45 protein-coding genes and 2 tRNA genes (1 of these 47 running past the window's edge) are annotated in these 57,671 nt (G+C 72.8%); 27 read left to right on the plus strand and 20 right to left on the minus strand.

Annotated elements, in window-relative coordinates; translation table 11 throughout:
* Positions 1-169: 169 nt before the first annotated feature.
* The 5 genes from clpX to ACZ6S8_RS14230 all read right to left on the minus strand — a co-directional run bounded on the left by clpX (position 170) and on the right by ACZ6S8_RS14230 (position 4,891).
* Positions 170-1,456: an ATP-dependent Clp protease ATP-binding subunit ClpX gene (gene clpX / locus ACZ6S8_RS14210; RefSeq protein WP_351597473.1), complete on the minus strand. Its 1,287-nt coding sequence runs from the start codon at positions 1,454-1,456 to the stop codon at positions 170-172.
* Between the two features lie 153 nt (positions 1,457-1,609).
* Positions 1,610-2,281 carry an ATP-dependent Clp protease proteolytic subunit gene (locus ACZ6S8_RS14215; RefSeq protein ID WP_269287547.1) on the minus strand — a complete coding sequence of 224 codons (672 nt, stop codon included), beginning with the start codon at positions 2,279-2,281 and terminating at the stop codon, positions 1,610-1,612.
* Positions 2,282-2,337: 56 nt separating this feature from the next.
* Positions 2,338-2,955: an ATP-dependent Clp protease proteolytic subunit gene (locus ACZ6S8_RS14220; protein WP_053674923.1), complete on the minus strand. Its 618-nt coding sequence runs from the start codon at positions 2,953-2,955 to the stop codon at positions 2,338-2,340.
* A gap of 275 nt (positions 2,956-3,230) precedes the next feature.
* A complete protein-coding gene (gene tig / locus ACZ6S8_RS14225; RefSeq protein ID WP_469455479.1) occupies positions 3,231-4,628 on the minus strand; it encodes a trigger factor in 1,398 nt (465 codons plus the stop codon).
* Positions 4,629-4,814: 186 nt separating this feature from the next.
* Positions 4,815-4,891, minus strand: a tRNA-Pro gene (locus ACZ6S8_RS14230).
* Positions 4,892-5,057: 166 nt separating this feature from the next.
* On the opposite strand from ACZ6S8_RS14230, the gene ACZ6S8_RS14235 reads away from it, so the two are divergent.
* The 3 genes from ACZ6S8_RS14235 to ACZ6S8_RS14245 all read left to right on the plus strand — a co-directional run bounded on the left by ACZ6S8_RS14235 (position 5,058) and on the right by ACZ6S8_RS14245 (position 6,028).
* Positions 5,058-5,128, plus strand: a tRNA-Gly gene (locus ACZ6S8_RS14235).
* 154 nt (positions 5,129-5,282) lie between these two features.
* Entirely contained in the window at positions 5,283-5,531 is a 249-nt protein-coding gene (locus tag ACZ6S8_RS14240; RefSeq protein WP_469455481.1) for a hypothetical protein, read from the plus strand.
* 44 nt (positions 5,532-5,575) lie between these two features.
* Positions 5,576-6,028 (plus strand): hypothetical protein, encoded by a 453-nt coding sequence (locus ACZ6S8_RS14245; RefSeq protein WP_469455483.1) that lies wholly within the window; start codon positions 5,576-5,578, stop codon positions 6,026-6,028.
* A 38-nt stretch (positions 6,029-6,066) separates the two neighbouring features.
* On the opposite strand, the gene ACZ6S8_RS14250 is transcribed toward ACZ6S8_RS14245, so the two are convergent.
* The 4 genes from ACZ6S8_RS14250 to ACZ6S8_RS14265 form a co-directional block, all read right to left on the minus strand.
* On the minus strand, positions 6,067-6,261 hold the full coding sequence (locus ACZ6S8_RS14250; protein WP_150519620.1) for a hypothetical protein: 195 nt from the start codon (positions 6,259-6,261) through the stop codon (positions 6,067-6,069).
* A 164-nt stretch (positions 6,262-6,425) separates the two neighbouring features.
* Positions 6,426-6,881 carry an HD domain-containing protein gene (locus ACZ6S8_RS14255; protein ID WP_469455485.1) on the minus strand — a complete coding sequence of 152 codons (456 nt, stop codon included), beginning with the start codon at positions 6,879-6,881 and terminating at the stop codon, positions 6,426-6,428.
* Entirely contained in the window at positions 6,878-8,275 is a 1,398-nt protein-coding gene (locus ACZ6S8_RS14260) for a pyridoxal phosphate-dependent decarboxylase family protein (RefSeq protein WP_469455487.1), read from the minus strand. The genes ACZ6S8_RS14255 and ACZ6S8_RS14260 overlap by 4 nt, the downstream gene beginning before the upstream one ends.
* Positions 8,276-8,605: 330 nt before the next feature.
* The gene (locus tag ACZ6S8_RS14265) at positions 8,606-9,748 is read right to left on the minus strand and encodes a SpoIIE family protein phosphatase (RefSeq protein ID WP_469455489.1); all 1,143 of its coding nucleotides are present in this window, start codon (positions 9,746-9,748) and stop codon (positions 8,606-8,608) included.
* Between the two features lie 129 nt (positions 9,749-9,877).
* Here ACZ6S8_RS14265 and ACZ6S8_RS14270 point away from each other — a divergent pair, with 129 nt between their 5' ends.
* Positions 9,878-11,113 (plus strand): GNAT family N-acetyltransferase, encoded by a 1,236-nt coding sequence (locus tag ACZ6S8_RS14270; RefSeq protein ID WP_469455491.1) that lies wholly within the window; start codon positions 9,878-9,880, stop codon positions 11,111-11,113.
* A 28-nt stretch (positions 11,114-11,141) separates the two neighbouring features.
* Here the strand turns inward: ACZ6S8_RS14270 and ACZ6S8_RS14275 are convergent, their stop codons facing one another.
* Together ACZ6S8_RS14275 and ACZ6S8_RS14280 are read right to left on the minus strand one after the other, a co-directional pair.
* The gene (locus ACZ6S8_RS14275) at positions 11,142-11,948 is read right to left on the minus strand and encodes an Fpg/Nei family DNA glycosylase (protein WP_469455493.1); all 807 of its coding nucleotides are present in this window, start codon (positions 11,946-11,948) and stop codon (positions 11,142-11,144) included.
* A gap of 130 nt (positions 11,949-12,078) precedes the next feature.
* The gene (locus ACZ6S8_RS14280; protein WP_267718602.1) at positions 12,079-12,564 is read right to left on the minus strand and encodes a ribose-5-phosphate isomerase; all 486 of its coding nucleotides are present in this window, start codon (positions 12,562-12,564) and stop codon (positions 12,079-12,081) included.
* A gap of 219 nt (positions 12,565-12,783) precedes the next feature.
* Between ACZ6S8_RS14280 and ACZ6S8_RS14285 the strand changes: the two genes are divergently transcribed.
* Positions 12,784-14,223, plus strand: a complete 1,440-nt coding sequence (locus ACZ6S8_RS14285; RefSeq protein WP_469455496.1) for an amino acid permease — start codon at positions 12,784-12,786, stop codon at positions 14,221-14,223.
* Between the two features lie 94 nt (positions 14,224-14,317).
* On the opposite strand, the gene ACZ6S8_RS14290 is transcribed toward ACZ6S8_RS14285, so the two are convergent.
* Positions 14,318-14,911, minus strand: coding sequence for a biotin transporter BioY (locus ACZ6S8_RS14290; protein ID WP_469455498.1), 594 nt, complete (start codon positions 14,909-14,911; stop codon positions 14,318-14,320).
* Positions 14,912-15,141: 230 nt separating this feature from the next.
* Here ACZ6S8_RS14290 and ACZ6S8_RS14295 point away from each other — a divergent pair, with 230 nt between their 5' ends.
* The 3 genes from ACZ6S8_RS14295 (at position 15,142) to ACZ6S8_RS14305 (ending at position 18,943) form a co-directional block, all read left to right on the plus strand.
* The gene (locus ACZ6S8_RS14295; RefSeq protein WP_469455500.1) at positions 15,142-16,524 is read left to right on the plus strand and encodes an amino acid permease; all 1,383 of its coding nucleotides are present in this window, start codon (positions 15,142-15,144) and stop codon (positions 16,522-16,524) included.
* Positions 16,525-16,668: 144 nt separating this feature from the next.
* Complete coding sequence (locus ACZ6S8_RS14300) at positions 16,669-18,081, plus strand: amino acid permease (RefSeq protein ID WP_469455502.1); 1,413 nt, start codon at positions 16,669-16,671, stop codon at positions 18,079-18,081.
* A gap of 202 nt (positions 18,082-18,283) precedes the next feature.
* Complete coding sequence (locus tag ACZ6S8_RS14305) at positions 18,284-18,943, plus strand: superoxide dismutase (protein ID WP_469455504.1); 660 nt, start codon at positions 18,284-18,286, stop codon at positions 18,941-18,943.
* Positions 18,944-19,102: 159 nt separating this feature from the next.
* Here ACZ6S8_RS14305 and ACZ6S8_RS14310 read toward each other — a convergent pair whose 3' ends face one another.
* The gene (locus ACZ6S8_RS14310) at positions 19,103-19,750 is read right to left on the minus strand and encodes a mycothiol-dependent nitroreductase Rv2466c family protein (protein ID WP_469455506.1); all 648 of its coding nucleotides are present in this window, start codon (positions 19,748-19,750) and stop codon (positions 19,103-19,105) included.
* Positions 19,751-19,880: 130 nt separating this feature from the next.
* On the opposite strand from ACZ6S8_RS14310, the gene pepN (ACZ6S8_RS14315) reads away from it, so the two are divergent.
* From pepN (ACZ6S8_RS14315) to ACZ6S8_RS14330, 4 genes are all read left to right on the plus strand, one after another.
* Positions 19,881-22,439 (plus strand): aminopeptidase N, encoded by a 2,559-nt coding sequence (gene pepN / locus ACZ6S8_RS14315; RefSeq protein WP_469455507.1) that lies wholly within the window; start codon positions 19,881-19,883, stop codon positions 22,437-22,439.
* 188 nt (positions 22,440-22,627) lie between these two features.
* A complete protein-coding gene (locus tag ACZ6S8_RS14320) occupies positions 22,628-23,590 on the plus strand; it encodes a hypothetical protein (RefSeq protein WP_469455509.1) in 963 nt (320 codons plus the stop codon).
* Positions 23,591-23,702: 112 nt separating this feature from the next.
* On the plus strand, positions 23,703-24,230 hold the full coding sequence (locus tag ACZ6S8_RS14325; protein WP_469455511.1) for an ABATE domain-containing protein: 528 nt from the start codon (positions 23,703-23,705) through the stop codon (positions 24,228-24,230).
* Between the two features lie 345 nt (positions 24,231-24,575).
* The gene (locus ACZ6S8_RS14330; protein ID WP_469455513.1) at positions 24,576-27,899 is read left to right on the plus strand and encodes a S8 family serine peptidase; all 3,324 of its coding nucleotides are present in this window, start codon (positions 24,576-24,578) and stop codon (positions 27,897-27,899) included.
* Positions 27,900-28,007: 108 nt separating this feature from the next.
* Here ACZ6S8_RS14330 and ACZ6S8_RS14335 read toward each other — a convergent pair whose 3' ends face one another.
* Positions 28,008-29,492, minus strand: coding sequence for a M28 family peptidase (locus ACZ6S8_RS14335; RefSeq protein WP_469455515.1), 1,485 nt, complete (start codon positions 29,490-29,492; stop codon positions 28,008-28,010).
* Positions 29,493-29,761: 269 nt separating this feature from the next.
* Between ACZ6S8_RS14335 and ACZ6S8_RS14340 the strand changes: the two genes are divergently transcribed.
* Together ACZ6S8_RS14340 and pepN (ACZ6S8_RS14345) are read left to right on the plus strand one after the other, a co-directional pair.
* On the plus strand, positions 29,762-30,790 hold the full coding sequence (locus ACZ6S8_RS14340) for an aspartate-semialdehyde dehydrogenase (RefSeq protein WP_469455517.1): 1,029 nt from the start codon (positions 29,762-29,764) through the stop codon (positions 30,788-30,790).
* A 185-nt stretch (positions 30,791-30,975) separates the two neighbouring features.
* The gene (gene pepN / locus ACZ6S8_RS14345; RefSeq protein ID WP_469455519.1) at positions 30,976-33,552 is read left to right on the plus strand and encodes an aminopeptidase N; all 2,577 of its coding nucleotides are present in this window, start codon (positions 30,976-30,978) and stop codon (positions 33,550-33,552) included.
* Positions 33,553-33,653: 101 nt separating this feature from the next.
* Here the strand turns inward: pepN (ACZ6S8_RS14345) and ACZ6S8_RS14350 are convergent, their stop codons facing one another.
* The 3 genes from ACZ6S8_RS14350 to ACZ6S8_RS14360 are packed head-to-tail and all read right to left on the minus strand — an operon-like array spanning position 33,654 to position 36,525.
* Positions 33,654-34,556, minus strand: a complete 903-nt coding sequence (locus ACZ6S8_RS14350) for a LysR family transcriptional regulator (RefSeq protein ID WP_469455521.1) — start codon at positions 34,554-34,556, stop codon at positions 33,654-33,656.
* Between the two features lie 10 nt (positions 34,557-34,566).
* Entirely contained in the window at positions 34,567-35,520 is a 954-nt protein-coding gene (locus ACZ6S8_RS14355; protein ID WP_469455523.1) for a DMT family transporter, read from the minus strand.
* 42 nt (positions 35,521-35,562) lie between these two features.
* Positions 35,563-36,525, minus strand: coding sequence for an EamA family transporter (locus tag ACZ6S8_RS14360; RefSeq protein WP_469455525.1), 963 nt, complete (start codon positions 36,523-36,525; stop codon positions 35,563-35,565).
* Between the two features lie 81 nt (positions 36,526-36,606).
* On the opposite strand from ACZ6S8_RS14360, the gene ACZ6S8_RS14365 reads away from it, so the two are divergent.
* Positions 36,607-37,104 (plus strand): MarR family winged helix-turn-helix transcriptional regulator, encoded by a 498-nt coding sequence (locus ACZ6S8_RS14365; RefSeq protein ID WP_469455527.1) that lies wholly within the window; start codon positions 36,607-36,609, stop codon positions 37,102-37,104.
* A 109-nt stretch (positions 37,105-37,213) separates the two neighbouring features.
* Here the strand turns inward: ACZ6S8_RS14365 and ACZ6S8_RS14370 are convergent, their stop codons facing one another.
* Together ACZ6S8_RS14370 and ACZ6S8_RS14375 are read right to left on the minus strand one after the other, a co-directional pair.
* Positions 37,214-37,453, minus strand: coding sequence for a hypothetical protein (locus ACZ6S8_RS14370; protein WP_469455529.1), 240 nt, complete (start codon positions 37,451-37,453; stop codon positions 37,214-37,216).
* Between the two features lie 20 nt (positions 37,454-37,473).
* Complete coding sequence (locus ACZ6S8_RS14375; RefSeq protein ID WP_469455531.1) at positions 37,474-39,576, minus strand: 4-alpha-glucanotransferase; 2,103 nt, start codon at positions 39,574-39,576, stop codon at positions 37,474-37,476.
* Positions 39,577-39,802: 226 nt separating this feature from the next.
* On the opposite strand from ACZ6S8_RS14375, the gene ACZ6S8_RS14380 reads away from it, so the two are divergent.
* Positions 39,803-42,841 (plus strand): beta-N-acetylglucosaminidase domain-containing protein, encoded by a 3,039-nt coding sequence (locus ACZ6S8_RS14380; RefSeq protein WP_469455533.1) that lies wholly within the window; start codon positions 39,803-39,805, stop codon positions 42,839-42,841.
* A 30-nt stretch (positions 42,842-42,871) separates the two neighbouring features.
* Here ACZ6S8_RS14380 and ACZ6S8_RS14385 read toward each other — a convergent pair whose 3' ends face one another.
* Positions 42,872-43,420, minus strand: coding sequence for an HNH endonuclease (locus tag ACZ6S8_RS14385; RefSeq protein ID WP_469455535.1), 549 nt, complete (start codon positions 43,418-43,420; stop codon positions 42,872-42,874).
* 285 nt (positions 43,421-43,705) lie between these two features.
* On the opposite strand from ACZ6S8_RS14385, the gene ACZ6S8_RS14390 reads away from it, so the two are divergent.
* From ACZ6S8_RS14390 to ACZ6S8_RS14440, 11 genes are all read left to right on the plus strand, one after another.
* A complete protein-coding gene (locus ACZ6S8_RS14390) occupies positions 43,706-44,794 on the plus strand; it encodes a mechanosensitive ion channel family protein (protein WP_469455537.1) in 1,089 nt (362 codons plus the stop codon).
* A 149-nt stretch (positions 44,795-44,943) separates the two neighbouring features.
* Positions 44,944-46,161 carry an ROK family transcriptional regulator gene (locus tag ACZ6S8_RS14395; protein WP_469455539.1) on the plus strand — a complete coding sequence of 406 codons (1,218 nt, stop codon included), beginning with the start codon at positions 44,944-44,946 and terminating at the stop codon, positions 46,159-46,161.
* Positions 46,162-46,312: 151 nt separating this feature from the next.
* On the plus strand, positions 46,313-47,647 hold the full coding sequence (locus tag ACZ6S8_RS14400; RefSeq protein ID WP_469455540.1) for an ABC transporter substrate-binding protein: 1,335 nt from the start codon (positions 46,313-46,315) through the stop codon (positions 47,645-47,647).
* Between the two features lie 157 nt (positions 47,648-47,804).
* On the plus strand, positions 47,805-48,686 hold the full coding sequence (locus ACZ6S8_RS14405; RefSeq protein WP_469455989.1) for a carbohydrate ABC transporter permease: 882 nt from the start codon (positions 47,805-47,807) through the stop codon (positions 48,684-48,686).
* Positions 48,683-49,522 (plus strand): carbohydrate ABC transporter permease, encoded by an 840-nt coding sequence (locus ACZ6S8_RS14410; RefSeq protein ID WP_469455542.1) that lies wholly within the window; start codon positions 48,683-48,685, stop codon positions 49,520-49,522. The genes ACZ6S8_RS14405 and ACZ6S8_RS14410 overlap by 4 nt, the downstream gene beginning before the upstream one ends.
* 5 nt (positions 49,523-49,527) lie before the next feature.
* Complete coding sequence (locus ACZ6S8_RS14415) at positions 49,528-50,793, plus strand: 6-phospho-beta-glucosidase (RefSeq protein ID WP_469455543.1); 1,266 nt, start codon at positions 49,528-49,530, stop codon at positions 50,791-50,793.
* Positions 50,784-51,779, plus strand: coding sequence for an N-acetylglucosamine kinase (locus ACZ6S8_RS14420; protein ID WP_469455545.1), 996 nt, complete (start codon positions 50,784-50,786; stop codon positions 51,777-51,779). The genes ACZ6S8_RS14415 and ACZ6S8_RS14420 overlap by 10 nt, the downstream gene beginning before the upstream one ends.
* Before the next feature lie 204 nt (positions 51,780-51,983).
* Positions 51,984-53,363 (plus strand): hypothetical protein, encoded by a 1,380-nt coding sequence (locus ACZ6S8_RS14425; RefSeq protein WP_469455991.1) that lies wholly within the window; start codon positions 51,984-51,986, stop codon positions 53,361-53,363.
* Positions 53,364-53,506: 143 nt separating this feature from the next.
* Complete coding sequence (locus tag ACZ6S8_RS14430) at positions 53,507-54,457, plus strand: glutamate ABC transporter substrate-binding protein (RefSeq protein ID WP_469455993.1); 951 nt, start codon at positions 53,507-53,509, stop codon at positions 54,455-54,457.
* A 77-nt stretch (positions 54,458-54,534) separates the two neighbouring features.
* The gene (locus ACZ6S8_RS14435) at positions 54,535-55,809 is read left to right on the plus strand and encodes a coiled-coil domain-containing protein (RefSeq protein WP_469455547.1); all 1,275 of its coding nucleotides are present in this window, start codon (positions 54,535-54,537) and stop codon (positions 55,807-55,809) included.
* Positions 55,806-57,671, plus strand: partial view of a serine/threonine-protein kinase gene (locus ACZ6S8_RS14440; protein WP_469455548.1) — the 5' portion only. 1,050 nt of this gene lie beyond the right edge of the window; the window shows 1,866 of its 2,916 coding nt (coding positions 1-1,866); the start codon lies at positions 55,806-55,808; the stop codon falls past the right edge of the window. Before ACZ6S8_RS14435 ends, ACZ6S8_RS14440 begins: the two co-directional genes overlap by 4 nt.

The raw sequence follows: 57,671 nt of genomic DNA on the forward strand, positions 1-57,671 counted from the left end.
GGCCTGGGGGGGCAACACGCGGGAGCAGACCGCTCACCCCCCGCCAAAGATCAAAAACCCCCCCCGCGACACGTTCTCCCCGGGCGAACGGCGTGCGGGGCCCCCCCGGCGGGGGGCGCCCCTCTCGCGTACTGCGGTTGCCGCCGCTACCGGCGCTACTGCCGTGCGGCTAGGCCGACTTCTCGTGCGGGCCCTGGTCCTTCGGGACGATCCGCGGGACCAGCGTCGGGTTGACGTTGGAGCGGACGACGTCCGAGGTGATGACCACGCGGGCCACGTCCTTGCGGGACGGGACCTCGTACATCACCGACATCAGGACCTCTTCCATGATGGCGCGCAGGCCGCGCGCGCCGGTCTGGCGCAGGATCGCCTGGTCCGCGATGGCCTCCAGCGCCTCGCGCTCGAAGTCCAGCTCCACGCCGTCGAGTTCGAACAGGCGCTGGTACTGCTTCACCAGCGCGTTGCGCGGCTCGATCAGGATCTGGAGCAGGGCCTCGCGGTCCAGGTTGTGAACGGAGGTCAGGACGGGGAGACGGCCGATGAACTCGGGGATCATCCCGAACTTCACCAGGTCCTCCGGCATGACCTCGTGGAACTGGTCGCTGGCCTCGATCTCGCGCTTCGAGCGGATCGTCGCCCCGAACCCGATGCCCTTGGCTCCGGCACGCGACTCGATGATCTTCTCCAGACCGGAGAACGCGCCGCCCACGATGAAGAGCACGTTCGTGGTGTCGATCTGGATGAACTCCTGGTGCGGGTGCTTCCGGCCGCCCTGCGGCGGGACGGAGGCGGTCGTGCCCTCCAGGATCTTCAGCAGGGCCTGCTGGACGCCCTCGCCGCTCACGTCGCGGGTGATCGACGGGTTCTCGCTCTTGCGGGCGACCTTGTCGATCTCGTCGATGTAGATGATCCCGGTCTCGGCCTTCTTGACGTCGTAGTCGGCCGCCTGGATCAGCTTGAGCAGGATGTTCTCGACGTCCTCGCCGACGTATCCGGCCTCCGTCAGCGCCGTCGCGTCGGCGATGGCGAACGGGACGTTCAGCATGCGCGCGAGCGTCTGGGCCAGCAGGGTCTTGCCCGAACCGGTCGGACCCAGCAGCAGGATGTTGGACTTCGCGAGCTCGATCGCGTCGTCCCGGCCCTGCGCGCCGCCGTTCTCGCCGGCCTGGACCCGCTTGTAGTGGTTGTAGACCGCTACGGAGAGCGCCTTCTTCGCCGGCTCCTGGCCGACGACGTAGCTCTCCAGGAACTCGTAGATCTCACGGGGCTTGGGGAGTTCCTCCCACCGGACCTCCGAGGTCTCCGCGAGCTCTTCTTCGATGATCTCGTTGCAGAGGTCGATGCACTCGTCGCAGATGTACACACCGGGTCCTGCGATGAGCTTCTTCACCTGCTTCTGGCTCTTTCCGCAGAACGAGCACTTGAGCAGGTCGCCGCCGTCACCGATGCGTGCCACGAGGTGCTTCCCCTTCGCCTGGGAGACGCCTGGTTCAGCGCTCCTGGTGCCTCATATCCGACGGTACCTTGCCGGGGGCCCCGTGCGGGGCCCCCTTGACGTGGTTCACATCGCCGAATGCGGCGACGCGCCCACGCCAACTGGCGGCAAGGATCAGGCCGAGCTCTTGCGGGTGGAGATGATCTGGTCGATCAGCCCGTACTCCAGCGCGCCCTCGGCCGTGAGGATCTTGTCGCGCTCGATGTCGTCGCGGATCTTCTCGATCGGCGTCGTCGAGTGCTTGGCCAGCATGGTCTCCAGCTGGTCGCGCATGCGCAGGATCTCGTTGGCCGCGATCTCCAGGTCGGAGAGCTGCTCGCGACCGGTGCCGCCCGAGGGCTGGTGGATCAGTACGCGGGCGTTCGGCAGGGCCATGCGCTTGCCGGGGGTGCCGGCGGCGAGCAGGACCGCGGCGGCGGAGGCCGCCTGGCCCATGCAGACCGTCTGGATGTCCGGCTTCACGAACTGCATCGTGTCGTAGATCGCCGTCAGCGCGGTGAAGGAGCCGCCGGGGCTGTTGATGTAGATCGAGATGTCGCGGTCCGGGTCCATCGACTCCAGGCACAGCAGCTGCGCCATGACGTCGTTGGCGGAGGCGTCGTCGATCTGCACGCCGAGGAAGATCACGCGCTCCTCGAAGAGCTTCGCGTACGGGTCGTACTCGCGCACGCCCTGCGAGGTGCGCTCGACGAAGCGCGGGATGACGTAGCGGTTGTCCACCTGCGGGCCGGTGTGGAGGCCGCTCGCGGGAGAGAGGTTGTTCATGTACATCGAGGTGTTCACCATCCTGGTGGCGTTCTGCGGGCTGTCGGCTGCCGGGTACGGACGAGTGGTGCCGGGGATCAGGCCCCGGTGCCGCCGCCGCCCGGAACGTTGGACGCGGCCGAGATGATCTCGTCGATGAGGCCGTACTCCTTGGCCTCCTCGGAGGTGAACCAACGGTCGCGGTCACCGTCGCGGATGATCGCCTCGACAGTCTGGCCCGAGTGGAACGCGGTGATCTCGGCCATGCGCTGCTTGGTGCGCAGCAGGTACTGGGCCTGGATCTTGATGTCCGACGCGGTGCCCCCGATGCCGGCGGAGCCCTGGTGCATCAGGATGTCGGTGTTCGGCAGGGCGAACCGCTTGCCCTTGGCGCCGCCGGTGAGCAGGAACTGGCCCATGGAGGCCGCCATGCCCATACCGATGGTGACGACGTCGTTCGGGATGTACTGCATGGTGTCGTAGACCGCCATGCCGGCCGTCACGGAGCCGCCGGGGCTGTTGATGTACAGGAAGATGTCCTTCTCCGGCTCGGCGGCCAGGAGGAGGAGCTGCGCCGTGATCTTGTTCGCGATGTCGTCGTCGACCTGCTGGCCGAGGAAGATGATGCGCTCGCCGAGCAGCCGGTTGTAGACATGGTCGCCGAGGCCGCCGCCGATGGACGGCTCACCCGCGGCGTAAGGCTTCAGATTCGTCACGTATCCACCTGCTCGTCTCCGACGGCCATGTGCCGTCTCAGCGTCTCGTTCTCGGGCGCGGCCCGACCGGTGCGGACAAGTCCGCCGGCTCCGGGTACTCCCGTGCCCTCGTATTCATGGACCCTAACGCGCAGGTGGGACAACGCCATCCCGCTTCCCGAACTGTTCGCTCGGAGCGCAAGGTGCGCGGGCCTCCCGGAGGCGGTGCAGAAGGGCCCGGACGCGACGGCGTCCGGGCCCTTCGAGGCACTGCTCAGCGGGCTGCGCCCGGGGTGTTACTTGGCCTCTTCGGCCTTGTCCTCGTCGGCGTCGGCGGCGGCCGTCTCGACCTCGGCGACCGTCTCGGCGCCGTCCTCGTCCTCTTCGTCGGACAGGTCGACGACCTCGCCCTTCGTGTCGACGACCTTGGCGGCCTCGACGACGACCGCGAGGGCCTTGCCGCGCGCGACCTCGCCGACCAGCATCGGAACCTGGCCGCCTTCGACGACGGCCTGGGCGAACTGGTCGGGGGACATGCCGGAGGACTGCGCACGCCGCATGAGGTGCTCGGTGAGCTCCTCCTGGTTGACGCCCAGCTTCTCCTTGTTGACCAGCGCGTCGAGGACGAACTGGGTCTTGATGCCCTTGACGGCCTGCTCGGAGGTCTCGGCGTCGAACTCCTCGACCGTCTTGCCCTGGAACTCCAGGTACTTCTCGATGGTCAGACCCATCTGGCCGAGCTGGTGGTGCTCGAGGTTGTGCTTGCGGGTCTGGACCTCGTCCGCGAGGAGCTTCTCGGGGATCGGGACCTCGACGAGCTCCAGCAGCTTCTCCAGGACGCGCTCCTGGGCCTGCGTGGCCTGGTCGAACTGCTTCTGGTCCTCGAGGCGCTTGCGGCTGTCGGCCTTGAGGTCCTCGAGGGTGTCGAACTCGCTCGCCATCTGCGCGAACTCGTCGTCCAGCTCCGGCAGCTCGCGGGCGGAGACCTTCGTGACCTTGACGGTGACCTCGGCGTCCTTGCCCTCGGCGGAGCCGCCCTTCAGCTGGGAGGTGAAGGTGGCCTCGCCACCGGCCTCCAGACCCTTGACGGCCTCGTCGATGCCCTCGAGGAGCTCGCCCGAGCCGATGGTGTAGGACACGTCGGACGCGACGCCGTCCTCCAGCACCTCGCCGTCGACCTTGGCCTCGAGGTCGAGGGTGACGACGTCGCCGTCCTCGGCCGCGCGCTCGACATCCTTGGTGGACGCGAAGCGGCCGCGGAGCTGCTCGACGGCCTTCTCGATGTCCTCGTCGGAGACCTCGACGGCGTCGACCTCGACCTCGATGCCGGAGTAGTCCGGAATCTCGATCTCGGGGCGGACGTCGACCTCGGCGGTGAAGGCCAGCAGTTCGCCGTCCTTCAGCTCCGTGATGTCGACCTCGGGCTGGCCCAGCGGGTTCAGGTCGGCCTCGTTGACCGCCTCGGTGTAGAACTTCGGGAGGGCGTCGTTGACGGCCTCCTCCAGCACCGCACCGCGGCCGAAGCGCTGGTCGATGACGCGGGCGGGGATCTTGCCCTTGCGGAAGCCCTTCACCGTGACCTGCTGGTTGATCTTCTTGTACGCCGCGTCGAGGCTGTCCTTGAGCTCCTCGAAGGGCACCTCAACAGTGAGCCGAACCCGAGTCGGGTTCAGGGTCTCCACGGCGCTCTTCACGGTTCGGTCTCCTTGTGGCTGACTGCTGGGGGTTCTGCCTTCGCGCTGTGATTCAGCGGTTCCGGCGGACTTCGGCCCGGTACATCAGACACACGGGCACGCAGCTTGCATAGTAACCGCAAGCGGCAATCAGCCCACAACGCGATCTTGTGGCGGCCCTCTGTGGATCTGAGGAGACGCTGCCGGTGGTCGGGGTGGCCGGATTCGAACCGACGACCTTCCGCTCCCAAAGCGGACGCGCTACCAAGCTGCGCCACACCCCGTCGGTGCGACACGTAGGGTACATGCCCGGAGACCCTCCGATGCACGGTCTTGCGCACGCTCCCGCGGCGCGCGCCGCTCGGGCCGCGCAATGCGGTGTGCGTTTGCCCGGCGCGACCCGCTAGGATGCTGTCCGTGCCACGGTCTCCGGACCTGTGGGCGCGCGTTGCGGGTGTAGCTCAATGGTAGAGCACTAGTCTTCCAAACTAGCTACGCGGGTTCGATTCCCGTCACCCGCTCTGAAGCGAAAAGGGCCAGGTCAGAGGACGTCTCCTCAACCTGGCCCTTCGCCGTTCCCGGGGCTTCGATCAGCTCCGCGTGCCCCCTGCGTGCCCCCTCGCCGCGCGTGTGCCTCGAAGTACGATCAGCGCGCATCGTCCAGGGGGGAACCGCATGAGCGCAGACATGGCACTCGCCGTCAGCAGCGACAGGGAATGGATCATCCGCAACGCCAAGGGGCGGAAGTTCGTCTACGAGTCCGCGGAAGAGGCCTTCGGGGAACTGCACGAGTACGGCGAGGGCGCCGTCGTACTGACCCGCGTGGTCTACCGGGGCATGTTCCGCACCAAGCCGGTCACGGACTGGCAGGAGGTCGCACCGCCGGCTCCGGCTGCGGCTGCGGGTCCCGAAGTCGAGGGCTGACGCGGGCTGATGACTCACCGCCGGGCCGTAGGGATCGCCGAGCGATGCTGACCGAGGGGGACGCCCGCAGGCTGGTGCTCGCCGAAATCGCGCAGGCGCGGGAGTCCGTCGAGTACGAGCTGGGGATCCTTCAGGTGGAGCAGCTCGCGTTCGGATGGCTCTTCTACTGGGGAGCGGTCGGCGATGGACCGGGTGGGCAGCGACCTCGGCCCGGAGGCAACGGGCCCTTCCTGGTGGATCGTGAGAACGAGCGGCTGATCCGAACCCCCACCAGCGTGCCCGTGGCGCGTCAGGTCGCGGACTACGAGCGGCGCCTTCGGCGCGAGGGCCACGCCCTGAACGTGGCAGCGAAGAAGTCGGGGACGCGGTTCGGGACCGCGGCGCCGGGGGGCGTTCCCGGCGGTCTCCCGAGCCGGCTGCGCCACGTGACGGGCCGGCTGGAGGAGCGGTCAGCCGGCGGCGATCCGGATGTGGAAGGGCCGGGCCGAGGGGTTTGACCTCGGCCCGGCCCTTCCTTGCGCCCGGAGGCGGGCGGTCAGAGCTTGATGTTCGCGATCATCGTCGCGAGGGAGTTGAGGAAGCGGTTCACGTCGTCCGCGATCGAGCTGGACGCCAGGAAGAAGCCGAAGAGGGCCGCGACGATGGCGGGGCCCGCCTTGATGTGGTTGCCGCGGATCAGCACCACCAGGATGACCGCCAACAGAACCACCACTGACAGCGAAATGGCCACTACTGATCACACCTTCGGTCGTCCCCTGGTCGGCCCGGGGCGCACGCCCCCATGCACCATCCTCCCACCAACAGGCCCCGGCTATCCGTCCCGTGGGGAATCACCACCGTTCCGTTTCCGTCAACCGTGCGCGCGTTACGCACATTTCGGGCACGGAGCGGTCGTTACGGGGCCGTGAGGCCGAGGAGGGCGCGGACGTGGGCGTACTTCGCGGTCAGTCGCTCGCGGGTGGGGGCGTCCAGTTCGGAGAGCCGTACGGGGTCGGTGTTGTGCGCGAGGTCCGACTCCTTGACCAGGAGGGCGCCCGGGGTCGCCAGGATGCGGGCCGTGTACGTCTCCAGCGGTTCGCCGGGGCGCTTGGTGACCGCGAGGACCATCTCCTTCACCGGCTGCGGCAGGGCGGCCGCGTCCAACCAGGTCAGGCTGAGGGCCTCGTCCTCGATCGCGTCGTGGAGCCAGGCCGCCGCCTGCTGTTCCGGAGTGCCGCCGCGCAGCCGGACGCCCTCGGCCACGGCCGCGAGGTGCTCGGCGTAGGGCCGGCCCGACTTGTCGGTCTGGCCCTCGTGCGCGGCGCGGGCCAGGGCCTCGACCTCGATGAGGGTGAGGGGCTGCTGCGTCATGCGGTCTCCCTTGCTGCCGTACGGAGTGCCTCGGCGGCCCGGTGCGCGTCCGCCTGCGTGGTACGCCAGTTGGAGAACGCCGCGCGCAGGGCCGGGGTTCCCGCGTAGTGGGTGGGGGTGACGAAGACCTCCGCCGAGGCGGCCTCCCGGAGCGCCGCGAGCCGGGCGGGGGTGGGGTCCTCGGCGAGGGTGAAGCAGACCACGTTGAGGCGGACCGGGGCGAGGAGGCGGAAGGCCGGGTCGGCGGTCAGGCGCTCGCCGAGGACGCGGGCGCAGGCGATGTCGCGCTCGACGATCTCCCGGTGGCCCTCGCGGCCGTACGCGCGGAGCGTGAACCAGGCGGCGAGGGCGCGCAGCCGGTGGGAGTTCTCCGGGGTGAGGTGGACCAGGTCGGGGTGGTCGCCGAGGGGGCCGAGGTAGGCGGCGGAGTTCTGGAAGACACGGGCCTGGAGGTCCTGTCTGCGGGTGAACTGGACGGCGCTGTCGTAGGGGACGTTCAGCCACTTGTGGAGGTCGACGCAGAGGGAGTCGGAGGCGTCGAGGCCGGCGGCGAGGTGGGCGTGGGCCGGGGAGAGGGCGGCGAAGGCCCCGAAGGCCGCGTCGGTGTGCAGCCAGAAGTCGTGCCGGGCCTTGAGGGCGGCGACGGCCGGGAGGTCGTCGAAGTCCACCGTGTTGACGGTGCCCGCGTTGGCGACGACCACGGCCGGGCCGGGGGTGTCGGCGAGGGCCCGGTCGAGGGCGGCCGGGTCGACGGCCTCGCGGTCGGGCAGCGTGGGGACGCGTACGAGGGAGTTGCGGCCCAGGCCGAGGACCGAGAGGGCCTTGGCGATGGAGGAGTGCGGGGCGGCGGAGAGGACGCGGACGGCGCCGAGGGCGGCCACCCCGTCCTCGGCCGGGGAGACGCCCGCGCGCTCGCCCAGCCATTCGCGGGCGATCGCCAGGCCGGCGGTGTTCGACATGGTGGCGCCGCTGACGAACGTGCCGGTGTGGGCGGCGGAGAGGCCGAACAGGTGGCGGAGCCAGCCGACGGTCTCGCGTTCGAGGTCCTGACCCCCGCCGTCGAGGGCGGAGTTGGAGTTCTGGTCGTGGGCGGCGGTGAGCCAGTCCCCGGCGAGGGCGGCGGGGGTGGCCCCGCCGGTGACGAAGCCGAGGTAGCGGGGGCCGGCCGAGGCCGACAGGCGCGGCGCCCAGCGGTCCTGGAAGGCGGCGAGGGCGGCGGCCGCGCCGGTGCCGTGCCCGGGAAGGGGCTCGGGGCGGTGCGGGGCCGCGGGGGCGTCGGCCGCCGGTACGACGGGGCGCGCGTCCAGGGTCTCCAGCGTGGCGGTGGCGGCGCGGCGGGTGGCGTCGAGGAGGTCGGGGAGCCGGGCGAGATCGGCGGCGAGCGTACGGTCCATGGGGGCACGCTAGGGCCCCGCCGGCCGGCGGGGACGGGCCAATCCGCGGCGAGTGGCCCGCGCCGGCCGGCCGGGGCGGCCCCGGGGCGGCCGCCGCCCGGCCCGGCGTCCGCCGACCGCCCCCGGCGGCGGGGGCACCCGCCCGGTCGGCCGGGGAAGCACCCCGCCGGGAGCCCGACGGCCAGGGGACCGGCCCGACAGGCGACGCCCGCAGTAGCCGCCCGGCCGGTGGAGCCGCGTGGTCGCGGCAGTCGGCGGGTGGGCTGCGCCGTCGCCGGGCCGGTGGGGTGGTGTGGTCGCAGGAGGTGGCGGGCGGGGGCGTGGGGTGGGTCAGGTGGAGCGGCGGATGAGGAGGAGGGCTCGGTCGTCGTTGACGTCCTTGGCGACCTTCTCGATCAGGTGCCAGGCGGCGCCGTCCCAGCCGCCGGCGACGTAGCGGTCGGCCTCGCCGGTGAGGCGGTCGATGCCCTCGCTGATCTCGCGGTCGGAGGTCTCGACGAGCCCGTCGGTGAAGAGCATCAGCACGTCGCCGCGCCGCAGGTTGCCGCGGGCCGGGGTGAACTCGGCGCCGTCGTAGACGCCGAGCAGGGGGCCCTCGCCGGTCTTCTCCTGCCAGCGGCCGGTGCCCGCCGAGAGCTGGAGGGCGGGGAGGTGGCCGGCGGAGAGGAGTTCGTAGTCGCCGGTCTCCAGGTCCAGGACCAGGTGGATGGAGGTGGCGAAGCCCTCGTCCCAGTCCTGCCGGAGCAGGTAGCCGTTGGCGGCGGGCAGGAAGCCGTGCGGTGGCAGCGCGCCCAGGAGTCCGCCGAAGGCGCCGGACAGGAGCAGGGCGCGGGAGCCCGCCTCCATGCCCTTGCCGGAGACGTCGGTCAGGACGATCTCCAGGGTCCGGCCGCCGTTGGTGCGGGCCGCGACGACGAAGTCGCCGGAGAAGGACTGGCCGCCGGCCGGGCGCAGGGCCATCTCGCGGTGCCAGCCGCGCGGCAGGGCGGGCAGCTTGCTCTGGACCCGGATGCGTTCGCGCAGGTCGAAGAGCATGGTGCCGCCGCGTCTCCAGGGCACGCCGACGCGGCTGCGGAACTGGGCGATGACGAGCCCGAAGAACCCGCAGGCCGCGACGACCAGCACGGTGCCGGGGGTGACCCGCGCCGGGCCCTGGGTGTAGGGGCCGAGGACGAGGGCCTCGACGATCAGCGCGGCCGCGGAGGCGGCGTACAGGGCGAGCAGGCTGGCGGGCCGCAGCAGCAGGCCGCCCGCGACGATCGGCAGCACGAGCGCGGCGGGCGAGAACCAGACGGGGAGCATGAGCGTGCCGCACGCGATCGCGGGAATGGTGAGGAGGAGACCGCCGAACGCCAGCCAGTCGGAGGCGTCGCCGCGGAAGTAGTCGACGGCGGATTTGCGCAGTGCGGTGCGTGCCCGGTGCCACAGCATGCGCATCCGGGCCGTGAGGGTCTCGACATGTGCTCCGGCCATTGCATCGGGACCCTATCCATCCCGGCTGTGGATGCGCAGGGGTACCCCCGGACCTGAGCTCCGGCCTGCGCTTCCCGGGCGCCCGAAAAGCCGTCGACTGCGACGGAATGCCCTGATAGGGATGGGCACATGACCCTTGAGATGCGTGTATTGCAGTCCGATGAGTGGGATGTCTGGTACGACCAGCTGGAACTGGCGTTCGGTGGTGTGCCGGAGTCCCCGCAGGAGCGGAAGCTCTACGCGTCGCTGACGGAGGCGGAACGTTCGCTCGGCGTCTGGGACGGCGGAACGTGCGTGGGTTCGGCGGGCGCCTTCACCTTCCGCCTCTCGGTTCCCGGCGGCACGCTCGTGCCGGCGGCCGGGGTCACGATGGTGGGCGTCTCCCCCACCCATCGCCGGCGCGGGGTGCTCACCTCCCTGATGCGGCGCCAGCTGGACGACGTACGGGCGGCCGGCGAGCCGCTCGCCGTGCTGACGGCGTCGGATCCGGCGATCTACGGACGGTTCGGCTACGGCACCGCGGCGTACTCCCTCGCCGTGGACATCGACACCAGCCGGGTCGACATGGTCGTGCCGCCGGGCACGGACGCGGTGCGGCTGCGCCTGGTCGACCCCGAGGAGGCGCTCGCCGCCTGCGAGCGGGTGTACGCGGCGCTGGTCCCGGGGCGGCCCGGGATGCCCGCCCGGCAGCCGGGCTGGGAGCGGCAGGCGCTGCTGGACGCCCCCGCGATGCGCGCCGGCGGGTCTCCGCTGAAGTGCGTGGTGGCCGAGGGGCCGGACGGCGCGGTGGCCGGGTACGCCCGCTACCGGGTCACCCCCGAGTGGGACCTGTCGGGGTCCCAGGGGCGGGTGGACGTCGGCGACCTGGACGCGCTGGATCCGGCGGCGTACGCGGCGCTGTGGCGCTACCTCTTCGGGATCGACCTGACCTGGTCGGTGCGGGCGAACCGGCGGCCGGTGGACGATCCGCTGCTCCACCTGGTCAGCGACGTCCGCCGGTCACGGCCGCGCTTCCGCGACTCCCTGCACCTGCGGCCGGTGGACCTGGCGGCGGCGCTGGAGGCCCGGACGTACGGGGCTCCGCTGGACGTGGTGCTGGAGGTGGAGGACTCCTTCTGTCCCTGGAACGCCGGACGGTGGCGGCTGACCGCCGACGCGAAGGGCGGTGCGCGGTGCGCCCGGTCCGAGGATCCGGCGGAGCTGGCGCTGTCGGTCCGGGAGCTGGGTTCGGCGTACCTGGGCGGCATCACGCTCGCCTCGCTCGGGGCGGCGGGCCGGGTGCGCGAGCTGCGGCCGGGCGCGCTGGCGGAGGCGTCCCGCGCGTTCGCGGGTGACGTGGCCCCCTGGCTCCCGCACGGGTTCTGAGCCGCGCGGCGGGCACCCGCCCCGATCCCTAGCGGGACTGGCAGGAGGGGCACCAGAAGAGGTTGCGGGCGGCGAGGTCGGCGGTGCGGATCTCGCCGCCGCAGACGTGGCAGGGCAGGTTGGCCCTGCGGTAGACGTACACCTCGCCGCCGTGGTCGTCGACCCTCGGCGGGCGCCCCATGGCCTCGGGCAGGTGCTCGTCCCGGACGGTGTCGATCCGGTTGTTCCGCACGCCTTCGCGCATCAGCACGACGAGGTCGGCCCACAGCGCGTCCCACTCGGTCCGCCGCAGGTCCCGGCCCTGGCGGTACGGGTCGATGCCGTGCCGGAAGAGGACCTCGGCGCGGTAGACGTTGCCGACGCCCGCGACGACCTTCTGGTCCATCAGCAGGGCGGCGACGGTGCTGCGGGAGCGTGAGATCCGGGTCCAGGCCCGGTCGGGGTCGTCGGCCGGCCGCAGCGGGTCGGGGCCGAGCCGGTCGTGTATGTCCTTCTTCTCACCCTCGCCGATCAGCGCGCAGGCGGTCGGGCCGCGCAGGTCGGCGTAGTGCTCGTCGTTGAACAGGCGCAGCCGGACCGTGTCGGTCGCGGGCGGTGCCGGGGCGGGGCCGAAGCCGAGCTTGCCGAAGAGGCCGAGGTGGATGTGTACCCAGGCGTCGCCCAGCTCCAGGAAGAGGTGCTTGCCGTGCGCCTCGGCGCCGTCCAGCACCCGCCCGTCGAGCAGGGCGGCGCTCTGTGCGAACCGCCCCTGGGGGCTGCTGACCCGGACGGGCCGGGCGGCGAACCGCTCGGTGTGGTCCTGGGCGAGGCGGTGGATCGTATGCCCCTCGGGCACGGCTGGGCTCCTCGGACGCGGTACGTCGCGCGGATCGCGGGACGGCATGGAGACGCGGGACGGCGGGGGATGCGGGACGGCATGACAACGGCCGTGCCGCCCCCGGGGGCGGCACGGCCGGAGAGCGGGATCAGCCCTGGGGGTGGTGGGCCGGGATCGGGGGGAGTTCGCCGGTCTGCTCGTAGGCGGTGAGCATCTCGATGCGCCGGGTGTGGCGCTCCTCGCCCGAGTACGGGGTCGCCAGGAAGGCCTCGATGAAGCTGACGGCCTCGTCCTGGGTGTGCATCCGGCCGCCGACGGAGATCACGTTGGCGTTGTTGTGCTCGCGGCCGAGCTTGGCGGTCTCGACGCTCCACGCCAGGACGGCGCGGACACCCTTGACCTTGTTCGCGGCGATCTGCTCGCCGTTGCCGGAGCCGCCGATCACGATGCCGAGGCCGTCCGCGTCGGCGGCGGTCTTCTCCGCGGCGCGCAGGCAGAACGGCGGGTAGTCGTCCACCGCGTCGTAGATGTGGGGCCCGCAGTCGACGGGCTCGTGGCCGTTGTTCTTGAGCCAGTCCACCAGGTGGTTCTTGAGCTCAAAGCCGGCATGGTCGGATCCGAGGTACACGCGCATGGGACGAGTGTGGCACGAGCGGGCCCGGCGCCAGGCAGCGGGTGTCGCGTAAATCACTTCTAAAGCTCAAGTAAACCCAAAGAACGCAGATGGGACACGGCAGGACCGAGGTCCTGGACGTTCGTCCCCACGCAACGATCCGGATTGAGGTCTTCCGTCCTGCGTTCATCTCAGGTTTGAATGCCGGGGCTCGCAACCCGAGAACCTAAGGAACCGTCCATGAGCTCCACGACGACCCTTCAGAAGGCAGGCGACTCCCCCGGTGAACCCGGTGACGCCAAGCCGACAGACGGTCTGAAGGCCGGTCTCAAGAACCGCCACCTGTCCATGATCGCCATCGGTGGTGTCATCGGCGCCGGACTCTTCGTCGGCTCCAGCGGCGGCATCGCCAAGGCCGGCCCCGCCATCCTGATCTCCTACGCGCTGGTCGGCGCGATGGTGGTCTTCGTGATGCGGATGCTGGGCGAGATGGCCGCCGCCAGCCCGAACTCGGGCTCCTTCTCCGCCTACGCAGACCGGGCGCTCGGCCGCTGGGCCGGCTTCTCCATCGGCTGGCTGTACTGGTTCTTCTGGGTCGTGGTGCTGGCCGTGGAGGCCACCGCCGGAGCGGTGATCCTCGAAAGCTGGATCCCGGCCGTCCCGCAGTGGGCCTGGGCGCTGATCGTGATGGCGGTGCTGACCGTCACCAACCTGGGCTCGGTCGCCTCGTACGGCGAGTTCGAGTTCTGGTTCGCGGGCATCAAGGTCGTCGCCATCGGCGGCTTCGTGATCGTCGGCCTGCTGGCCGTCTTCGGCGTCCTGCCGGGCTCGGACAACCCGGGCGCGGGCTTCGCCCACCTCACCGACGCCGGCGGGTTCATGCCCAACGGCTGGGGCGCGATCCTCACCGGTGTACTGATGGTCGTCTTCTCCTTCATGGGCAGCGAGATCGTCACCCTGGCCGCCGGCGAGTCCGAGGACCCGCGCCGCGCGGTCACCAAGGCCACCAACTCGGTGATCTGGCGCATCGGCGTCTTCTACCTGGGCTCGATCTTCGTCGTCATCACCCTGCTGCCGTGGAACGACGCGTCGATCCTGGAGAAGGGCTCGTACGTCGCCGCCCTCGACTCCATCGGCATCGCCCACGCGGGGCAGATCATGAACGTGATCGTCCTGACGGCCGTGCTGTCCTGCCTGAACTCGGGCCTCTACACCGCCTCCCGCATGGCGTTCTCGCTGGGCGAGCGCGGTGACGCCCCGAAGGCGTTCGCGAAGGTCAACAAGCGGGGCGTGCCCGTCGCCGCGATCCTGGGCTCCGTCGTGTTCGGCTTCGTCGCCGTCTACTTCAACTACGCCTTCAAGGACACGGTCTTCAACTTCCTGCTGAACTCCTCGGGCGCGGTCGCCCTCTTCGTGTGGCTGGTGATCTGCCTGACGCAGCTGCGGATGCGCAAGATCCTGGTCCGCGAGGCGCCGGAGAAGCTGACCGTCAAGATGTGGCTCTTCCCGTACCTGACCTACGCCACCGCCGCGATGATCGTCTTCGTCCTGGGCTACATGCTCTTCGACGACGCCAACCGCCAGGTCGTCCTGCTGTCGCTGCTGGTCGCGGCCGTGGTGCTGGCCGTCGGTGTGGTCCGCGACATGCGCCGCAAGGCCGCCGAGCGCGCCTCGGTCTGACCGGCCCGGCCGCCCTCCCCGCGGCCGCCCCGGACATGCGTCAGCCCCGGACCGCGCTCGCGGTCCGGGGCTGACGTACAGGGGGACGGGCCGCTCAGCCGCGGCGGCCCACCAGCTTCCAGGCGGCGGGCAGGGCGCCCATCGCCAGCGCGGCCTTGAGCGCGTCGCCGATCAGGAACGGGGTCAGGCCCGCCGCGACGGCCGCGGTCAGGGACATCCCGGTCGCGGCCATCAGGTAGGGCACGCCGACCGCGTAGATCACGGCCGAGCCGAGCACCATGGTGCCCGCGGTGCGCAGGACCGAGCGGTCCGCGCCGTGCCGCGCGAGGGCGCCGACGACGGTGGCCGCCAGCAGCATGCCGAGCACGTAGCCGAAGGAGGCCCCGCCGGCCCCGGAGGTGCCGTTCGCGAACCACGGCACCCCGGCCGCGCCGACGAGGGCGTACAGGGCGAGCGCGAGGAAGCCGCGGCGGGCGCCGAAGGCGGTGCCCACGAGCAGCGCCGCGAAGGTCTGCCCGGTGACGGGGACCGGGGAGCCGGGAACCGGTACGGCGATCTGCGCGGCGAGCCCGGTGAGCGCGGCTCCGCCGACGACGAGCGCGATGTCGCGGACGCGGCTCGCGGGCAGCAGGTCGGCGAGGACGGTGCCGGGCCGGAAGACGGCGGGCGAGGCGGAAGCGGTGCTCATCGTGGCTCCGAGGGTGAGGGGTTCGACCGGGACACCGTGACGCTAACCCCGCCCCCCGCCGGGCCCCACCGTCGCCCGGCACAAAGCGATGATCCCCGCAGTGGTGGGGTGTTCACAAAAATCCTCTACCAACAGGTAACCCGAGCGTCCGAAGTGATGCGGATCACCCCTGCGATTAGTACGTGAGGTCCGTTTTGCGTCGCCGCTCCAGACTCGGAGACACTGTCGGAATGTCACAAGCACCCTTGTCGGACCTCCCAGCGGAACCCTTGAGCCACGGTCTCAAGCAGCGCCACCTGACCATGCTGGGCCTCGGCGGCGTCATCGGCGCCGGCCTGTTCGTCGGCTCCGGCGCGGGCATCGGGATCGCCGGTCCGGCGATCATCTGCTCCTACCTGCTCGCGGGCGTCCTCGCGATGCTGGTGATGCGCGCGCTCGGCGAGATGTCCGCCGCCATGCCCGCCTCGGGCTCCTTCTCCGTGTACGCGGAGAAGGCACTGGGCCGCTGGGCCGGCTTCTCGGCGGGCTGGCTCTACTGGTTCCTGCTGGTCGTGGTGCTGGCCGTAGAGGCGACCGGCGCCGCGAAGATCGCGAACGGCTGGCTGCCGGCGGTGGACCAGTGGGTCTGGGTGCTGATCTTCATGGTGGTCTTCACCGTGAGCAACCTGGCCGCCGTGAAGAACTTCGGCGAGTTCGAGTTCTGGTTCGCCGCCCTCAAGGTCGGCGCGATCGTGCTCTTCCTGATCCTGGGCACCCTGGCGATCTTCGGGCTGCTCCCCGACACCGACCCGGTCGGCATGGCGAACCTGACCGGCCAGGGCGGGTTCTTCCCCGCGGGCATGGGCGGGGTGGTCGCCGGCATGCTCGCCGTCGTCTTCGCCTTCGGCGGCCTGGAGGTCGTCACGATCGCCGCCGCCGAATCGCAGGACCCGGCCCGCTCCGTGGCCCGCGCGGTGCGCAGCGCGGTGTGGCGCATCCTCTTCTTCTACGTCGGCTCGATGCTGGTCATCGTGACCCTGCTGCCGTGGGACTCGCTGGAGCCCGGCGAGAGCCCGTACGTCGCCGCGCTGGACTCCATCGGCATCCCGGCGGCCGGCCAGATCATGAACATCGTGGTGTTCGTGGCCCTGCTGTCGGCGCTGAACGCGAACCTGTACGGGTCCTCGCGCATGGTGTTCTCACTGGCCGAGCGGGGCGAGGCGCCGGCGTCGCTGCTGAAGGTCTCGGGCGGCGGGGTGCCGCGCCGGGCGGTCTTCGCCTCGGTGGCCTTCGGCTTCGTGTCGGTGGTGCTGAACCTGCTGTGGCCGGACACGATCTTCCTCTACATGCTCAACGCGGTCGGCGCGGTGCTGCTGTTCGTGTGGGCGCTGATCGCGGTCTCGCAGCTGAAGCTGCGCCGCGTCATCGAGCGGGACATGCCGGAGCGGCTCACGCTGCCGATGTGGCTGTTCCCGTACCTCACGTGGGCCGCGCTGGCCGGCATGGCGGCGGTGCTGGTGCTGATGCTGTTCGACGACTCGGCCCGGCCGCAGCTGCTGTGGTCGACGGGGGCCGCCGCCCTCGTCCTGCTGGTGGCGTGGGTGCGGGAGATCCGCGAGCGCCGGGCCGCCTGACGCCCCGACACGCGCCGCGGGTGCCCGGGACCTTCGGGTCCCGGGCACCCGCGCGTCGTACGAGGAGGATCACGCCCCGTGAAACGCATGTCCGCATGCTGGACATGCAACGTCCGATTATCGGACGATCGGCACACTGGGCGCATGAGTCAGCGCACGATCACGCACCCCGAGCAGCAGGCGCCGCAGGCCGACGCCGGCTCCCCCCTCGGCAACGGACTGAAGCAGCGCCACCTTTCGATGATCGCCCTCGGCGGCGTCATCGGCGCCGGCCTCTTCGTCGGCTCCGGCGCCGGCATCGCGGCCGCCGGCCCCTCGATCGTGCTGGCGTACGCCGCGTCCGGCGTGCTCGTGATGTTCGTGATGCGGATGCTCGGCGAGATGTCCGCCGCCGATCCCGCCTCCGGCTCCTTCTCGGTGCACGCGGAGCGGGCGATCGGCCCCTGGGCCGGGTTCACCGCGGGGTGGATGTTCTGGACGCTGCTGTGCGTCGGCGTGGCCATCGAGGCCATCGGCGCGGCGCACATCATGACGGGCTGGTTCCCGGGCACCCCCTCGTGGATGTGGGTGCTGGTCTTCATGGCCGTGTTCTGCGGGTCCAACCTGGCCGCCGTCTCGAACTTCGGCGAGTTCGAGTTCTGGTTCGCCGCCCTGAAGATCGGGGCGATCGCCCTCTTCCTGGGCCTGGGCGTGCTCGCCGTCCTGGGCGTCCTGCCCGGCACGGACTCCCCCGGCACCGCCAACCTCCTCCACGACGGCGGCTTCATGCCGGGCGGCGTGGACGGCCTGCTGGTCGGCCTGCTCGCCTCGGTCGTCGCGTACGGCGGCCTGGAGACCGTGACCATCGCGGCGGCCGAGTCCGAGAACCCGGTCCAGGGCGTCGCCCGGGCCGTGCGGACCACGATGTGGCGGATCGCCATCGTCTACGTCGGTTCGATGCTGGTCATCGTGACCCTGCTGCCGTGGAACGACCCGGCCGTCACGCAGGACGGACCGTACGCGGCCACCCTGGACCACCTGGGCATCCCCGCGGCCGGCGAGATCATGAACGTGGTCATCCTGATCGCGCTGCTGTCCGCGATGAACGCGAACATCTACGGTTCCTCCCGCATGGCCTACTCCCTCGTCTCCCGCGGCCAGGGCCCGAAGGCCCTCGGCAAGGTCACCGGCCGGGTGCCGCGCCGCGCGGTGCTCGCCTCCTCCGGCTTCGGCTTCGTCACCGTGCTCCTCTCCTACTGGTACCCGGACACCCTGTTCGCCTGGCTGCTGAACATGGTCGGCGGGGTCATCCTCGTCGTCTGGGGCTTCATCGCCGTCTCCCAGCTCGTGCTGCGCCGCCGGCTGGAGCGCGAGGCCCCCGGGAAGCTGGTCGTGCGGATGTGGGGCTTCCCCTACCTGACGTGGGTGGCGCTCGCCGGGGTGGCCGGGGTCCTGGTCCTGATGGCCCTGAACGCGGACACCCGGGTGCAGGTCCTCTTCACCGGCGGACTGGCCGTCGCCCTCGCGGCGACCGGCCGGATCCTGCAGCGCCGGGCGGCCGTCCGCACGGCGGGATAGGGCTTCCGTCCGGCGCGACACCCCCGCCGGACGGCAGGTCGGAGGCCGGGCCCGTGCGATCGCACGGGCCCGGCCTCCGGCGTTCCGGAGGACGTGACAGGAGAGGTAACCCTTACATGTCGTCCGGAATAGATACTGCTAGCGTGCAGTTGCGCATTGATTGCAATAAGCAGTTGGCACGCCGAGGGGACCGGATACACGCATGGCCATTTACACGCTTCCTGAGCTTCCTTACGACTACGCGGCGCTGGAGCCGGTGATCAACCCGCAGATCATCGAACTGCACCACGACAAGCACCACGCGGCCTACGTCGCGGGCGCCAACACCACGCTGGAACAGCTGGAGGAGGCGCGCGACAAGGAGAACTGGGGCGCGCTGAACGGCCTGGAGAAGAACCTCGCGTTCCACCTCTCCGGCCACATCCTGCACAGCATCTACTGGCACAACATGGCCAGCCCCAAGACCGGCGACGGCGGCGGCGTCCCGGACGAGAAGGACGGCCTCGGCGACCTGCCGGCCGCCATCACCGAGTCCTTCGGCTCCTTCGCCGCCTTCCGCAAGCAGCTGACCTTCGCGTCCTCCGCGACGCAGGGATCCGGCTGGGGCGTGCTCGCGTACGAGCCCATCAGCGGCCGCCTGATCGTCGAGCAGATCTACGACCACCAGGGCAACGTGGGCCAGGCCTCCGTGCCGATCCTGGTGTTCGACGCCTGGGAGCACGCCTTCTACCTTCAGTACAAGAACCAGAAGGTGGACTTCATCGAGGCCATGTGGAACGTCGTCAACTGGCAGGACGTGGCCAAGCGCTACGCCGACGCCAAGGCGAACACCCCGCTGCTGATCCCGGCCGGCACGGCCTGATCGGCGCCACCCGCCCGTCCGCCTCGTGATCGTCTTCTCACCCTTCACCGGCGGGCGTGTCCACCGGAAGGCCCCCGCGAGGACATGACTCGCGGGGGCCTTCTGCGTGCTCGGCGGGGTCGCCGACCGATCGTGCGTCCGGCCGGACGCCGGGGCGGGCTACTCGAAGGAGGGGCCCTGGGTGCGGCTGCGCTTGATCTCGTAGAAGCCCGGCGTGGAGGCGACGAGCAGAGTGCCGTCCCACAGGCGGGCGGCGGCCTCGCCGCGCGGGGTCGGGGTGACGACCGGACCGAAGAACGCGACGTCGTCGCCCTCGGCGCCGGGCACGGAGATCACCGGGGTGCCGACCTCCTGGCCGACCCGGTCGATGCCGTTGTTGTGCGAGGTGCGCAGCACCTCGTCGTACTCGTCGGAGTCGGCGTAGGCGAGCAGCTCGGCCGGGAGGCCGACCTCGTCCAGCGCCGCGGCGATGACCTCGCGGGTCGGGCCCTGCCCCTCGTTGTGGATCTTGGTACCGAGGGCGGTGTAGAGCTTGCCCGTGACCTCGGCGCCGTGCTTCTGCTGCGCCGCCACGACCACGCGCACCGGAGCCCAGCCCTTGGGGCCGAGCAGCTCGCGGTAGGTCTCGGGGAGCTCGTCGAGCTTGTTCTCGTTGAGGACGGCCAGGCTCATCACGTGCCAGCGGACCTCGACGTCGCGGACCTTCTCGACCTCGACCATCCAGCGCGACGTCATCCAGGCCCAAGGGCAGAGCGGATCGAACCAGAAGTCGACCGGGGTCTTCTCGCGCACCTGGGTGTCGGTCATGTCTCTCCTCAAGTCAGACAAAGGCAACACTGGGGACCACGTCCTCCGTCGCCAACCAGGCCGGGGCCCGGCGCATTCCCCCGTGCGAGGATTCGAGGGAAGAACGCGATCACGCACGAAGGAGTGCAGGGTGCCCGGAGAGAATCTGTCCCGCGACGAGGCCCGGGGGCGGGCCGAGCTGCTGTCCGTCGACGGCTACGAGGTGGTCCTCGACGTCCGCTCGGCGGTCGGGGAGGCCGAGCCCGCCGAGGGTCCGAGGACCTTCCGCTCCGTGACGACGGTCCGTTTCCGGTCCGCCGCCCCGGGCACCGCGACCTTCGCGGACCTGATCGCCCCCTCGGTGAACTCCGTGACCCTCAACGGGCGCGCCCTGGACCCCTCGGCCGTCTTCGACGGGTCGCGGATCGCCCTGGACGGCCTGGCCGCCGAGAACGTCCTGGTGGTGGACGCGAACTGCGCGTACAGCCGGACCGGGGAGGGCCTGCACCGGTTCGTGGACCCGGAGGACGGCGAGGTCTACCTCTACACCCAGTACGAGCCGGCGGACGCCCGGCGGGTGTACGCGAACTTCGAGCAGCCCGACCTGAAGGCGCCGTACCGCTTCGAGGTGACCGCCCCGGCGCAGTGGCAGGTGTGGAGCAACGGCGCCGAGGAGTCCCGGGAGGGCGGGGTCTGGCGGTTCGCCGAGACCGCGCCGATCTCCACGTACATCACGTGCGTGGTGGCGGGCCCGTACCACTACGTCACGGACTCCTACACGCGCGGGGACCTGACGATCCCGCTGGGCGCGATGTGCCGCAAGGGGCTGGCGAAGCACTTCGACGCGGACGACGTGTTCCTCGTGACGAAGCAGGGCTTCGACCTCTTCCACGAGATCTTCGACTACCCGTACCCCTTCGGGAAGTACGACCAGGCCTTCGTGCCCGAGTACAACCTCGGCGCCATGGAGAACCCGGGGATGGTGACCTTCCGCGAGGAATACATCTTCCGCGGGAAGGTCACGCAGGCCGCGTACGAGCGCCGTGCGAACACGATCCTGCACGAGATGGCGCACATGTGGTTCGGCGACCTGGTCACCATGAAGTGGTGGGACGACCTGTGGCTGAAGGAGTCCTTCGCGGACTTCATGGGCTCCTTCGGGCTGGTCGAGGCCACCCGCTTCGACCAGGCGTGGGTCACGTTCGCCAACAGCCGCAAGGCGTGGGCCTACCGGGCCGACCAGCTGCCGTCCACGCACCCGGTCACGGCCGACATCCGTGACCTGGAGGACGCGAAGCTGAACTTCGACGGGATCACGTACGCCAAGGGCGCCGCGGTGCTCAAGCAGCTGGTCGCGTACGTGGGGCGGGACGCCTTCCTGGAGGGCGCGCGCCGCTACTTCCGGGCCCACGCGTACGGGAACACCACCCTGGACGACCTGCTGTCGGTCCTGGCGGAGGTGTCCGGGCGGGACATGGCCGAGTGGTCGCGGGCCTGGCTGCAGACCGCGGGCGTGAACGCGCTGACCCCGGTGGTGACGTACGACGCGGGCGGGCGCGTGACCGAACTGGCGGTGCTCCAGGAGGGCGGGGAGCTCCGGCCGCACCGGGTCGCGGTCGGCCTGTACCGGCTGGAGCCGGACGGCACCCTGGTGCGGTACGCGCGGGCCGGGGTGGACGTGGTGGGCGTGCGGACCGCGGTGGCGGAGCTCGCCGGGAGCGAGCGGCCCGACCTGGTCCTGGTCAACGACGAGGACCTCACCTACTGCAAGATCCGCTTCGACGAGGGCTCGCTGGCCACGCTGCGCGCGCACCTGGGCGACCTCACGGACCCGCTCGCGCGGGCGCTGTGCTGGTCCGCGCTGTGGAACCTGACGCGCGACGGCCTGATGCCGGCGCGGGACTTCGTCGCGCTGGTGCTGGCGCACGCGGGCCGCGAGAGCGATGTCGGCGTCCTGCAGATGGTGCACGCGCAGGCTCTGACCGCGGTCACGCACTACGCGGCGCCGCAGTGGCGCGAGCAGGGCGGCCGGGAGCTGGCCGCCGGCGCGCTGCACGAACTGCGGCTGGCCGAGCCGGGGTCGGAGCACCAGCTGACCTGGGCCCGGTTCTTCGCGGCGGGCTCCGCGACCGAGGGCGACTTCCAGCTGCTGCTGGGGCTGCTCGACGGATCGGCGCGGATCGACGGCCTGGACGTGGACCAGGAGCTGCGGTGGGACTTCCTGCTGCCGCTCGCCGCGCACGGGGCGGTGGACGAGGGCGTGCTGGCCGCCGAACTGGCCCGGGACGACACCGCGTCGGGCAAGCGGCACCAGGTGCGCTGCCTGGCGGCGCGGCCGTCCCAGGCGGTCAAGGACCAGGCGTGGGCGGCGGTCGTCGAGTCGGACGGCCTGTCGAACGCGCTGGCGGAGGCGACGATCGCGGGCATGCAACAGCCCTCGCAGCGCGGGCTGCTGGCCGCTCACACCGGGCGGTACTTCGAGGTCCTCGAACGGGTGTGGGCCGAGCGGTCGATCCAGATCGGAATGGACGTGGTGAAGGGGCTCTACCCGTCGCTCCAGGACTCCGCGGAGACGGTGGACGCAACGGACGCCTGGCTGGCCGCCCACCCGTCGGCCCCGCCGGCCCTGCGGCGGCTCGTCCTGGAGTCCCGCGACGACCTGGCCCGCGCCCTGCGCGCCCAGGGCTGCGACGCGGCCGCCTCCGCCTGACGCGCGGCGGACCGGGGCCCGGGGGCGTCTCCCCCCGGGCCCCGGCCCCGGGACCTGCCCGTTCGCGGTGCAGGGCGGGCACCCCATCGGCAGTCGAACGCCCGTACTTTAGCCCCGCCTTGTCCCGGTTTGTCGACGGACGTGTAACAAGGGTTAGCGAGGCCATGGCCTGAGGGAACCTCAGCGTCATGAACCACAACGCGCCCCTCCCCCTCGCCCACCTCACCGGCACCCGCCCCCGCGTGCTGACCCTCGCCCAGCTGCGCGAGCACGGCGTCTCCGCCTCCGACGCCGCCGAGCGGCCCTGGCGGCAGCTCCTGCCGGGCGTCTTCCTGCTCCACCCGGGGCCGGCCACGAGCGAGGAGCGGCTGCACGCCGCGCTGCTGTACGCCGAGCGCCGGGGCAACGGCGAGGCCATGATCACCGGTCTGGCGGCGCTCGCGCTGTACCGGTTCTCCTCGGTGCCCGCGCTGCTGGCGCTCTCCCACATCGACGTGCTCGTGCCCGGCACCCGCCGGCTCCGCTCCACCGGGGACGTGCGGATCGTGCGGGCGCACGTCCCGCCCCGGTCGCAGGAGGTGACCGGGCTCCCGGTGGCCCCGGTCGCGCGGGCCGTGGCCGACGCCGTCGCACAGCTCGCGGACGCCGGCACCGTACGCCGCCTGCTCAGCGAGGCCGTCCGCGCCGGGCACTGCGAACCGGCCGCCGTCGTACGGGAGCTGACGGTGGCCCGGCTGCTGAACCGGCCGCACGTGGTCGACGCCGTCGAGTCGCTCCTCGCCGAGGGGCGCGCCATCGCCGAGGACCGGCTGTACCGGATCGTCCGGGGCTTCGAACTCCCCGAGCCGGTCTGGAACGTGGACCTGCGGCTGCCCGGGGGCCCGCACCTCGGCGGGGTGGACGCCTTCTGGCCCGAGCAGGGCGTGGCCCTGGAGATCGACACCCGGGCGCCGCGCCAGGGCGAGGACGAGCAGTGGTCGGAGTCCGTCCGCAAGCGGGAGACCCTGGAACGGCTCGGGATCACCGTCCTGTACGTCACCCCGCGCAAGCTCCGCGACTGGCCCGAGCAGCAGGCCGCGGTCGTCCGTACCGCACTGACGGCGGCCGCCGACGACGAGCCCGCCGCGTACCTGGTCGCGCTCCCCCGGTGAGCCGCCGGAGGCGGACGGGCCGGGGCGCGCTCGGGGCGCCCCGCCGTGACCGCCCGCGCCGGCCGGGCCCGTACGCTTGAGGGGTTGGCGAGAGCGCACGGAGGGGCAGTACATGGCGGCGGCGGACCCACGACCCCTGACCGGGGAGCCGGTCGCCCTCGACCTGCTGAACACCCGCTGGACCGCGGACGGCACCCCGCTGGACCTCTTCGCGGGAGCCGCCGGACTGACCCGCGTCGAGGGAGTCGCCGTCTGGCTGGAGAGCGCCGGCCTGGCCGACCGCTTCCGCGCCGACGCGCCGGCCCTGGTGCACCTGCTGACCGCCCGCGAGGCCTTGGCCCGGGCGGTGGCCGACCCGGCCGACGCGAGCGCGCGCGCCCTGCTCGACGCGGTCCTGGAACACGGCCGCGTCCGCATCACCCTGACCCCCGAAGGCCCGGGCGAGCGGGCCGAGTTCGCCGATCCGGCCTGGGGGCCCGCCTGGACGGCGGTGCGCGCCTACCTGGAGCTGCTGGTCTCGGCGCCCGGCCGCATCCGCACCTGCGCGGCCGAGGGCTGCGGGCTGCGCTTCCACGACACCTCGCCCGACGGCACCCGGCTCCGGTGCGCGGCGGCCGCCCGCGGACACCGGGAGGCGTGAGCCCCTCGTTCCTCCGCTTCCTCCGCTTCCTTCGCTTCCTTCGCTTCCTCCGCGCGCACGCGCGTGCGCTGGACGGGCGGAATGTGTCACACCCGGAACCGGGAGCACGCGGGCCCCGGCACTGAGGTGCGGCCGTAAAGTCTACAAATCCACTCCGCACCCCTGGTGCTTCACCCTGGTACGCCCCGGTACGCGCTTGCTGGCGCATACCGCGCGGTGGCGAGAGTCCGCCATGGCAGGTCTCGGTCAATGACATCCCTCCCCAAAGAGCTGTCACGTGCGCAAGGCTGACCGGTCATCCGGCACCGAAATCCGGACCGTATCTTTCACATACCAGGGATGCTGATGACCCTCGAATCCCCCAGCTCCATATCCGGGCCCAGACGAGCGGCCCGAATAGCCGCCGCCGCGGGCCTCGTGGCCGCGCTCTGCGCGACCGGAGCCGTGCCGGCCTTCGCGGCCGGCACCGTCGACGGCCCGCGCGCCACTCCGCAGGTCAAGTCCGCCGACCAGAAGCTCGGCTCCGCCGATGCCGAGCTGCTGCAGGAGGCCAAGTCCAAGGGTGACAAGACCGTCACCGTCATGGTCGCGACCGCCCCCGGCGAGACGAAGCAGGTCGCCCAGCAGCTCGACGGCGTCCAGGGCGCCTCGGTGGGCCAGACGTACGACAAGCTCGGCTACGTGCGCGCCACGCTGCCCACCGACAAGGCGGAGGCCGCGCTGAAGGCGGCCGCCAAGCTGTCCTCGGTGCACGGCATCGACCTGCGGCACGAGATCCAGCTCCCGGACCCGCGTCCCGACTCGGACCGCGAGACCGGCACGGTCAAGAAGAGCGCGAACGCGGCGTTCCCCGCGCCGGACAAGAACACCCCGGCGAAGAACCCGTACAACCCGTCCTTCGAGACCGGCGCGGTGGACTTCGTCAAGAAGAACCCGCAGGCCGACGGCCGCGGCGTGACCATCGGCATCATGGACTCCGGCGTCGACCTCGGCCACCCGGCGCTCCAGAAGACCACCACCGGCGAGCGCAAGATCGTCGACTGGGTCACGGCCACCGACCCGATCACGGACAACGACGGCACCTGGCGCGCGCAGATCACCCCGGTGACCGCCGCCGGCGGCTCGTTCACCGCGGGCGGCCAGAGCTGGAAGGCGCCCGAGGGCACCTTCCAGTGGAGCCGCTTCACCGAGTCGATCACCGCGAACGGCGACATGAAGGGCGACGTCAACCGGGACGGGGACACCACCGACCGGTTCGGCCTGCTCTACGACGCCACCGCCGGCACCGTCCGCGTCGACACCGACCAGGACGGCGACTTCACGAACAACGAGCCGATGAAGCCGTACAAGGACGGCTACCAGATCGGCTACTTCGGCACGGACAACCCGGCGACCGAGGTCGCCGAGCGGATCCCGTTCGTGATCGAGATCCGCAAGGACGTCCCGATGGACCCGCTGGGCGGTGACTGGATCGGCAAGAAGGCCGACTTCGTCAACGTCGGCATCATCGAGTCGGAGCACGGCACGCACGTCGCCGGCATCACGGCCGCCAACAGCCTCTTCGGCGGCAAGATGAACGGCGAGGCGCCCGGCGCCAAGCTGGTCTCCTCGCGCGCCTGCTCCTGGTCCGGCGGCTGCACCAACATCGCGCTGACCGAGGGCATGATCGACCTCGTCGTCAACCGCGGCGTGGACATCGTCAACATGTCCATCGGTGGTCTCCCGGCGCTGAACGACGGCAACAACGCCCGTTCGGAGCTCTACAAGAACCTCATCGACACCTACGGTGTCCAGCTCGTCATCTCGGCGGGCAACGAGGGTCCCGGCGTCAACACCATCGGCGACCCCGGTCTCGCGGACAAGGTCATCTCCGTGGGCGCGGCGGTCTCCAAGGACACCTGGGCCGCCAACTACGGCTCCGCCGTGGCCAAGAAGTACAACATGTTCCCCTTCTCCTCCCGCGGTCCGCGTGAGGACGGCGGCTTCACGCCGACCATCACCGCGCCCGGCGCGGCCATCAACACCATCCAGACCTGGCTGCCGGGTGCCCCCGTCGCCGAGGCGGGCTACACCCTGCCGGCCGGTTACGGCATGCTCCAGGGCACCTCGATGTCCTCGCCGCAGGCTGCGGGCGCCAGCGCCCTGCTGATCTCGGCCGCGAAGCAGCAGAACATCAAGCTGACGCCGGCCTCCCTGCGGGTCGCGCTCACCAGCTCGGCCAAGAAGATCGCCGACGTCCCGGCGCACGCCCAGGGCTCGGGTCTGATCGACGTCCTCGGCGCGTGGGAGTCCATCCAGCGCGACGCGAAGGCCAACGAGTTCACCGTCAAGGCGCCGGTCGACACCGCGATCGACCAGTTCCTGAAGACCCCGGGCTTCGGCACCGGCGTGTACGACCGCGAGGGCGGCCTGAAGGTCGGCCAGAAGAAGGTCTACGACGTCGTCGTCACCCGCACCACGGGCGTCAAGTACGGCACCCGGCACGACCTGACCTGGCGCAACAACGACGGGACCTTCAAGGTCATCGGCGGCTACGACTACGTCACGCTGCCGCTGAACAAGCCCGTCACCATCAAGGTCGAGGCCAAGGCCACGTCGGCCGGCGTGCACAGCGGCATCCTGCAGCTGGACGACGCGACGACCGAGGGCATCGACAAGCAGATCCTGACGACGGTCGTCGCCGCGACCCCGCTGGCGAAGCCGTCGTTCAAGCTGTCGGACACCTCCTCGGTGCAGCGCAACAGCCACAAGTCCTACTTCGTCACCGTGCCGCCGGGCGCCAAGACCCTGGAGGTCGCCCTCGGCGGTCTGCAGCCGGGCAGCCAGACCCGCTTCATCTCGATCCACCCGTACGGTCTGGGCGTCGAGGACAGCGCGACCACCCAGTGCTACCCGAACTACAACAACCCGGCGAACACCTGCCGCCCCGACCTGCGTTCCTACACCGACCCGCAGCCGGGCGTGTGGGAGATCGAGGTCGAGTCGCGCCGTACGTCGCCGCTGCTGGACAACCCGTACAAGCTCGACGTCTCCGTGCTCGGCGCGGCCTTCGACCCCGCGGTCAAGGTCCTGCCCGAGGTCAAGCTGGGCACCCCGGCTCCGGTCCAGTGGACCGTCAAGAACGAGGCCGCGGCCATCGCGGGCGGCAAGCTCAAGGGCGGCCCGCTCGGCTCCGCGAAGGTCGCCAAGCCGACCATCGCCACCGGTGAGACGCACACCACCGAGGTCACGATCGGCGCGGGCGTGTCCCGCCTCGACATCGCGATCGGCAAGACGTCCGACACGGGCGCCGACCTCGACCTCGACGTGTACAAGGACGGCGTCAAGGTCGGCACCTCCGCCGACGGCGACTCCGAGGAGGCCGTGAGCCTGGTCAACCCGGCCGCGGGCACCTACACCATCGAGGTGCTGGGCTACGCGATCCCGTCCGGCTCCACCACGTACGACTACCGCGACGTGTTCTTCTCGGCCGCTCTGGGCTCCGTCCAGGTCGACGAGGCCGCCGCGGTGAACCTCGCCACCGGCGCCACGGCGCAGGTCTCGGCGAACGTCCTGGTCTCCAGCGCGGCCCCCGAGGGCCGTCAGTTCTTCGGCCAGGTCCAGCTGCTCAACGCCGGTGGCACCGCCGCCGGCACCGGCAGCGTGCAGATCGAGAAGGTCCTCCCGTAACCCGGTAGGCACCTGACAGGCCCGAGGGGGCGGCGCTCCGACGAGCGCCGCCCCCTCGTGTTTCCCCCGGGGCCGGTCGCCCGGACCCCCCTGGTGCCCCGCGGGCGGTCAGCCCCTCAGGGAGCTCAGGTCCTGGGCGTAGGTGCCGACCGCGTGGGCGATCACGTCCAGGTTGGTGTCGAACGCCTTCAGGTCCACGTTCTTCAGGGTGTCCCCCGCGCCGTGGTAGTTCGGGTCGTACGGGGCCCCGGCCGTGCCGCCGTACCGCTTGGCCTGCTCGGCCGTCTTGATGCCCTCGGCGCCCGTGAAGGTGCCGCCCGCCGGGATGCCGTTCGCGATGAACGGGCCGTAGTCGGAGCGGCCGTCGAAGTCGCTGCCCTCGTGGGGCTTGCGCTTCTTGTCGAGGAAGCCGTTGATCAGCGCCTCGATCTGCGCGGAGCCCGCCGGCCCCGCCCCCGCGCCGGTCTTGTCGGAGTCGTCGCCGTCGTAGACGAACTGCACCGGGTTCGGCGAGGCGATCATGTCGAAGTTCAGGTAGAGGGCGATGTCCTTCTTCTGCCGCGCGGACAGCTGCGCCACGTAGTGCTCGGAGCCGAGCAGGCCCAGCTCCTCCGCCGACCACCAGGCGAAGCGGACCTTGTTCGCGGGGCCCTTCCCCTTCTTGTTGGCACCCTCGTCCGCGAGCTTCAGCGCGACCTCCAGCAGACCGGCCGAGCCGGAGCCGTTGTCGTTGATGCCCGGGCCCTCGGGGACCGAGTCCAGGTGGGCGCCGACGGTCACCACGCGGTCGGAGCGGCCGCCCCTGGTCTCGGCGACGACGTTGCGGGTGGTCTTCTTCACGTGCTCCTGGTCCAGGTCCAGGCGTACCCGCACCTCCCCCGCGGCGGCGGCCGCGGTCAGCGCCTCCCCGTCGGCCAGCGTGATGCCCGCGCTGGGGATCAGCCCCTCGGCCGGGGAGGAGAACCCGCCGCGCACCGGGGTGGTGCCGCTGTGGTTGTAGACGACGACGCCGAGCGCACCGGCCTCGGCGGCCGCCTTCTGCTTCTCCACGAACGTGCAGGAGCCGCGCTTGACCAGGGCGATCTTCCCGGTGAAGGTGCCGGACGCGTAGTCGTCGGCGGTGCAGCCCGGGGTCTCGTCGACCCGGGCGAGGGCGAGCGGGGCGGTCAGGCCGCCGGCCGGGGTGGACGGGGTGAAGGTGAAGGCGGCGGTCGCCAGCTCCCGGCCGCCCGCGCCGAGGACGGTGGTCCGCTCCGTCTTCGTGTGCGCCTCGTGGATGTCGAAGTCCTGGTAGGAGACGGCGTACCCGGCCTTCTTCAGCGCGTCGTGGACGTACGCGGCGGAGGCCGCGTGGCCGGGCGTGCCCGCGGCGCGGTTGCCGCCGTTGGCGTCGGCGATCCGCTGGAACGCCGCGAGGTGGCGGTGGGCCCCGCGCGCGGTGACCTCCTCCACCAGTTCCCTGGCGAGCCTGCCCTCGCGCTGGCCGTGGGCGGCCGCCGGTGCGGCGGTGAGCAGGACGGGTGCGGCGACGGCGGCGGCCGCGAGGGCGGCGAGCGCCGGTATGGAGCGGCGGCGGTGGCGGATGGCGCGCACGGTGGATCTCCCCGGGTCGGATGGTGCGGAGGTGTCGGTCTGCGGTCTGCCGTGTCCGGATAACGGTCACGGCAGATCGGACGCTAACCAGCTCCGACCAGGCAAAACGGACGGTCGGAGGGCCTGCAACAGGGCCGCCACGGAGACGTCACACGGGTTCACATTCCGGACACCGTCCGTTCCTCGGACAATGGATTGGACAAGGCTCGTGGGGTCGAACGCATGATGGCTCCACGCGCGCCCGCGTCGTACGTACCAGAGGAGTCACCGTGAGGGTCGGAATCGTCGGAGCCACCGGACAGGTCGGCGGAGTCATGCGCGGCATCCTCGCCGAGCGGAAGTTCCCGGTGGACGAGCTGCGGCTGTTCGCGTCGGCCCGCTCCGCGGGGTCCGTCCTGGAGTGGGAGGGCCGGGAGATCACCATCGAGGACGCGTCCACGGCCGACTACTCGGGCCTGGACATCGTGCTGTTCTCCGCCGGCGGCGCCACCTCCAAGGCCCTCGCCGAGAAGGTCGCCTCGCAGGGCGCCGTCGTGATCGACAACTCCTCGGCCTGGCGCAGGGACCCCGAGGTGCCCCTCGTCGTCTCCGAGGTCAACCCGCACGCGATCAGGAACCGCCCCAAGGGCATCATCGCGAACCCGAACTGCACCACCATGGCCGCGATGCCGGTGCTGCGCCCGCTGCACGACGAGGCCGGTCTGACCGCGCTGATCGCCACCACCTACCAGGCCGTGTCCGGCTCGGGCGTGGCCGGCGTCGCCGAGCTCGACGGCCAGGTCAAGGCCGTGGCGGGCGAGGCCACCGCGCTGGTGCACGACGGCGAGGCCGTGGCCTTCCCCGAGCCGGGCGTCTACAAGCGGCCCATCGCCTTCAACGTGCTGCCCCTGGCGGGCTCGATCGTGGACGACGGCTCGTTCGAGACCGACGAGGAGCAGAAGCTCCGCAACGAGTCCCGCAAGATCCTGGAGATCCCGGAGCTCAAGGTCTCCGGCACCTGTGTGCGCGTGCCGGTCTTCTCCGGCCACTCGCTCCAGGTCAACGTCCGCTTCGAGCGCCCGCTCGGCGTCGAGCGCGCCTACGAGCTGCTGAAGGACGCCCCGGGCGTCGAGCTCTCGGAGATCCCGACCCCGCTCCAGGCGGCCGGCAAGGACGCCTCGTACGTGGGCCGCATCCGGCTCGACGAGACGGCGGAGAACGGCCTCGCGCTGTTCCTCTCGAACGACAACCTCCGCAAGGGCGCGGCCCTGAACGCGGTGCAGATCGCCGAGCTGGTCGCCGAGGAGCTGCGCGGCTGATCCCGCGACGGCGTACGGGAAGGGGCGGGCCGGTTCGTCGGGGTCACGGCGCCGGTCCTCCCCGTCCCGACCGTCCGAAGCCGGCGGAAACCGGACGTCGCGTTCGCCCGTGGATTACTCGGGAGCCCCGGGCGGGGGTCCCGTGGAAGGATGGCCGGGACGTCACCATCGAAGGAGATGAACGCGTGCCAGGCACGAACCTCACCCGTGAAGAAGCCCAGCGGCGGGCCCAGCTGCTCACCGTCGACTCCTACGAGATCGAGCTCGATCTCGGCGGTGCGCAGGAGGGCGGCACCTTCCGGTCCGTGACCACGGTGCGCTTCGACGCCGCCGAGGCCGGCGCCGAGACCTTCATCGACCTGGTCGCGCCGGCCGTCCACGAGGCCGTCCTCAACGGCCACGCGCTCGACGTCGCCGCCGTCTTCCGGGACTCGCGGATCGCCCTGAAGCACCTGGCGGCCGGGACCAACGAGCTGCGCGTCGTCGCGGACTGCGCGTACACCAACACCGGTGAGGGCCTGCACCGCTTCGTCGACCCGGTCGACCAGCAGGCCTACCTGTACACCCAGTTCGAGGTGCCGGACGCGCGCCGGGTCTTCGCCAGCTTCGAGCAGCCCGACCTGAAGGCGACGTTCCGGTTCACCGTGACGGCCCCCGAGGGCTGGACGGTCATCTCGAACTCCCCGACGCCGGAGCCCAGGGACCGCGTGTGGGCCTTCGAGCCGACCCCGCGGATCTCCTCGTACATCACCGCGCTGATCGTGGGCCCGTACCACGCGGTGCACAGCTCGTACGAGGGCAAGGACGGCCAGTCCGTACCGCTCGGCATCTACTGCCGGCCCTCGCTCGCCGAGTTCCTCGACGCGGACGCGATCTTCGACGTGACCCGGCAGGGCTTCGACTGGTTCCAGGAGAAGTTCGCCTACGACTACCCGTTCGCCAAGTACGACCAGCTCTTCGTCCCGGAGTTCAACGCGGGCGCCATGGAGAACGCGGGCGCGGTCACCATCCGCGACCAGTACGTCTTCCGCTCGAAGGTGACGGACGCGGCGTACGAGGTGCGCGCCGAGACGATCCTGCACGAGCTCGCCCACATGTGGTTCGGCGACCTCGTCACGATGGAGTGGTGGAACGACCTCTGGCTGAACGAGTCGTTCGCCACCTACACCTCCATCGCCTGCCAGGCCTACGCCGAGGGCTCGAAGTGGCCGCACGCGTGGACCACGTTCGCCAACTCGATGAAGACCTGGGCGTACCGGCAGGACCAGCTGCCGTCGACGCACCCGATCATGGCCGACATCCGCGACCTGGACGACGTCCTCGTCAACTTCGACGGCATCACGTACGCCAAGGGCGCCTCGGTGCTCAAGCAGCTCGTGGCCTACGTCGGCATGGACGCCTTCTTCAAGGGCGTGCAGGGCTACTTCAAGGCGCACGCGTTCGGCAACACGCGCCTGTCCGACCTGCTGGGCTTCCTGGAGGAGACCTCGGGCCGCGACCTGACCGCCTGGTCGAAGGCGTGGCTGGAGACGGCCGGCATCAACGTCCTGCGCCCCGAGGTGGAGACGGACGAGCAGGGCGTCATCACCGCGTTCGCCGTGCGCCAGGAGGCCCCGGCGCTGCCCGCGGGCGCGAAGGGCGAGCCGGTCCTGCGTCCGCACCGGATCGCGGTCGGCCTGTACGAGCTCGTGGACGGCCGCCTCGTGCGCACCGACCGGATCGAGCTGGACATCGACGGTCCGCTGACGGCGGTGCCGGAGCTGGTGGGCCGCGCCCGCCCCACCGTCGTGCTCCTCAACGACGACGACCTGTCGTACGCCAAGGTCCGCCTGGACGAGGTCTCCCTCGCCAACGTCACCGCGCACCTCGGCGACTTCACCGAGTCGCTGCCGCGCGCGCTGTGCTGGGCCTCGGCCTGGGACATGACGCGCGACGGCGAGCTCGCCACCCGCGACTACCTCGCGCTGGTCCTCTCGGGCATCGGCAAGGAGTCGGACATCGGCGTCGTCCAGTCCCTGCACCGCCAGGTGAAGCTGGCCGTCGACCTGTACGCCGACCCGGCGTGGCGCGCGGAGGGCCTGGCGACCTGGACCGAGGCCACCCTGGAGCACCTGCGGGCGGCCGAGCCGGGCAGCGACCACCAGCTGGCGTGGGCCAGGGCCTTCGCGGCCACGGCCCGGACCGAGGGGCAGCTGACGTACCTGTCGGCCCTGCTGGACGGCGCGGCGGAGATCGAGGGCCTGGCCGTCGACACCGAGCTGCGGTGGGCCTTCCTGGAGCGCCTGGTCGTCACCGGTGTCGCGGACGAGTCCGCGATCGCCGCGGAGCTGGAGCGGGACGCGACGGCGGCCGGCGAGCGCCACGCGGCGACCGCCCGGGCCGCGCGCCCGACGGCGGAGGCCAAGGCCGCGGCGTGGGCCTCGGTGGTGGAGTCCGGCGACCTGCCGAACGCGGTGCAGGAGGCGGTGATCGGCGGCTTCGTCCAGACCGACCAGCGCAAGCTGCTGGCGCCGTACGCGGAGAAGTTCTTCGCGGCGGTCAAGGAGGTCTGGGACACCCGCAGCCACGAGATCGCGCAGCAGGTCGCGGTGGGGCTGTACCCGTCCCTCCAGGTCACGCAGGAGACCCTGGACGCGACGGACGCCTGGCTGGCCTCCGCCGAGCCGAACGCGGCCCTGCGCCGCCTGGTGTCGGAGTCGCGCGCGGGTGTCGAGCGGGCCCTGCGGGCCCAGGCGGCCGACGCCGCCGCTGCCCGGGTGTAGCGCCTGACGCCGGCGGGCCGGGGCTCCCCCGCCCGCCGGCGCCGCGGCGCCGCGCCCGGCGCCCGCCGGCGCTCACGCCCGGCCCCTACGGCTGGCCCCCGTTACGGCTGGCCGGCGGCGGCCCGGCGCAGGGCGTCGAGGACGTGGGCGAGGGCGGGGGCCGATTCGGAGCCCCGCCGGACGGCGGCGATCACGTGCCGGGCCGGCCGCTCGCGCGAGAGCACCCGCACCACGGGCCCGGACGCGCGCCCCGACACCATCCGGGGGACCAGGGCCACCCCCATGCCGGCGCCGACCATCGCCAGGATCGCCGTCCAGCCGGACGCGGAGTGCGCCTGCTCCGGGACGAAGCCGGCCGCCTCGCACGCGTTGCGGGTGATCTCCGACCAGGGGCCGCTGCCCCCGTAGATCCACGGGTCGCCGGACAGGTCCGCCAGCCGCAGGTCGGCCGCGTCCGCCAGCGGGTGGTCCGGCGGGAGCGCCACGTCGAGCGGGTCCTCCAGGAGGGTCAGCCGGGTGAAGCGGCCGTCGCGCGCGGTCGGCGCGTGGGCCGCCAGCGACAGGGCCAGGTCCACCGCTCCGGCGGACAGCAGCGCGTAGGACTCGGCGGCCTCCGCCTCCCGCACCCGGAGCTCGATCGCGGGGTGCGTGCGCCGCAGCGCCGCCACGGCCGGGACCACCAGCGCCGGCACGGCCGTGGAGAAGGCGCCGATCCGCACCTCGCCCGCGTCCCCGGCGAGGTACCCCGACAGCTCCGCCTCGGCCCGCTCCAGCTGGGCGAACACCGCCTCCGTGTGCCGCAGTACGAGGTGCGCCGCGTCGGTGAGCCGGACCCGCCGGCCGTGGGCCTCCAGCAGGGTCGCCCCCAGCTGCCGGGCGAGGTTCGTCAGCTGCTGCGAAACGGCCGAGGGCGTCATGTGCAGCGCCTCGGCCGTCGCGGTCACGGTCCCCTGTTCGGCCAGGGTCCGCAGGATCCGCAGCTTCTTGATGTCCCACTCGGTCATGGGGCCGAACCTACCGCCGGGCACCCGCGGCGCTCCCCAGTCCCACACCGCCGAGGATCAGCGCCATGCACAGCAGTTGCGCCGGGCCGGTCCGCTCTCCCAGCAGCAGCAGGCCGAGTCCCGCCACGCACACGGGCTGGAGGTAGTACACGATTCCCGCGCGGGCGGCGCCGATGGCCGCGACCGCCCGGTTCCAGGCGAAGAAGGCGACGGCCGAGGAGAACACCCCGACGTACAGCAGGGGCCCGACCGATCCGGGGGTGAGCGCGAAGCCCCCCTGGACGGTGAGCGAGACGGCGTAGGCGGGGGCCAGCATCAGCGCGCCGAGCGCGAAGGTGGTGATCAGGAAGGCGAGTCCGCCCAGCTCGGCGGGCTTGCGCCTGAGCAGGGCGCTGTACGTGGCGAAGGACAGGGCGGCGCCGAACATCCACAGGTCGCCGGCGCCGAAGTCGAACCCGAGGGAGCCGTCCCCGACCAGCAGCAGCACCCCGAGGGCGGCCACCAGCATCCCGGCGGTGCGCCGGGGGCCGAGCCGTTCGCCGCCGAGGCGGGCGTAGCAGGCCATGATGACGGGCGAGGCCGCCATGATCATGCCCATGTTGGAGGCGGAGGTGGTCAGCCCGGCCTGGTGCACGAGGGTGTTGTAGAGGGTGACGCCGAACAGCGTGGCGAGGGCGACATAACCGAAGTGCTTGCGGATCAGGGCCCGTTGGTGCCAGGCCTGCCGGGCCGCGAACGGGGCGACGGCGATGAGCGCGATGATCCAGCGCCAGAAGACGGCCTGGACGGGCGGGACGGTGTCCGCCATTCCCCGGGTGGCGACGAAGCTGCCGGACCAGACGACCGTCGCGAGCAGGGCCAGCAGGACGCCGGCGCCGAGTCCGGCGGGAGCGCCCTTCCTCCCCGTGCCGTGGGGCTGCTGCTCGGTGTGCGGGACGGTGCGGGCGCGGTCCGTGACGGCCACTGGGTGTCTCCCCCTCGGGGTTCGGTGTCGTAGGTCGTGGGACTACCGTCGCACCGGCTGATCCGTCAGGTCCATCGAAATGTTTCGATCGGTTTTTTCAGCAGAACTGAACGGTCGGGCGCTCCGCGCGACGGCGAGCTGGCCGGCGACGGTGGCGCCGAAGGCGATCGCCATGCCCACGAGCTGTACGGGCGACAGCGCCTGCCCGAGCGCCGCCCACCCGATCACGGCGGCGGTGAGCGGGGAGAGGGGGCCCAGCAGGGTGACCGAGGTGACGGAGAGCCGTCCGATGCCGCGGAACCAGATCCAGTACGCGAGGCCGGTGTTGATCAGCATCATGTAGCCGTAGCCGAGGAGGGCGCCGCCGTCGAGGGCGGGCGGGGCCCCTTCGACGAGGGCGGCGACGGGGATGATGACGAGTCCGCCGGCGGTGAGCTGCCAGCCGGTCACCGCCAGCGGGCCGACGCCCTCGGGCCGCCCCCACCGCTTGGTCATGACGGTGCCCGCGGCCATGGAGACGGAGGAGACCACCCCGGCGACCACGCCCACCAGGTCGAGCCCGGCCTCGGCGGTGAGCACCACCATGCTCACGCCGAACGCGCCGACGACGGCGGCGAGCACGGTGCGCACACCGGCCCGCTCCCCGAGCAGGAGGGCGGCGAGCCCGACGACGAACAGCGGTCCGGCGGCGCCGAGCACGGCCGCGACCCCGCCGGGGAGCCGGTACGCGGAGAGGAACAGCAGCGGGAAGAAGGCGCCGATGTTGAGCGTGCCGAGCACGGCGGACTTCCACCACCACGCCCCCGTGGGCAGGGTGCGGGCCAGCGCCGTGAGCAGCAGCCCGGCGGGCAGGGCCCGCATCACCCCGGTGAACAGGGGCCGGTCGGGCGGCAGCAGTTCGGTGGCGACGGCGTACGTGGAACCCCAGGAGACGGGGGCCAGGGCGGTCAGGGCGACGGTGGCGAAGCGCTTCACGGGGGACGACTCCTCGGACGAGTAGGTCACTTGGAAGTAGCTTACTCCTAAGCTACTTTCCGTCAAGCAACTTTCTTGCGGACGAGCGAGGGAACGTCGGATACTGCGCTCATGACCGATGCCGACAAGGACGCCGTCGACGCGATCGCCGCCCAGTGGTACGCGGTGCGCCCCGACCTGGACACCGCCCCCATGGCCGTCTTCGGCCGCATCTACCGGATCGCCAAGGCGATGGGCGACGCGACGGAGCGGGCCTACCACCGCTACGGCATCTCCCGGGGCGAGTTCGACGTCGTCGCCACCCTGCGCCGGTCGGGGAGCCCGTACACGCTCTCGCCGCGCCAGCTGTCGGCCACGCTGATGCTCACCACGGGCGGCATGACCGGGCGCCTGGACAAGCTGGAGAAGGCCGGGCTGCTCTGCCGCAAGCCCGATCCGCACGACCGCCGCGGCCTCCAGGTGACGATCACCGACCGGGGTCTCGCCCTCATCGACGAGGCCGTGTCCGCCGGGCTGGAGGTGCAGGCCGACGCCCTGACCGGGCTGGAGCCCGAGGAGGTCGACCTGCTCACGGGCCTGCTCCGCAAGCTGCTGGCCGGGGTCGCGTGAGCACGACGGGGCGCCGGGGGTCCGCACCGGCTGCTTGACGCACCGGCTCCGCGGACCCCCGGCGCCCCGGAGGTCTTCTGTGCGCCGCCCCCGCGGGGGCGGCCTGGGTTCAGCTCTGGTTCTGCGGCTTGCGCGACTTGTCGCCGACCATCACGAGGCCCGCGATCACCAGGAACAGGATGATCGGCGTGGCCACGAACAGGCCCAGCGTCTGGGCAATGCTCAGGCTCGGGGCCGGGTCGTCGCCGTCGTCGCGGGTCAGCGCGAGGGCGGGAGACGTCATCAGCAGCATCATCAGCGTCGTTCCGGCCGTGACGGCGCCGGCGCGCAGAGCGTTCTTCTTGTCCACGGTGCAAACGTAGCGAACACCTAAACGGCCCGCGCGCCCGGGGGTGCCGTACGGGGTGCGCCGCCCTCCCGCACCGCGCTCAGCAGGGCGTTCGCCCGGGGCGACGCGGCCAGGTCCTCCAGGGTCAGCGGCCGCCCGGCGGCATCGGCGACCGGCAGCCGCCAATTGGGGTACTGGTCCCAGGTCCCCGGCAGGTTCTGCGGCCGCCGGTCCCCCACCGCGTCCGGCAGCCAGACCCCGACCATCCGGGCCGGGGTGCGCAGCAGGAAGGCGTACAGGGCCTGTACGGCGGCCTCCTCGTCCTTGGTCTCCAGGCCGAGGCCGTCCAGCAGCTCCAGCCACTCGGCGGTGTCGGCGGCGTCCTCGGCCCGTTCCAGCGCCACCGGGCGGGTGAGCAGGCCCAGCCGGTCGCGCAGTTCCACGTGGGCCCCTGCCAGCTTCGCGGCGGAGGGCGGCAGGTCGTGCGTGGTGGCGGTGGCCAGGCAGTCGGCCCGCCAGGCCCCGGGGGCCAGCGGCTCGCCCGTGCCCGCCCAGTCCCGCTCGAACCAGAGCACCGAGGTGCCCAGCACCCCGCGCCGGGCCAGCGCCTGACGGACCCCCGGCTCCACCGTCCCGAGGTCCTCGCCGATGACCAGTGCCCCGGCCCGGTGGGCCTCCAGGACCAGGACGGCGAGCATGGCCTCGCCGTCGTACGTGACGTACGTGCCCTCGGCGGCCGGGGTGCCCTCCGGGATCCACCACAGCCGGAACAGCCCCATCACGTGGTCGATGCGCAGCGCGCCCGCGTACCGGAAGACCCCGCGGAGCAGGCTGCGCAGCGGCGCGAACCCCGCCTCGGCCAGCCGGTCCGGGCGCCACGGCGGCAGCCCCCAGTCCTGGCCGCGCGCGTTGAACGCGTCCGGCGGCGCCCCCACCGAGACGTGCCGGGCGTGGAAGGGCCCCGTGAGCGCGTCGGAGCCGTCGGGATGCACCCCCACCGCGAGGTCGTGCACGATGCCGACGGACATGCCGGCCGCGCGGGCGGCCTCCTGGGCGGCGGCGAGCTGGGTGTCCGTCAGCCACACCAGCCAGCGGTGGAAGTCCCCGCGCTCGCGGGGCTCCTCCCCGGCCGCGGAGGCGCACCAGGCGGCGTGCCGGTCCAGCGCGGGCCCCTGATCGGCGCGGAACCGGGCGTAGGCGGCCGCGCGTTCCGGGGTGCGCGGGACGGCGTACAGCAGCTCCAGGGCCCGGCGCTTGAGCGCCCAGACGGCGTCCCGGTCGATCAGGGCGCCCTTCTCCAGCACCTGGCGGCGCAATTCGCCGCCGCGGGCGGCGAGTTCGCCGAGCTCCCCGCGGTCGGGGCAGTCGGCGTACTCGGGGACGTCCTCGATCCGCAGGTGGACCGGGTCGGGGAAGCGGCGCGACGACGGGCGGTACGGGGACGGGTCGGTCGGCGTGCCCGGGACGGCCGCGTGCAGCGGGTTGACCTGGACGAAGCCGGCGCCGTGCACCTCGGCGGCCCAGCGGGCCAGCGCGGCGAGGTCGCCGAGGTCGCCCATGCCCCAGGACCGTTCGGAGAGCAGCGAGTAGAGCTGGACGAGCAGCCCGTGGGTCCGCTCGGGCGGCGCCGGGGCCCGGTCGGGGGCGAGGATCAGGGTGGCTTCGGCGGTGCGGCCGTCCGGCAGGGTGGCGGTGATGCGGTGGACGCCCAGCGGCAGTCCGCCGGGCAGCGCTCCGCCGGGCCCGGTCTCCCAGACCGCGGCCGGGGCGGCGCCCGCGCTCTCCGGGACGACGGGCGCGGCGCCCTCCCCGGCACCCTCCCCGTCCCTCGCCCCGGCGGTGTCCGCCGGGCCCTCCGGGTCCGCAGCCAGGCTGATGCGGGTGCCGTGCGGCAGGGCGGCCAGCGCGGCCGGCGGCGGCTCCCCCGCCCAGCCGACCACGACGGGCGGCAACAGCCGCGCCGCGCGCAGCCCTTCGGCCCGCGCCAGCTCCGCCCGGACCTCGTCCGGGGTGTCGGTGCGCACCCCGTTCAGTCCGAGCACCGCGGCCACCGTGGCCGGCGGGACCGCGACGGTGGTGTCCGCGGCGGGCTGGTAGGTGGTGGCGATGCCGTGCAGGGCCGCGAGCCGGGACAGGTCGTCCATCTACGGGCACTCCTTCGTGCGTGAGGGCGGGTCAGAAGGGTGGTGCAGAAGGCGCCGGAAAGGTGGGGGCATCGCCGGGGAACACCGCAGCCATACCCATTCGAAGGCGTCGCATTCGTGGCGTATCCCGGTCAGACCGCCCCCGTGCATTGACACTGCGCCCGCACGGGTGGTGGGCTCGGGCGCGTTCGTACGAGCGGGGGACGTCTCGCGACGGGGAGGTTCTGTGCAGCTCAGGGGCAGGAAGCGGGCGACCGCCGCCGCGGTGGCCGTGATCGGGACGCTGCTGGGCGGCGCCGGGGCGGCCGCGCCGCCCGCGGCCCTGGTGGCGGCGGGCGCGCCGGCGGGTCCGCCCGGCGAACCGGCCCCCGCGGCGGGCCGGGGCGCCGCCGTCGCGCCCGCCAACGCAGCCGCCGGCGCGCCCGGCAACGCCGCGCCCGCCACCGTCGCCGACCCCGGCGCGGAGGCCGTGCGCGCGGCCGCCGAGGGGCCCGCCGTGTGGCCGCGGCCGCAGTCCATGACCGCGGATCCGGCGCGTGCGGTGCCGTTGGGCGCGGAGGCCGTGCTGGTGGCCCCGGCCGACGCGGATCCGTACGCCGTCCAGGTCGTGCGGGACGCCCTGCGCCGGGCCGGCGTACGGACGCTGCACGAACGCGCCCCGGGGGCCGCGCTGCCCGGGCACGGCGCCGTCGTACGGCTCCAGGGCCGGGGTGCCGAGGAGGCGCTGCGGGAGCTGGGCGCGGCGGAGGCGGGCGACCTGCCGGACGGCGGCTACCGGCTCGCCGTGGGACGGTCCGGGGGCCGGGACACGGTCGCGCTGGCCGGGGTGGGCGCCGACGGGCTGTTCCACGCGGCCCAGACGCTGCGGCAGTTGCTGGAAGCGGGCGGCCCGGCGGTGCCGGGGGTCCGGGTCCGGGACTGGCCGGCGGCTCCCGTGCGCGGGATCACCGAGGGCTTCTTCGGGAAGCCGTGGACGCGGGAACAGCGGCTCTCCCAGGTGGACTTCATGGGCCGCACCAAGCAGAACCGGCTGCTGATCGCCCCAGGCGACGACGCCCACCGCACGACGGACTGGCGCGAGGAGTACCCGCACGAGCAGCGGGAGGAGTTCCGCGCCCTGGCCGAACGGGCCCGCGCGCAGCACGTCGTACTGGGCTGGGCGGTCACCCCCGGCCAGTCGATGTGCCTCTCGTCGGCGGCCGACCGGGCGGCGCTCGCGCGCAAGGCGGACGCGATGTGGGAGCTGGGCTTCCGGGCGTTCCAGGTGCAGTTCCAGGACGTCAGCTACACCGAGTGGGGCTGCGCGGCGGACCGCGAGCGGTACGGGAAGGGCCCCGCGGCGGCCGCGCGGGCGCACGCGGAGGTCGCCAACGGCCTGGCGGAGCACCTGGCGGCGCGGCACCCGGGCTCGGCGCCGCTGTCCCTGCTGCCCACCGAGTACTACCAGGCGGGCGCCACCGCCTACCGCACGGCGCTGGCGGGGGCCCTCGACCGGCGGGTGGAGGTGGCCTGGACGGGCGTGGGCGTGGTGCCCCGCACGATCACGGGCCGGGACCTGGCCGGGGCCCGCTCGGCGCTCGGCCACCCGCTGGTCACCATGGACAACTACCCGGTGAACGACTGGGATCCGGCCCGGGTCTTCCTCGGCCCCTACGCGGGCCGCGAGCCGGTGGTGGCGGGCGGGTCGGCCGCACTGCTGGCCAACGCCATGCCGCAGGGCGCCCTGTCGCGCATCCCGCTCTTCACGGCGGCGGACTTCGCGTGGAACCCGCGCGGCTACCGGGCCGCGGAGTCCTGGGCGGCCGCGGTCCGCGAGCTGGCGGGTCCCGATCCGCGCAGCCGCGAGGCGGTGGCCGCGCTGGCCGGGAACACCGCGTCCTCGGGCCTGGGGCAGGAGGGGTCGGCGTACCTCAGGCCGCTGGTGGAGCGGTTCTGGGCGGCCCGCGCCGCGGGCGACCCGGCAGCCGGGGCGGAGCTGCGCCGTGCCTTCACGGTGTTGCGCGAGGCCCCGGCCCGGCTCCCGGCCCTGGCGGGCGAGGCGGGACCCTGGCTGGACCGGCTGGCGCGCTACGGAACGGCCGGCGAGCTGGCGGTGGACGTGCTGCAGGCGCAGGCCCGCGGTGACGGGGCCGCCGCCTGGCAGGCCTCCCGGGCCCTGGCGGACGCCCGCGCGGGCCTGGAACGGCCGGGCCCGGCCCGGGTGGACGGGGCCGTACTGGACCCGTTCCTGGCGCAGGCGGCGGCCGAGGCGGACGCCTGGACGGGCGCGGCCCGCCCGACGGGCGCCGTCACGAAGGACGCGGACAGCTGGACGGTGCGGCTGGACGGGGCGCGCCCGGTCGCGGCCGTGACGGTGATGACGGACCCGCTCCCGGCGGGCCTGCGGGGCGCGGCGGTGGAGGCCCACGTACCGGGCGAGGGCTGGCGCAAGGTCGGCGACGCCGCGGCTTCGGGCTGGACCCAGGTGGACACGGCGGGCCTGCGGGCCGACGCCGTACGCCTCTCCTGGGCCGGGCCGGCCCCGGCGGTGCACCGGGTGGTCCCGTGGTTCGGGGACGGCCCGCAGGCCCGCTTCGAGCTCGGCGGCGGGGCGGTGGTGGACGCGGAGATCGGCGGCGCCCCGCAGCGGGTCACGGCGGAGCTGTCGGCGCTGGGACCCGGCGAGGTCCGGGGCCCGCTCGCGGCGCGGCCCCCGGAGGGCATCGGGGTGCGCCTCCCGCAGGGCGCGGTGGCCCCGCGCGGCGGCCGGGTGTCGATCCCGCTGGAGGTCTCGGTGGCGCCCGGGACCCCGCCCGGCAGCCACCTGGTCCCGGTGACCTTCGGCGGGGAGACCCGCACCCTGACCGTCCGGGCCGTGGCCCGGACCGGCGGACCGGACCTGCTGCGCGGTGCGCGGGCGGTCTCCTCGGCCGACGAGACCCCGGACTTCCCGGCCGCGGCGGCCGTGGACGGCTCCCCCGCCACCCGCTGGTCCTCGCCGGCGGCCGACGGCGCGTGGTGGCGGGCGGAGCTGGCGGCCCCGGCCCGGGTGGGCCGGGTGGAGCTGCACTGGCAGGAGGCCCATCCCGCGTCCTACCGCGTCGAGACCTCCGCGGACGGCGTCACCTGGCGGCCGGCCGCGGCCGTGGCGGACTCGCGCGGCGGGGCGGAGACCCTGCGCGTGGACGCGCCGGGCACCCGCTTCCTGCGCGTCACGTGCGACACCCGGGCGACGCGGTTCGGGTGCAGCCTCTGGTCGGCGGAGGCCTACGCGGTCCAGCCCTGAGCGGCGCGGCCCTCCGCGCCCGGGGAGCGGCTACGACGCCGCGGCCCCGACGCCGATGCCGATGCGCTCCAGCGCGTCCTCGGCCCCGTACGGCTGGAGGTACGGCATCCACCGGGGGTCCCGGTGGCCGGTGCCGATGATCCGCCAGGCCAGGCCGGAGGGCGGGGCGGGCTGGTGGCGCAGCCGCCAGCCGAGCTCCAGCAGGTGCCGGTCGGCCTTGACGTGGTTGCAGCGGCGGCACGCGGCGACGACGTTGTCCCAGGCGTGCCGGCCGCCCCGGCTGCGCGGGATGACGTGGTCGACGCTGGTGGCGACGGCCCCGCAGTACATGCAGCGGCCGCCGTCGCGGGCGAACAGGGCGCGCCGGGTGAGCGGGACGGGCCCCCGGTAGGGCACGCGGACGAAGCGCTTGAGCCGGACCACGCTGGGAGCGGGGACGGCTCGCGTCGCGCTGTGCAGGAAGGCGCCGGATTCTTCCAGGGAGACCGCTTTGTTCTCCAGGACGAGGACGAGCGCGCGACGGAGCGGTACGACGCCGAGGGGCTCGTACGACGCGTTGAGGACCAGGACGTGCGGCACGGACTGCCTCCTTGTACGCCGGCGGCGCGTGGCTCGCGCCGGGACGATCTGCTCTCCAGTCTCTCCTTATGGCTGGTCGAAGCGCCACCACGCGCCCGTAACGGGTCCGGGGTGTTTTCAACCACACCCCGGCCCGTCCCCGGGTGAGCCTGGTCTCTCCCCCGGGCACCGGACGGGGCCGCGGGTAATGCCCCGTTAGTGTGGTTGGTCTGCCCGCACAACCGCCGCCGGATTCCGTCGGGGGCACCCCCGGCGGGCAGGCCGCGATACCTGGAGGTTCCCGCCGTGCCCTGGCCCGCCGCCCTGCTGCCGCTCGCAGCCGACACCCCGGACGCGTCCACGACGCTCAAGGAGACGCACGAGAGCGTCACCGAGGCCGCGAGCTTCATCGAGGAGAACTGGGCCGACTGGCTGTACCTGGGCCTGAAGATCCTGCTGATCATCGTGATCGCGGGGGCCCTGCGGTCGGTGGTCCGCAAGTCGCTCACCAAGCTGATAACGCGGATGAACCGCGGCGCCGAGGCCATGGAGGGCATGGCCCTGGGCGGCCTGCTGGTCAACGCCGAGCGGCGGCGCCAGCGTTCCGAGGCGATCGGCTCGGTGCTGCGCTCGGTGGCCTCGTTCCTGATCCTCGGCACCGCCGGGCTGATGGTGCTCGGAGCGCTCGACATCAACCTGGGGCCGCTGCTGGCGAGTGCCGGTGTGGCCGGTGTGGCGATCGGTTTCGGCGCCCGGAACCTGGTGACGGACTTCCTCTCCGGCGTGTTCATGATCCTGGAGGACCAGTACGGCGTCGGGGACAAGATCGACGCGGGAGTGGCCTCCGGCGAGGTCATCGAGGTCGGACTGCGCGTGACCAAGCTCCGCGGGGACAACGGCGAGATCTGGTACGTGCGCAACGGCGAGATCAAGCGGATCGGCAACCTGAGCCAGGGTTGGGCGACCGCGACGGTCGACGTCCAGGTCAAGCCGACGGAGAACCTGCCGCGGATCCGCGAGGTGGTCCAGGAGGTCGCCGACTGCCTGGCGAAGGAGTCGCCGTGGGACGAGCGCCTGTGGGGCCCGGTGGAGGTGCTGGGTCTGGACGAGGTGCTGCTCGCGTCGATGACCGTGAAGGTGTCGGCCAAGACGATGCCGGGCCAGCAGTTCGCGGTGGAGCGCGAGCTGCGCTGGCGCATCAAGGAGGCCTTCGACGCCGCGGGCATCCGCATCGTGGGCGGACTGCCGGACGGAGACGAGGAGGACGCCCCGGTGGACCCGTCGGCCGGGACGGCCGCGCCCTCGGCGCTGGCGAACCCGACGTCGCCGCAGTCGCTGGCCACCGCCCCGATACCGCCGCAGAGCGCGTCCGGCGCCCCGAGGATCACCAAGTAGGACCGCGCGGGGAATCCGCCCGCCGGGTCCCCCGCCCCCGCTTTCCGCCGCCCCGCAGGCCATTCCTGCGGGGCGGCGGCATTGACAGGGGTCGAACTGCGATAGGAAACTTACCTAACAGTTCATCTCGGTGAGGGAGAGACCCCGACATGCCCGCCGCCACGCCCGGAACGCCCAGCCTCCTGCGCGCCATGAACGACCGGGCCGCCCTCGACCTCCTGCTGGCGCACGGCCCGCTCTCCCGCACCCGGATCGGACATCTGACGGGGCTGTCCAAGCCCACCGCCTCCCAGCTGCTGGCCCGCCTGGAGGCCGCCGGGCTCGTCGTCGCCACCGGTACCGACGGCGGCCGCCCGGGACCCAGCGCCCAGCTGTACGCCGTCAACCCCCGGGCGGCGTACGTGGGTGGGCTGGACGTCACCCCGGAGCGCGTGCTGGCGGCCGTCGCCGACCTCACCGGCACGGTGACCGGCACCCACGAAGTCCCGTACGCCGAGGGCGCCGAAGCCGTCGACCAGGTCTGCGAGGCCCTCGGCGGCGCCGTCAAGGCCGCCGGGCTGCACCGCTCCGACCTGCACCGGGTGGTCATCGCCACCCCCGGCGCCTTCGACCCGCAGACGGGCCGGCTCCGTTACGCCAGCCACCTCCCCGGCTGGCACTCCCCCACTCTCCTCGACGACCTCGCGGCGGCCCTGCCGATGCCCGTCGAGTACGAGAACGACGTCAACCTCGCCGCGGTCGCCGAGCAGCGCCTCGGCGCCGCCCGCGGCCACGAGGACTTCGTCCTGCTGTGGAACGAGGAGGGGCTCGGCGCCGCCCTGGTGCTCGGCGGCCGGCTGCACCGCGGCTGGACCGGCGGCGCCGGCGAGGTGGGCTTCCTGCCCGTACCCGGCCACCCGCTGGTCCGCCAGGTCACCCGGGCCAACTCCGGCGGCTTCCAGGAACTGGCCGGCTTCCAGGCGCTGCCCCGGCTGGCCGCGGAGCTCGGCGTCGAGGTGCCGCCCGGACCCGCGCCCGGCGGCCCGTACGCCCCGCAGGTCGGCGCGGCCGTCGCGCTGCTCGCCCGGGCCGCGGAGACCCCCGAAGGGCCGCACCTGGCCTTCCTCCAGGCCTACGCCACCGGTCTGGCCACCGGTCTGGCCTCGCTGGTCGCCGTACTGGACCCGGAGATCGTGGTCCTGTCCGGAGCGGTGATCACCGCCGGCGGGGAACCGCTGCGCGGCCTGCTGGAGGCCGAGCTCGCCGAACTGGCCCCCTCCCGGCCCCGCCTGGTCGCCGGCCAGGTGCGCGAACGGCCGGTGCTGCACGGCGCGCTGGAGAGCGCGCTGGCGGCCACCCGCGACGCGGTGTTCGACACCTCCCGCTGACCGGACCGGCCGGCGGCCGCGGTCGCCGGCCGCCCACCGCCTACCGCCGGCCGCCGACCCGAAGACCTCCCCGAACCCTCCCCCGAAGGCCCACCCGCACCTCCCCTGGCACCCCTCCCGGAAGTTCCTCCCGCAGAGAGCGAGCACCGCCATGCCCAGAACCGGACGCCTGACCGGCGCGGCCACCCTCCTCGCCGCCATATCCGTACTCGCCACGGCCTGTACGGGCCAGAGCGGGAACGCGGCCGCCGACGATCCGACGAAGGACGTCACCCTTTCCTTCTGGCACGGCTGGTCCGCGCCGAGCGAGGTCAAGGCGATCGAGGAGAACATCGCGCGGTTCGAGAAGGCGCACCCGAACATCAAGGTCAAGGTCACCGGCAACATGACCGACGACAAGATCAACCAGGCGCTGCGGGCGGGCGGGAACGGCGCCCCCGACGTGGTCTCCTCCTTCACCACCGACAGCGTCGGCAAGTTCTGCAACTCCCGCGCCTTCGCCGACCTGAACCCCTTCCTGGAGAAGTCCGGGATCGACAAGACGAAGGTCTTCCCCAAGACCCTGCTGGAGTACACCCAGTTCAACGGCAACCAGTGCACGCTGCCGCTGCTGAACGACGCGTACGGGCTCGTCTACAACAAGACCGCCTTCGCCGCCGCCGGCATCACCGAACCGCCCAAGACGTGGAGCCGGTTCACCGAGGTCGCGCAGAAGCTGACCAAGCCCAAGGGCGACTCGTACGAGCAGGTCGGCCTGATGCCCACCTTCCACGGGTACGAGACGAAGCCGACCCGCCTCGCCGCCCAGTGGGGCGCCACGTACTTCGGCGCCGACGGGAAGGCGGGCCTGTCCAAGGACCCGGCCTTCGCGCAGATGCTCACCGCGCAGAAGGACCTGGTCGAGAAGCTCGGCGGGTACGAGAAGCTGGAGAGGTTCCGCACCACCTTCGGCGACGAGTGGAGCGCCGAACACCCCTTCCACCGCGGCCAGGTCGCCATGCAGATCGACGGCGAGTGGCGGGCCGCGATGGCCAAGGACGCGGGGGTCGGCTTCGAGATCGGCACCGCGCCGCTGCCGGTGCCCGATGACCGGGCCGCCGACTACGGCAAGGGCTACCTCTCCGGCACGATCATGGGCATCGCCTCGGTGAGCACGAAGCAGAACGCCGCCTGGGAGCTGGTCAAGTACATGACCACCGACACCGAGGCGGTGGTGGCCTTCGCCAACGCCATCCACAACGTGCCGTCCACCCTGGCGGCGCTGGACTCCCCCGACCTCCAGCTGACGCCTGAGTTCAAGACCTTCGTCGACATCGCCCGGCACCCGAAGTCCAGCACCACCCCCGCCCAGGCCGACGGCGGCACCTACCAGCTGACCTTCGAGGACTTCGCGTACGGGGTCGAGAAGGGCGCCGTCGCCGACATCACGGCCGGCCTCGCCAAGGTCGACCAGCAGATCGACACGGACATCGCGAAGGCGAAGTAGCCCGATGACCTCCGCCGCCGCACGCACCGCGGCCCCCACCGCCCCTGACGGGGCCCCCGACACGGCCGCGGACGGCGGCGCCGGCGGCGCGGCCGCCCGCGCCGTCCGCGCCGCGCGGACGAGGCGCCGGCGGTCCGCCCTGCGGACCGCGGCCTTCATGTCCCCCTGGCTGATCGGGTTCGCGGTCTTCTTCGCCTACCCGCTCCTGTCCACCGTGTACTTCTCCTTCACCAAGTACGACGGCTTCCGGCCGCCCGTCTTCAACGGGCTCGACAACTGGTCCTACGTCTTCACCGACTCGCCCGCCTTCTGGCCGGCGATGCGCAACACCCTGTGGCTCGTCGTGGTGATGGTCGGCTGCCGCGTCGCCTTCGGACTCGGCATCGGCCTGCTCATCACGAAGATCAAGACCGGCACCGGGGTCTTCCGGACCCTCTTCTACCTGCCCTACCTGGCCCCGCCGGTCGCCGCCACGCTGGCCTTCGTCTTCCTGCTCAACCCCGGCACCGGCCCCGTCAACACCCTGCTGGACTCGGTCGGACTGCCCACCCCAGGCTGGTTCACCGACCCCGCCTGGTCCAAGCCGGCGCTCACCGCCCTCGCCCTGTGGGGCGTCGGCGACCTGATGGTCATCTTCATGGCCGCCCTGCTCGACGTGCCGAGGGAGCAGTACGAGGCCGCCGAGCTGGACGGCGCCGGAGCCTGGGCGCGCTTCCGCCACATCACCCTGCCGAACATCTCCCCGATCGTCCTGTTCGCGGTCGTCACCGGGGTCATCCAGGCGATGCAGTACTACACCCAGCCGCTCGTGGCCGGGAAGGTGGCGGCCGGGGTGATCGGCGGCTCGGGCCAGCAGTTCGAACCGGGCTACCCCGACAAGTCCACCCTGACCCTGCCCCAGCTCGTCTACAACCTCGGGTTCCAGCGCTTCGACTACGGCACCGCCTGCGTCATCGCGCTGGTCCTGTTCGCCCTGTCCATGGCCTTCACCGCGCTCCTGATGCGCCGCCGTGGCGGACTGATCGGAGCAGGTGAGTGAGCACGCGCAGCCGCAAGGCCGTCCTCCACTGGGTCGGGGTGCACTCCCTCGGCGTGGCCGCCGCCCTGTTCTTCGTCCTCCCGTTCGTCTTCCTCCTGCTGACCTCCCTGATGGGCGACCGGCAGGCCCTGACCCGCGACCTGTGGCCCGACACCTGGGAGTGGGGCAACTACGCCACGGTGTGGAACACCCCCGGCTTCCTGACCTGGTGGCGCAACACCCTGCTGTACGCCGGGCTCGGCACCCTGCTGACCGTGGTCTCCTCGGTGCCCGTGGCCTACGCCCTCGCCAAGTTCCGCTTCCGCGGACGGCGCCTGTCGCTGATGCTCGTCATCGCCATGATGATGCTGCCGCCGCAGGTGGTGGTCATCCCCATGTACCTCTTCTGGGCGAAACAGCTCGGCATGACGGGCAGCCTGTGGCCGCTGATCGTCCCGATGGCCTTCGGCGACGCCTTCTCCATCTTCCTGCTCCGCCAGTTCCTGCTGACCATCCCCGACGAGTACCTCGACGCGGCCCGCGTCGACGGCTGCGGCGAACTGCGCACCCTGCTGCGCGTCGTCCTGCCGATGGCCAGGCCCGGGATCGCGGCCGTCGCCCTGTTCCAGTTCTTCTACGCCTGGAACGACTACTTCGGCCCGCAGATCTACGCCTCGGACAACCCGGCCGCCTGGACCCTCAGCTACGGGCTGGAGTCCTTCAAGGGCGCCCACCACACCAACTGGAACCTGACCATGGCCGCGACCGTACTGGTCATGGCACCGGTGATCGTCCTCTTCTTCTTCGCCCAGAAGGCGTTCGTCGAAGGCGTCACCCTGACCGGAGTGAAAGGCTGATGACCATGAAACTCGCAGTGGTGGGCGGCGGTTCCACCTACACGCCCGAGCTGATCGACGGCTTCGCCCGGCTGCGCGACAGCCTGCCGGTCTCCGAACTGGTGCTGATCGACCCCGCCGCCGGCCGGCTGGAGCTGATCGGCGGCCTGGCCCGGCGGATCTTCGCCCGGCAGGGCCACCCCGGCAGGATCACCACCACCTCCGACCTCGACGCGGGGGTCGAGGGCGCCGACGCGGTCCTGATCCAGCTGCGCGTCGGCGGCCAGGCAGCCCGGCTCCAGGACGAGACCTGGCCGCTGGAGTGCGGCTGCGTCGGCCAGGAGACCACCGGCGCGGGCGGCCTGGCGAAGGCCCTGCGCACCGTCCCGGTGGTCCTCGACATCGCCGAACGGGTCCGCCGGGCCAGCCCGGACGCCTGGATCATCGACTTCACCAACCCGGTCGGGATCGTCACCCGGGCCCTGCTCCAGGCCGGGCACAAGGCCGTCGGACTGTGCAACGTCGCCATCGGCTTCCAGCGGAAGTTCGCGGCCCTGCTCGACCTGGCCCCCGCCGACATCCACCTGGACCACGTCGGGCTCAACCACCTCACCTGGGAGCTGGGCGTCCGCCGGGGCGGCCCGGAGGGCGAGGACCTGCTGCCGCGGCTGCTCGCCGACCACGCGGACGCGATCGCCGGGGACCTGCACCTGCCTCGCGCGGTGCTGGACCGGCTCGGCGTGGTGCCCTCGTACTACCTGCGCTACTTCTACGCGCACGACGAGGTCGTCCGGGAGCTCGGCTCCAAGCCCTCGCGGGCCGCCGAGGTGGCCGCGATGGAACGCGAACTGCTCGCCCTGTACGGCGACCCCGCACTGGACGAGAAGCCCGCGCTGCTGGCCAAGCGGGGCGGCGCCTTCTACTCGGAAGCGGCCGTGGACCTCGCGGCCTCGCTGCTGGGCGGCGGCGGTCCGGCCGTGCAGGTGGTCAACACCCGCAACGACGGCACCCTGCCGTTCCTCCCCGACGACGCGGTCGTCGAGGTGCAGGCCCGGGTGGACGGCTCCGGCCCGGTTCCGCTGGCCGCGCCCCGGCTGGACCCCCTGTACGCCGGGCTCGTCGCGCACGTGACGGCGTACGAGGACCTCGCGCTGGACGCGGCGGTCCGCGGCGGGCGCGAGCGGGTCTTCAACGCGCTGCTGGCGCACCCGCTGGTCGGCCAGTTCGACCGGGCCGAGGCGCTGACCGACCGCCTCCTCGCGCACAACAAGGAGCACCTGGCATGGCTGTGACCCTCCCCGCGGTGCTGGCGATCGACGCGGGCAACAGCAAGACGGACGTGGCGCTCGTCGCCCCGGACGGCTCGGTGACGGCCACCGGTCAGGCCGGGGGCTTCCAGCCGTTCCGCACGGGGATCGCCGCGGCCGTCGACGTGCTCGCCGAGGCGATGGCCTCCGTCGGCCTGGACCACCGCGGGGAGGGCGGCACCGGGCCGTGCGCCGAGTACGTCTCGGCCTGTCTGGCGAACGCGGACTTCCCGGTGGAGGAGCGGGAACTGGGCCACGAGATCCGGCGCCGCGGCTGGGGCCGCGTGACGGCGGTGCACAACGACACCTTCGCGCTGCTGCGCGCCGGACTGCCCCCGGGCGCCGCGCCGCGCGGCGTCGCGGTGGTCTGCGGCGCCGGCATCAACTGCGTCGGGATGACCCCGGACGGCCGGACCGCGCGCTTCCCCGCGGTCGGCCGCATCTCCGGCGACTGGGGCGGCGGGGGCGGACTGGCCGAGGAGGCCCTGTGGTTCGCGGCCCGGGCCGAGGACGGGCGCGGCGAACCGACCGAACTGGCCCGGGCGCTGCCCGCGCACTTCGGCCTGGACTCCATGTACGCGCTGATCGAGGAGATGCACCTGGGCCGCGTCCCCGCCGAGCGGCGGCACGAGCTGACCCCGCTGCTGTTCGCGGTGGCCGCGGCGGGCGACCCGGTGGCGCTGGCCCTGGTGCACCGGCAGGCGGACGAGGTGGTGTCCATGGCGACGGTGGCGCTGCGCCGGCTGGACCTGCTGGACGAGGAGGCGCCCGTGGTCCTCGGCGGCAGCGTGCTGGCCGCCCGCCACCCGCAGCTGAACGACCGGATCGCCGCGGGCCTCGCCGAACGCGCCCCGCACGCCCGGATCTCGGTGGTCACGGCGCCCCCGGTGCTGGGGGCCGCGCTGCTCGGCCTGGACGCGCTCGGGTCCGAGCCCTTCGCCCACAGCAAACTCCGTGCCCGTTTCGGGTGAACCCGCCCGAACGGGCCGCGGGTCTGGAACCGTGGCGGTCGCAGGGACGTATTGACGGTGAAGGGGCGAAGGGGACGCCCCCGGGGACGTATCGCCCAAGATCGAGGACCGGTGCTGTCACCGGCCGTCCCTACGTCCATACTGCTGCGCAGGCTCCCGGCCACATCCGGGGGTGCAGAGACCGAGGGGGAGGTCACGGTGGCCATCACGACACGCGCGCCCGCGCCGCCGGGCGGTCACGCCGGGCCGCCCGGCGGGCCGCCGGGACGGGGCACCGCATGGGCCGAGGGCGTGGAGCGGCTGCGCGCGGCCGCGACGACCGAACCCGGCCGACTGCGGATCGTCGGCGCCGCCGTGGCCGCCCTGATCCTGCTCTTCGGCACGGTGAGCGTCTGGGAGATGTCCGGCCGGGTCGGCGCCGCCGAGGACGTCGTGGGCCGCAGCCAGCCGCTGAGCGCGGACGCCGCCAGCATCTACCGCTCCCTCGCGGACGCCGACACCACCTCCTCCAACGGCTTCCTCGCGGGCGGCCAGGAGCCGCGCGAGGTCCGCCAGCGGTACGAGAAGGACATCGCCAACGCCTCGAAGCTGCTCGTGAGCGCGGCCGCCAACACCCGGGTCGACGAGGAGTCCCGCGCGCAGATCTCCCTGCTGAGCGAGGGTCTGCCCCGCTACACCGGACTGATCGAGCAGGCCCGCGCCACGAACCGGCAGGGCCTGCCGCTGGGCGGCGCCTACCTCCGCTACGCCAACGAGCAGATGACCACCCAGCTGCTGCCGGCCGCCCAGCGGCTCTACGAGGCGGAGACCCGGCGGCTCTACACCGACCACGACGAGGCCCGGTCCTGGCCGCTGGCCTCGATCGCCACCGGCCTGCTCGCGCTCGCCGCCCTGGCGTGGGTGCAGCGGCGCAACTACCGGCGCACGAACCGGGTCTTCAACCACGGCCTGGTCGCCGCGACGGCCGCCTCGCTGGTGGTGCTGCTGTGGCTGGTCGTGGGGCACACGGTGGCCCGGGCGGACCTGAGCCAGGCGCGGGCCGACGGACAGGAGTCGCTGAAGGTCCTCAACGACGCGCGGATCGCCTCCCTCCAGGCACGGGCCGGCGAGAACCTGACGCTGATCGCGCGGGGCGCCGTACTGGCCGAGGACAACAAGTCCGACAAGTACGACGTGGACTTCACGCACAACATGAAGCAGCTGGACACCGGCCTGGCGGCAGCCCGGCGGCTCGCGGACGACCAGGCCGGCCGTGATCCCCTGAGCCGGGCGGCGACCGGCGTGGAGCAGTGGAAGACGCGGCACGCGGCGGCCCGGGAGGCGGACCTCAAGGGCGACTACGACGCCGCCCGGGACCAGGTCGTCGGCAACGACGCGCACAAGGAGAGCAGCGGCGCCGCCTTCGACACGGTGGACGCCTCCCTGGCACAGGCGGTGGCCCACGAGCAGCAGGAGTTCACCCGGGCGGCCCGGGACGGTCTCGGCGCCCTGGGCGGTTTGATGACGGGCGCGGCGGCCCTGGCGGCCCTCGGCGCGGCGGCGGCGCTGCTCGGTATCGGGCGCAGGCTTTCGGAGTACAGGTGAGAGCGATGCGGATACGAGCGGTACGCGCCCCCGGGGCGAACGGCGCCGGCGCGGACCACGGGGTCCCGGCGGCGGAGCCGGGCGGAGCCGGCGGAGTGCGGCGGGCCGCCCGGCGCCTGCGCGGCTGGGGCGGGGTCAGCGCGATGGCCGCCGCCTGCGCGGTCACGGCCGCGGCCGCCCTGCTCCCGCTGGCCCAGGGCGCCCCGGACGGCGGCCGCCCGGCCGCGGTCGTGTCCGCGCAGGGGGCGGCCTCCCTCGCGGTCGCCCCGGCCGCGCCGGCCGACACCTGCCAGAACCCGGAGGCGAGCCTGCGCCCGTCCACCGTGGACGGGGCGACCATCGCCCGGATCAGGTCGGCGGGCAAGCTCGTGGCGGGCGTCGACCAGAACAGCTTCCGCTGGGGGTACCTCAACCAGGCCCGCGGCGGCGCCCTCGACGGCTTCGACATCGACCTGGTCCGGGCCATAGCCAAGGACATCCTCGGCGACCCGGACGCGGTGATCTACCGGGCCATCCCCACCAGCCAGCGCGTCCCCGCGCTCCAGGACGGGCGGGTCGACGTCGTCGTGCGGACCATGACGATCAACTGCAAGCGCCTGGAGGACGTCGCCTTCTCGACGGCCTACTTCGAGGCGGGGCAGCAGGTGCTGGCCCCCAAGGGGTCGCCGATCACCGGCTACGACTCCTCGCTGAAGGACAAGCGGGTCTGCTTCGCGGCCGGTTCCACGGCGGAGGCGACGCTGACGGCCCAGTCGTACGGCTCGGTGCCGGTCACCGTGCCCAACCAGCTGGACTGCCTGGTGCGCCTCCAGCTCGGCGAGGTCGACGGCATCGTCACCGACAACGCCCTCGCCGCCGGCCAGGCCGCGCAGGACCCCTCGGTGCAGCTGGTCGGCTCGCCCTTCACCCGCGAGTTCTACGGCGTGGCGATGAACAAGGACGCCTCCGACCTCGTGCGCCGGGTCAACAAGGTGCTGGAGGACTACCGCGCGGGCGGAGCCGGCAGCCCGTGGATGACCTCCTACGGCGTCCACCTCAAGGCCGTGCTGCCCAACGTCGGCGGTCCGCCCGAGCCCAAGTACCGGGACGGCTGAGGCCGGTGGCGGAGTCGGAGTCGGAGCAGCGGGCGCGGTCGGGCGGCGCGGAGTCGGGGGAGGCGGGATCGGCAGTGATGGACCGGGACGACGTCGACCGTGCGCTGGCCCGGCTGGGCGCGGAGCACGAGGCCGTGGAGACCTCCCTGCTCGCCCTCCAGGACCACGCCGGCCGGCGCCTGCTGGAGGGCGCCGCGCTGACCGGTGCCACCGCGGAGCGCTGGGCGGCCGCCGACGCGGACATCACCCGGCTGTGGACGTACTTCGACGCCTACAGCGGGGCGCTGACCGCCGCCCGGGAGATCCGCGAGCGGCGCCGCTGGCCGAACCGCGAGGAACTGGCCGAGCTCACCGAGCGGCTGCGCGGGCCCGGGGTGCTGATCGCGGGTGCCGCGGTGGAGGGGTCCGCGCTGGCGGAGCGGTTCTCGCTCGCCGAGCTGGTGGCCCGGATGAACGAGCTGTACGCCCGCTCCCTCGACGTGGTCGTGGCCGCCGACGCGGTCTGGTCGGCGCTGCCCGCCCGCATAGACCTCCTCGCCGCTGAGCTGCACCGCACCCGCTCGCTGGCCCACTCGGTGGGCGTGCGCCCCGGTGAGCACCCCTCCGGCGACGACCTGGAGGACATCACGGCCGAGCTGACCGGGCTGCGAGCGCGGGTGATCGAGGACCCGCTGGCGTTCTGGCTGCCGGTCGCGGGGAGTTCCGCGCCCGGCGGCGGCCGGCCCGACACCGGTCGCTACGACCGCGCCGCGCTCGCTCTGGAGGACGTGCGCCGGGAGGTCGAGGCCGTACTGGACGTGCGGCAGGACGCCGAACAGCGGCTGATCAGCCTGCGGGACGTGCTGTCGCGGGCGGACCGGACCCTCGCCGAGGCGCGGACCGCGCGCGGCGAGGTGCTGGCGAAGATCGCCGCGTCCGAGGTCCCGGCCGTGAGCGGGCCGCCCACGGTGCTCCAGGAGCAGCTCGCGGCGGCGGCCGAACACCGGCGCCGCTCCCGGTGGCACCGGCTCTCGCCGCTGCTGGAGTCCCTGGAGGAGCGCGCCGACGAGGAGTTGCGGCGGGCCCGCGAGTCGTTGACGGCGGTGACGGCTCCCCTCGCCGTCCGGGCCGAGCTGCGCGGACGCCTCGACGCGTACAAGGCGAAGGTGGCCCGGCACGGCATGGCGGAGGACCCGGTGCTGATCGAGCGCTACGACACGGCCCGGCGGATGCTGTGGAGCGCCCCCTGCGACCTGCGGGCCGCCGAGATGGCCGTCCTGCGCTACCAGCAGGCGACCGCCGAGTCACTGTTGCCCCAGCAGTCCCTGCCGGATCACCACTGGCCCACCGGGCCGGGGAAGGAGGACGCATGAGCCTGACCGGAACGACGTGCGTTCGCCCCGGCTGCCCGGGGACGTACGAGGACATGGGCGGCGGCGGCCTGTACTGCGACACCTGCGGGCTGGCGCCCGCCGGCGCGGTCGCCGCGGGAGCGGAGGAGCTGGTCTCGCCGCCGACGGGCATGACCAGCGCGGCGAAGGGCTCCCTGGGGTCCGGCGGGTCCCGGGGCTCGGCCGGCTCGCACGGTTCACAGGGCTCCCACGGCTCGGCGCGGTCCTCGGGGTCGGCGCGGTCCTCGCGCTCGTCCCGTTCCTCGCAGTCCCGGCGCTCCGTGTCGGGACGGCTGTCGCGCGCCCTGACCGGGACCGCCTCCACCCGGTCGGTGTCGGTCCGCAGCTCGGGCTCGGCCTCCTCGTCCTCGGGGCGCGGGCGGCTCGGCGCCGGGCTGGTGACGATGCCGGAGGTGCCGCGTCCGGACCCCTCTGCGGCGGTCCTGGAGAACCCGGAGGTGCCGGAGCGCAAGCGGTTCTGCTCGCGCTCGGACTGCGGGGCCCCGGTGGGGCGTTCGCGGGGCGAGCGGCAGGGCCGGACGGAAGGGTTCTGCACCAAGTGCGGCCACCCGTACTCCTTCGTGCCCAAGCTGCGCGCGGGCGACGTGGTGCACGGCCAGTACGAGGTGGCGGGCTGCCTGGCGCACGGCGGGCTCGGCTGGGTGTACCTGGCGGTGGACCGGGCGGTCTCGAACCGGTGGGTGGTGCTCAAGGGCCTGCTGGACACCGGCGACCAGGACGCGATGGAGGCCGCGATCTCCGAGCGGCGCTTCCTGGCGGAGATCGAGCACTCCAACATCGTGCGGATCTACAACTTCGTGGAGCACCTGGACCAGCGGACCGGTTCGCTGGACGGGTACATCGTCATGGAGTACGTGGGCGGCAAGTCGCTGAAGGAGATCGCCAACGAGCGGCGCCGGACGGACGGTCGGCGCGATCCGCTGCCGGTGGAGCAGGCGTGCGCGTACGGGATCGAGGCGCTGGAGGCGCTCGGCCACCTGCACAGCCGCAACCTCCTGTACTGCGACTTCAAGGTCGACAACGCGATCCAGCAGCAGGACCAGCTGAAGCTGATCGACATGGGCGCGGTCCGCCGGATGGACGACGAGGAGTCGGCCATCTACGGGACCGTGGGCTACCAGGCGCCGGAGGTCGCGGAGCTGGGCCCGTCGGTCGCCTCCGACCTGTACACGGTGGCGCGGACGCTGGCGGTCCTGACCTTCGACTTCCAGGGCTACACCAACGTGTTCGTGGACTCGCTCCCCGACCCGGAGCACATCGAGGTGTTCGGGCGGTACGAGTCCTTCTACCGGCTGCTGGTGCGGGCCACCGACCCCGATCCGGGGCGGCGTTTCGCCTCCGCGCAGGAGATGGCCGACCAGCTGACGGGCGTGCTGCGGGAGGTGGTCGCGCTCCAGACGGGCCGGCCGCGGCCGCAGCTGTCGACGCTGTTCAGTCCGGAGCTGCGGGTGCCGGACACCCGGCTGTTCGCGGACGAGGCGGGCCTGGAGGTCTCGCGCCTGGGCGTACGGCCGGTGTCCGCGCGCAGGCGCGGCCCGTTCGGCCGCGGCACGGCGGGGACGGGTGCTGCGGGTACGGGCGCTGCGGGTACGGGCGCCGCGGGAGGCGGGGTCGCGGGAGCCGGCGGTACCGGAGCCGGCTTCGGCGCGTCCGGCGGTACCGGGCCGGTCGTCGCCACCGGGCACGGCGCCACCGCGCACCCCGGCACCGTTCCGCCCCCCGGTCCGGCCGCGCCCGGCGTGCTGCCGTACCCGGTGGCGGGGCCCGCCGCCGCGTACGGGACCGGGGCGCCGCTGCCCGCGCTCGGAACCACCGCCACGCAC

The organism is Streptomyces sp. NPDC048461 (assembly GCF_055587105.1).

Coding starts and splice junctions, on each gene's coding strand:
- ACZ6S8_RS14215 (WP_269287547.1), bottom strand. CDS start 2,281: ATGGTGAACACCTCGATGTACATGAACAACCTCTCTCCCGCGAGCGGC.
- ACZ6S8_RS14240 (WP_469455481.1), top strand. CDS start 5,283: ATGAGCGCAGACATGGCACTCGCCGTCAGCAGCGACAGGGAATGGATC.
- ACZ6S8_RS14245 (WP_469455483.1), top strand. CDS start 5,576: ATGCTGACCGAGGGGGACGCCCGCAGGCTGGTGCTCGCCGAAATCGCG.
- ACZ6S8_RS14255 (WP_469455485.1), bottom strand. CDS start 6,881: ATGACGCAGCAGCCCCTCACCCTCATCGAGGTCGAGGCCCTGGCCCGC.
- ACZ6S8_RS14260 (WP_469455487.1), bottom strand. CDS start 8,275: ATGGACCGTACGCTCGCCGCCGATCTCGCCCGGCTCCCCGACCTCCTC.
- ACZ6S8_RS14265 (WP_469455489.1), bottom strand. CDS start 9,748: ATGGCCGGAGCACATGTCGAGACCCTCACGGCCCGGATGCGCATGCTG.
- ACZ6S8_RS14270 (WP_469455491.1), top strand. CDS start 9,878: ATGACCCTTGAGATGCGTGTATTGCAGTCCGATGAGTGGGATGTCTGG.
- ACZ6S8_RS14280 (WP_267718602.1), bottom strand. CDS start 12,564: ATGCGCGTGTACCTCGGATCCGACCATGCCGGCTTTGAGCTCAAGAAC.
- ACZ6S8_RS14285 (WP_469455496.1), top strand. CDS start 12,784: ATGAGCTCCACGACGACCCTTCAGAAGGCAGGCGACTCCCCCGGTGAA.
- ACZ6S8_RS14290 (WP_469455498.1), bottom strand. CDS start 14,911: ATGAGCACCGCTTCCGCCTCGCCCGCCGTCTTCCGGCCCGGCACCGTC.
- ACZ6S8_RS14295 (WP_469455500.1), top strand. CDS start 15,142: ATGTCACAAGCACCCTTGTCGGACCTCCCAGCGGAACCCTTGAGCCAC.
- ACZ6S8_RS14300 (WP_469455502.1), top strand. CDS start 16,669: ATGAGTCAGCGCACGATCACGCACCCCGAGCAGCAGGCGCCGCAGGCC.
- ACZ6S8_RS14305 (WP_469455504.1), top strand. CDS start 18,284: ATGGCCATTTACACGCTTCCTGAGCTTCCTTACGACTACGCGGCGCTG.
- ACZ6S8_RS14310 (WP_469455506.1), bottom strand. CDS start 19,750: ATGACCGACACCCAGGTGCGCGAGAAGACCCCGGTCGACTTCTGGTTC.
- ACZ6S8_RS14320 (WP_469455509.1), top strand. CDS start 22,628: ATGAACCACAACGCGCCCCTCCCCCTCGCCCACCTCACCGGCACCCGC.
- ACZ6S8_RS14325 (WP_469455511.1), top strand. CDS start 23,703: ATGGCGGCGGCGGACCCACGACCCCTGACCGGGGAGCCGGTCGCCCTC.
- ACZ6S8_RS14330 (WP_469455513.1), top strand. CDS start 24,576: ATGACCCTCGAATCCCCCAGCTCCATATCCGGGCCCAGACGAGCGGCC.
- ACZ6S8_RS14350 (WP_469455521.1), bottom strand. CDS start 34,556: ATGACCGAGTGGGACATCAAGAAGCTGCGGATCCTGCGGACCCTGGCC.
- ACZ6S8_RS14365 (WP_469455527.1), top strand. CDS start 36,607: ATGACCGATGCCGACAAGGACGCCGTCGACGCGATCGCCGCCCAGTGG.
- ACZ6S8_RS14375 (WP_469455531.1), bottom strand. CDS start 39,576: ATGGACGACCTGTCCCGGCTCGCGGCCCTGCACGGCATCGCCACCACC.
- ACZ6S8_RS14395 (WP_469455539.1), top strand. CDS start 44,944: ATGCCCGCCGCCACGCCCGGAACGCCCAGCCTCCTGCGCGCCATGAAC.
- ACZ6S8_RS14400 (WP_469455540.1), top strand. CDS start 46,313: ATGCCCAGAACCGGACGCCTGACCGGCGCGGCCACCCTCCTCGCCGCC.
- ACZ6S8_RS14405 (WP_469455989.1), top strand. CDS start 47,805: ATGTCCCCCTGGCTGATCGGGTTCGCGGTCTTCTTCGCCTACCCGCTC.
- ACZ6S8_RS14415 (WP_469455543.1), top strand. CDS start 49,528: ATGAAACTCGCAGTGGTGGGCGGCGGTTCCACCTACACGCCCGAGCTG.
- ACZ6S8_RS14420 (WP_469455545.1), top strand. CDS start 50,784: ATGGCTGTGACCCTCCCCGCGGTGCTGGCGATCGACGCGGGCAACAGC.
- ACZ6S8_RS14430 (WP_469455993.1), top strand. CDS start 53,507: ATGGCCGCCGCCTGCGCGGTCACGGCCGCGGCCGCCCTGCTCCCGCTG.
- ACZ6S8_RS14435 (WP_469455547.1), top strand. CDS start 54,535: ATGGACCGGGACGACGTCGACCGTGCGCTGGCCCGGCTGGGCGCGGAG.